This is a genomic window from Streptomyces sp. NPDC044061 (genome assembly GCF_056434305.1).
The window spans coordinates 424,451-481,576 of the sequence record NZ_JBWKFL010000002.1 but is presented as its reverse complement, the minus strand read 5'-3'; the positions used below and the strand labels follow the sequence as shown (position 1 = coordinate 481,576).

The window sequence follows — 57,126 nt, the reverse complement described above, 5'->3', positions numbered from 1 at the left end:
AGCAGCGCGTCGCCGCGTGCGGTGAGGCGGATCGCGTCGACGAGCTCACCGGGGCGCATGTCCTTCAGCAGGAAGCCGCTCGCCCCGGCCCGCAGAGCGGCGACCACGTGCGCGTCCACGTCCCAGGTGGTCAGCACGAGCACCCGGGCGCGACTGCCGGACTCCGCGATCCGCCGGGTCGCCTCGATGCCGTCCACGACGGGCATGCGTACGTCCATCAGCACCACGTCGGGCGCCAGTTCCCGCGTCAGCCGCACCGCCTCCTGGCCGTCGGACGCCTCACCGACCACCTCGAGGTCGTCCCGGGCGTCGATGATCATGCGGAAGCCGGTACGGACCAGGGCCTGGTCGTCGGCCACCACCACGCGCAGCGTCATGACGCGTGCTCCACCGGCAGCCGGGCCGCCACCTCGAACCCCCCGCCGGGCAGCGGACCGGCGCGCAGGCTGCCGCCCACGAGCCGTGCGCGCTCCTTCATCCCGACAAGACCACGACCCGCTCCCACCACGAGCGAACTGCCATGCGGCGTGCGCCCGTTGTCGACCACCGTGACCTTCACGCACTCTCCTTCGGCAGTCACGCGCACGCTCACCTCGTCGGCGTCGGCCGCGTGGCGCAGCGTGTTGGTGAGGGCCTCCTGGACGATCCGGTACGCCGCCAGGCCGACCGCGGCCGGCAGTCCGTCGGTGAGGCCCTCGCGGTGCATGTGCACGGTCATCCCGGTCGCGCGCACGGTGTCGGCCAGCTCGTCCAGGCGCGCGAGCGAGGGCCCCGGCTCCCGCTGCTCCCGCGCCCCGTCCTCCTCCGCGTCGAGACGGAACGCACGCAGCAGCAGGCGCAGTTCGCCGAGCGCGGAGCGGGCGCCCGTCTCGATGGCCCGCAGCGCCTCACGCGCCTGTTCGGGGCGTTCGCCGAACACGTCGTCGGCGGCGCCCGCCTGGATGACCATGACCGACAGGGTGTGTGCCACGACGTCGTGCACCTCGCGCGCGATCCGCGCGCGCTCCTCCACCACGGCCCGATGCGCCTCCGCCCTGGTCCGTGCCTGCTGCGCCCTGCGCCACTGCCCCGCGGTCCACGCCAGGACCACCGTCAGCAGATAGACCGCCAGCCCCGCGGGGCCGCCCGCCCCGAACGCCGCCGGCGCCGGCAGGCACATCGCCGCCAGCGCCCGCACCGACACCCGCCGCGGCCTGGTGGCCGACAGCACGCACAACGCGACCTGCGCCGCGAGCAGCGCCCCCGTCAGGGTCACCGCGGGCAGCAGCGCCCACACCGCGAGCCCCGTCGCCGCGTTCGCGGCCAGTACGGCGACGGGGGCGCGCGTCTGCCACCTCAGGGCGCAGACCTGCGCGAGGACCAGGGCCACGGCCACCGGCAGCCGCCGGCCCTGCTCCGCGCCGGCGACGAGCACCGAGGTGCCGAGGACCGCGAGCACCAGACCGGCCGACCCCCACCACAGCGCCCGGGCCGACCGGGGTGACAGCTCGCCCCGCGCTTCCCCGGCGAACGCGTCGTCCGGCTGCCTGCTCCTGCGGTCCACGCCCCGACCCTACCCAGCGGCGCGGGCCGGGCCGTTCGGGAGCGCCGGCGGCCGACGGCGGGAGCGGCGAACAGGGCTCGACGAGCAGCCCAGGAGCCCGCCGGCCACCGCGAGTCACGGGTCGTCTCCGAGGCAGGGCGGGTCCGCCCCAGGCCGGTCTCGGCCGCCCCTGTCCCTTTGGAGCCGATTTTTCTGGGCACCCCGCTGGTACGGGCACCTGGACCCCGCCTGGGGCGTCGTCGCGGCGGCCGGCTCCGGAGACGAACCACGCCGCGGTCGCCCGGCGGTCCGTGCGGTCGGCACCGGACGGTGTCGCGCCGGACATGGCGGCGACAGGCGAGCTGCTGGTCGGCGAACGCCCCACTCCGTCCGGCTGATCCGGTGGACGGCGAAGGACACGGCGGGCTGCCGGGGCTCAGCGCTTGGCCACCCGTTCCAGGGCATGGACGATCAGGCACAACAGTGAACCTCACGTCGAGGAGATGCCATGGCTGACCGAAGCGAGCAGACGGACCGCATCGTGGTCGGGGTGGACGGCTCGGACTCGTCGAAGCAGGCCCTTCGCTGGGCGGTGCGCCAGGGGAAGCTCACCGGTGGTGTGGTGGAGGCGGTGACGGCCTGGGACTTTCCGCAGTTTCACGGCGCGCTCGGCTGGCTGCCCCCGTCGAGCAGCGATGAAGCGGCTCTGGAAGGCCGGGCACGTGAAGAGCTCGGGCAGGCTGTCGAGGAAACCGTGGGATCACGGCCACCGGTGGAGGTGCGGACCGAGGTGCGCTACGGCACCCCCGCCAGTGTGCTGCTCCGGGCGTCCCGCGAGGCGTCCCTGCTCGTGGTCGGCAGCCGGGGTCTCGGCGGTTTCGCGGGGCTGCTGCTGGGATCCGTCGCCCAGCACTGCACTCAGCACGCCTCCTGTCCGGTCGTCGTGGTCCGTGCCGGGGCCGATGAGCCCGGCGACCGGGACGAGTGACGGGTGTCAGACGAAGACGATGCTGGATGCCGCCGGTACGGACAGTGAGCCCGCGCGGCGAGGTACGCCCGCTGTGTCTTCGAGGTCGAACCATGTGACGTCGCCGGAGCGCTCGTTCGCCGCGTACAGCCGGGTGCCTGAGGGGTCCAGCGCCAGGTCGCGTGGCCACTGGCCCCCGCACGGCACCGACGCGACCACCTCCGCCTGCTCACCGGTCCCGTCGAGTGCGAGTACGGCGACGGTGTCGGGGCCGCGTACGGCCACCCACAGATGCCGGCCGTCGCGTGAGACGACCGGGGCGGACGGGGAGACGGGGTCCGGGGCTCCGTCGGGGAACAGCGGTGTCTCTCCCGTCGGCTCGAGCGTCCCGGCCGCCGCGTCCCAGCGGCACACGGTCACGGTGGGCCGCAGCTCACCGAGCACGTATGCGTGGCGTCCGGACGGATGGAAGGCAAGGTGCCGCGGGCCGGTGCCGGGCGGCAGCGAGGTCTCGCCGTGCGGCGTCAGTTCTCCCGCCGCCGCGTCCAGAGAGCAGATCCGCACCGAGTCGGTGCCGAGGTCGACGCTGAGCACCCAGCGTCCCGAAGGATCGGGGAGCACCTGGTGGGCGTGCGCGGCCAGCTGGCGCTCGGGGTGTGGTCCCGCGCCCTCGTGACGCAGCACGCTGACGGGGGACCGCGGGGTGCCGTCCGCTGCGACGGGCAGCACGCTGACGCTGCCGGAGTCGTAGTTGGCGGTCAGCACGTGGCCGTGCGTGACCGAGAGATGGGTCGGGCCGTCTCCGCCGACCGGGACGGGTGCGCCGAGCGGACGCGGCACCGGACCGGCGACGTCATAGGCGGCGACCGCCCCCGGCGCCGTTTCGGACACGGCGTAGAGCACCGGGCCGGTCCGCGTGCGGCCGACGGCGAGATACGACGGATCGGCGATGGCGTCGACGGTGCTGGGCGCGGACAGCGTTCCGGTGTGCGGGTCCGCTTCGACCATGACGATCCCGCGCCCGCCTGCCGAGGTGAACGACCCGATGAAGGCGCGCCCCGTGCCCTTGTCATTCACAGCGTCCTCCGCCCTGCGTGCGGAGTCCGACGCTAGCAAGGCCCCGGCGCGGTTCAGCCGGACGAGAACGCCGTCTGCGCCGAGCGGCTCCCTGTTTTCACCGGAAAGCATTGCCGCCGGAGCGGCTGGATCGCGATCGCTCACCATCCCCGGAAATGTGGCAGCGACAGCGGCGCGGCCGGCCCCGCAGGAGGGACAGCGCAGTGAAGGCGTTCGTGATGAAGGAAATCGGGCGGGTGGGTTTCATGGAGAAGCCCGTCCCGCAGCTGGGTCCTGGCGACGCCCTCGTGCGGACGACCCGGGCCCTCATCTGCACCTCCGACTCCCACACCGTCCAGGGTGGCATCGGGCCCCGGGAGAACCTGACGCTGGGACATGAGGCGGTGGGCGTCGTGGACACCGTGGGGAGCGAGGTGAAGGACTTCCAGCCCGGCGACCGTGTGCTGGTCGGCGCCATCACTCCCGACTGGGGCGACCTGGCTTCCCAGAACGGCTACCCCTCGCAGTCCGGGGCGCCGCTCGGCGGCTTCAAGTTCGCGAACTCCAAGGACGGGGTGTTCGCCGAGTACTTCCATGTGAACGACGCCGATGCCAACCTCGCCAAAATCCCCGACGGCATCTCCGACGCGGACGCGGTCTACTGCGCCGACATGCTCTCCACCGGATTCATGGGCGCGGAGAACGGAAACATCCCGACGGGCGGGACCGTCGCCGTTCTCGCGCAGGGGCCGGTGGGGCTGATGGCGACAGCCGGGGCCAGGCTCCGCGGCGCCGGTCTCGTCATCGGGGTCGAGTCGGTCCCCAGCCGGCAACAGCTCGCGCGAACGTACGGCGCCGACGAGATCGTCGATTTCACCAAGGAGGACGTCGTCGAGCGGATCCTCGAGCTGACCCAGGGACAGGGAGTCGACACCGCCATCGAGGCACTCGGCGCGGACGTGACGTTCCAGACCGCCGTCAAGGTCACCAAGCCCGGCGGGACGATCTCCAACACCGGGTACTTCGGCGAAGGCGAATTCGTGCGCATCCCGCGCGTCGAATGGGGCGTCGGCATGGCGGACAAGACGATCACGACCGGGCTCTGCCCCGGCGGGAGGCTGCGCATGGAACGCCTTCTGCGGGTGCTGCAGACGCAGCGCGTCGACCCGTCGCACCTGACGACCCACGAGTTCCGCTTCGACGACATGGAACGGGCCTTCGAGGTCTCGGACAAGAAGATCGAAGACGTCGTGAAAGTGATGATCGCCTTCTAGGCGACCACCTTCGAGGGTGTGCGCCTCCAGGGCGCGCGGTTGTCCCCTGGCGCTGCGGAAACGAGGCGGCATGCACGATCCCGATCCACCCTTCCGGCCGGTCCGCAGGCGGAAGGGCTACCTGCCGCTGGAGGACCTCGGCCTCATCGGAGACGGCGCGACCACCGCGCTGGTCGGCCTGGACGGCGCCATCTCATGGATGTGTCTGCCCCGGTTCGATGCCGACCCCCTGTTCTGCGGCCTGCTGGATCACGCACGGGGCGGGCATTTCACCCTGGCGCCGGAGGACCTGGTGGAGGCGCGGCAGCGCTATGAACCGGATACCGGCGTACTGACGACCGAGTTGCGCAGTCCGACCGGCCTGGTGCGCGTCACCGACGCGCTGGCCCTGCGCTCCGGCGTCGACCTCACCGACGACGCACCTGCGGATCGGTCCGAACTCGTGCGTTCGGCGGTCGTGCTGGCCGGGAACGTCCGCCTGCGAGCCGAGCTGGAGCCCCGCGGCGGTGCGCAGGTGCGGGCCTTGTTCAGCGGACTGGAGGTGCGCCCCTCCCGGCAGCCCGACCTGCGGCTCCACCTGCGGTCCAACCGTCCCCTGACCGGCCTGCGCAGCACACATGAGCTCCAGCAGGGCGATCGGCTCGACCTCGTGCTGTCCTGGGGCCGCTTCCATCGGCACCACCGGCTCGACACCGACGCGATGCTGCGAGGAACCGTCGACGCCTGGCGCCGCTGGATGAAGCACTTCGACTACGGCGGTCCCGAGGAACCCCTGGTCAGGCGCGCCGCGCTGACGCTGAAACTGTGCGACGACTGGGCCAACGGCTCACTGGTCGCGGCACCCACCTCCTCCCTGCCCGCGCCGATCGGCGGAATCCGCAACTGGGACTACCGCTATGCCTGGATCCGCGACGCGGCCTACGCCGTGTTCGCCCTGCGGCGCATCGGCTTCTGCGGCGAGGCCGACGCCTTCCTCGGCTGGGTTCTCGACGCCTTCGAATACAGCGGACGGCCCCGGATCATGTACGACCTCCGGGGCTATCCGGTGCCGGACGAGGTCGAGGACGGCGAGTTGGAGGGCTACCAGGGCTCGAGACCGGTCCGCTGGGGCAACGGCGCGGCCGACCAGCGTCAGCACGACGTCTACGGCGAGATCCTGGACTGCGCCGACCAGTGGCTGCGCTCCGGTGGTGAGATCCAGCCCGCGCTGTGGGCCGGCCTGGCCAACCTGGCCGACACCGCGGAGCAGGCCTGGCGGCAGCCGGACCAGGGCATCTGGGAGGTGCGCAGCGAGGGCCGGGTGTTCACGTACTCGGCCGGGCTCTGTCAGGTGGCCCTGGACCGGGCCGCGCAGATGGGTGAGCGGCTCGGCCTGCCCGGACGGGTCGCCGGATGGCGCGCCGCGGCCGACCAGTTGCGCCGGCGCATCCTGGAGCAGTCCTGGGACGAGGACGCGCAGACCCTCAGCGCACACCTGGACGGCGGCGGCATCCTGGACGCCAGCCTGCTCGCGCTCCCGATGCGTCACGTGGTGGCGGCCGATCACCCGCGGATGGTGGCGACGGCCACGGCCATCCGCGAGCGCCTGTCGGCAGGTGACGGGCTGCTCTACCGCTACCTGCACGAGGAGTCGCCCGATGGCCTGGCCGGCGACGAGGGCGCCTTCGTGCTGTGCAGTTTCTGGCTGGTCGACAACCTGGTCGCCCAGGGCCGGATCGAAGAGGCCGAAGAGCTGTATGCCTCGCTGTGCGGCCGGGCCAGCCCGCTGGGACTGCTGTCGGAGCAGATCAACCCGTCCACAGGAGAGTTCATGGGCAACTTCCCCCAGGCGTTCAGCCACATCGGGGTCATCGCCAGTGGCGTGAACCTCGCCCGGGCGAAGGAAGGCAGGAAGGGATGATCAACCGGCTCGCCGTCTTCGGCGGCACAGGGGACCTCACGGCGCGATACCTGCTGCCGGCCCTGGCCGCCCTTCGGGCGGCGGGACATCCTGTCGGCCGACTGGAGTTGACCGGCGCGAGCAGGGAGGACTGGAGCAGCGAACAGTACCGGGAGTGGGTCGCCGCCCAGCTCGACCGCCACGGCGGCACCCTTCCGGCCGAGGCCAAGGAGGCGGTCGCGGCCCAGGCCCGCTACCTGCGGGCCGATGTCACCGACCGCGCCGACGTCGCCGCGGCCGTCGCCGGCGAGGGCCCCGTCGCCGTCTATCTCGCGCTCCCGCCGGCACTCTTCCCCCGCGTGGTCACCGCGCTGCACGACGCGGGTCTGCCGACGGGCAGCCGGATCGTGCTGGAGAAGCCGTTCGGCGAGGATCTGGCGAGCGCGCAGGAACTGAACCTGCTGCTCGCCGACCTCGTGCCGGAGCAGGCGGTCTTCCGGGTCGACCACTTCCTGGCCATGACGACCGTCCAGAACGTGCTGGGCAGCCGCCTGGCCAACCGTGTGCTGGAGCCCATCTGGAACAGCACCCACATCGCCGAAGTGGAGATCGTCTGGGACGAGACTCTCGCGCTGGAGGGCAGGGCCGGCTACTACGACCACGTCGGGGCGCTCAAGGACATGCTCCAGAACCATCTGCTGCAGTTGCTCTGCCTGGTGGCCATGGAACCGCCGATCACCCTCGGCGAGCGGGACCTGCGCGACCGGAAGGTCGACGTACTGCGGTCGGTGCGGCTGTTGACCGAGTACGACGTCGTGCACCGCACGCGCCGCGCGCGCTATCTGTCCGGCAGGATCGGTGACCACGACGTTCCCGCGTACGTCGACGAGGAAGGCGTGAGCCCCCAGCGCCGTACCGAGACCTTCGCGGAGGTGGAGCTGGAACTGGACAGCTGGCGCTGGTCCGGAACCACCTTCCGGCTCCGCAGTGGCAAAGCACTCGAGGCGGACCGCAAGGAGGTGGCGGTGCGCTTCCGTTCCGTGCCGCACCTGCCCTTCGGCCACGGCGGAGACGCCCTGCCCAACGTGCTTCGCTTCCAGCTCGAGCCGGAAGGGCTGACCCTCGATCTGACGGGCATCGGCTCCCACGCCCACGAACTCACCCCGCTCTCGCTGACCGCGCAGATGGAACCACCGGGCCTGCCCGCCTACGGCCGGCTCCTGCTTGACGTCCTGACGGGGGATCCCGCCCTCTCCATCCGCGGCGACGAGGCCGAGGAGGCGTGGCGGGTCGTCGAGCCCGTGCTGTCCGCCTGGGAGAGGGACCTCGTTCCGCTGGAGGAGTACCAGGCCGGCTCGGCGGGGCCACCCCCACGTCAGGAGTACGGCGACGGCCTACGGCGACGGGAAGACCTGCTCCACGATCCAGCGGTCCTGCCGGACGACACCTGACGGCCCACTCGAACCGGACGAGAGGGGAGCCCCGATCGGACAGGGCGGCGTACGCCGACGGGGTGTCGGGGTACGCCGCCCTCGGGTGGCACGAGTTGCGGGAGGTGGCCCGCGTGGTCACGGCGGTTACTTCGGGTCGTCGTTGAACTTCGAGGTCGACCAGAAGTAGCCGAGCACCGCGAGGCCCAGGCACCAGGCGACGGCGAGCCATCCGTTGTCGCCGATCTCGGTGCCGAGCAGCAGGCCGCGCAGGGTCTCGATGGCGGGAGTGAACGGCTGGTACTCGGCGATCGGCTGGAACCAGCCCGGCATCGCGTCGATCGGGACGAAGGTGCTGGACAGGAGCGGCAGCAGGATCAGGGGCATCGCGTTGTTGCCGGCGGCCTCGGCGTTCGGGCTGACCAGGCCCATGCCGACCGCGATCCAGGTGAGCGCCGTGGCGAAGAGCACGAGGAGCCCGAACGCCGCGAGCCACTCCAGGACGGTGGCATCGGTGGATCGGAAGCCGATGGCCACGGCGATGGCGCCGACGAGGACCACGCTGATGACCGACTGCAGCACGCTGCCGATGACGTGTCCGACGATCACGGAGCCGCGGTGGATCGCCATCGTGCGGAAGCGGGCGATGATGCCCTCGGTCATGTCGTTGGAGACGGAGACCGCGGTGCCGACCACGGTGCTGCCGACGGTCATCAGGAGGAGACCCGGGACGATGTAGGCGATGTACTCGGAGCGGTCCGGACCGCCGCCGCCGATGCCCGCGCTCATGGTGTCGCCGAAGATGTAGACGAAGAGCAGCAGCAGCATGACCGGGGTCAGCAGCAGGTTCAGGGTGAGCGACGGGTAGCGCCGGGCGTGCAGGAGGTTGCGGCGCAGCATCGTGGCGCAGTCGCGCACGGCGAGGGAGAACCGGGTCGGGCGGGTGGGAGCCGGGGGAGCCGGGGGAGCCGGGGGAGCCGGGGGAGCCGGGGGAGTCGGACGGGCAGGAGCCGGCGGGGTGCTCATCGGACAGCCTCCTCGGGCTGGTTGGGCTGGTTGGGCTGGGCGGGCACGCCGGCGCCGGTCAGTGCGAAGAAGACGTCGTCGAGGTCGGGGGTGTGCACGGTGAGTTCGTCCGCCTCGACACCGGCGGAGTCCAGCCGGTCGAGGACGGAGCGCAGTTCGCGCTGGCTGCCGTCGCTGGGGATCTGCAGTGCCAGCGACTCGTCGTCGCGGGTCACCTCGCCCAGTGCCGCGGCGGCGGACTGGTAGGCGGCCGGGTCGGTGAAGCGGAGCCGGACGTGTCCGCCGGGGATGAGCCGCTTGAGCTCGTCGGCGGTGCCCTCGGCGGCGATCCCGCCGTTGTCGAGGACGGCGATGCGGTCGGCGAGTTCGTCTGCCTCCTCCAGGTACTGGGTGGTGAGGAAGACGGTGACACCGCCGGTGACGAGTTCGCGGATGATCTGCCACATGTTGTGGCGGCTGCGCGGGTCGAGGCCGGTGGTCGGCTCGTCGAGGAAGATGATCCGGGGGCCTCCGACCAGGGTCATGGCGATGTCGAGGCGGCGCTTCATGCCGCCGGAGTAGGTGGAGGCGGGCTTCTTCGCGGCCTCCGTGAGGTCGAAGCGCTCCAGCAGCTCGGCGGTGGTGCGGCGGCCCTCGCGGCGGGAGAGATGGTGCAGGTCCGCCATGAGGAGCATGTTCTCCTCGCCGGTGATCAGGCTGTCGACGGCGGAGAACTGCCCGGTGACGCCGATCGCGGCGCGCACGGCCTGTGGGGCGGTGGCGAGGTCGTGGCCGCCGACGCGGATCTCGCCGGAAGCGGGGTCGGGGGAGATGAGGGTGGAGAGGATCTTCACGGCGGTGGTCTTGCCGGCGCCGTTCGGGCCGAGCAGGGCGAAGATCGTTCCTTCCGGGACGGCCAGGTCGACGCCGTCGAGCACGACCTTTTCGCCGTAGGACTTGCGCAGTCCGTTCGCCGCGATGGCCAGGTCGGTCATGTGGAGTACTCCTCTGCGGGCTCGGGGTTCACAGGCTGCGGGCGGTGATGTCGCCGTAGGCGGTGGTCGCGTGGATGTCCAGGCCGGCGGCGGCGCCGTCGGTGTTCTTGAGCGCGTTGTGGATACGGCCGTAGCCGGTGCCGGCGTCCAGGGAGGCGGAGACTCCGCGGGCGGCGCAGACCCAGATCCCGCCGTGCTCGGTGCGCAGCGCGACGGTGCCGCGCACGGCCTCGGCGATGCGGATGTCGCCCTTCTGGGTGCGGATCTCCGCGGGGCCGCCCAGGCGGCCGACCGAGATGTCGCCGGCCTGGAGGGTGAGGCGGGCGCCTTCGGTCTCGTCGAGCTTGACCGAGGCCTGCGCGCCCTCGAAGGCGACGTCGCCGAGCCGTCCGACGCCCCGGAGCTCGGCGAGGGCCGCCTTCGCCTCGACGCGGGAGCCGGCAGGCAGCTGGACGGTCACCTCGACGGATCCGGAGTGGCCGAGGATCCGGTTCTTCGCCGCCGGGGTCTCGATCCGCAGGACGCCGTCGGCGTACGCGACCTCGATCTCCTCCGCCGCCTTCACATCGCGGCTCTTGGAGGCGTCGGCGGGCAGGATCTCGACCGTGGTGTCGGCCCGGTCGGCGGCGATGAACCGGATGCGTCCCGCGGGGATGTCGAGGACGGCGGAGACAGGGGCGGCGGTGTCGAACTTCTGCATCGTGCTCTCCTTGGGCTCGTTGTTTCTGATGCAGGAAACGCTACGTTGCATTCACTGATCAGACAACGACGTCGTTGCATGGAAACCCAATAATTGCAGCTCAAGATGTAGAAATCGTTGCAACGATCCTGCCGCCTAACGCAACACGGCTCATCCATTCGTTGCAATGAACTGGAAGTGAACGCTATGCTGGAGGCACCCCGAACCACGAAGGAGACCCGCGATGCCGGGAGGCCGACTCACCCAGCAGGAACGCCAGCAGATCGCGCTGGGACTGGCCGACGGCCTCGCCTACGCGGAGATCGCCAGACGCCTCGACCGTCCCACCTCGACGATCACCCGCGAGGTCATGCGCAACGGCGGCCCCACCGCCTACCGCGCCGACCTCGCCCACCGTGCCACCGAACGCCGCGCCCACCGGCACACCCGGTCCGTGCCCCGAGGGCAGCAGGCGCCCCCGCAGGAGCACGGACGCGATCCCGAGGCCGTTCGTCAGTACGAGGAGACGCTCACCACCGTCTTCATGCAGTCGGGCATGCCCAAGATGATGGCCCGGGTGATGGCCTGCCTCTCCATCAGTGACACGGGCAGTCTCACCGCGTCCGAACTCGTCCAGCGCCTCCAGGTCAGCGCGGCGTCCGTCTCCAAGGCGGTCGCGTTCCTCGAGAGTCAGGACCTCGTCCGCCGGGAACGCGACGAACGCCGCCGCGAGCGCTACGTCATCGACGACGACATCATGTACGAGTCGATGATGGCCAGCGCCCGGTCCACCGCCCAGGTGGCCGAGACCGCACGGCAGGGCGTCGGCGTCCTGGGGGCCGGCACCCCGGCCGCCACCCGCCTCGAGAACACCGCCCGCTTCCTCGACTTCGTCTCCGAGAGCATCGCCCGCGCCGCGGACCAGGCCCGCGAGATCCTCCACACGAAACCCGAAACAGCCTCAGAGCTGCCCGCGCACAAGGAGGGTTGAGCGGCTGATGGCGGACAGGCCGTGGCGGCTCCCGCCTCAGCCGCCGGACTCCGCCACCGCCGCGCCCAGGTCGCGTTCGAGCCCACCGGGTGCCCCCAGGCCCCGGCTCGCCGAGTGGTCCAGGCGCTCACGGGTCTCGGGGAGGGCGACCAGGCCGAGGAAGGTGGCCGCGTCGGAACGGACGTTCGCCCGGTCCGGCAGTGTGAGGTCGTTGACGGCGCGCCTGGCGGCCCTGATCCCGGCGGGCGGGAAGCCGGCGATGCGCTTGGCCAGGCGCTCCACGAATCCGTCCAGTGCGGCGTCCGGCAGGGCGCGGTTGATCCAGCCGTAGCGTTCGGCGAGGTCGGCGTCGAAGTCGTCGGCGCCGGTGATGGCTTCGATGGCGCGCGTTCTGCCCAGCCGACGGGTCAGGAGCTGTATTCCGCCGGCGCCGGGCAGGGCGCCGGTGCCGCACTCGAACTGCCCGAAGACCGCGTTCTCGCGCGCGGCGGAGATCATGTCGCAGGCCAGGGCGAGTTCGTTGCCACCGCCGCGGGGCCCTGCCGCGCACCTTGGCGATGGTGATCACCGGGACGTGCGCCAGCTTGTGCAGGAACATGCCGAGCGAGGCGTCTCCGGGACCGCCGGCCTTCGCGGCTTCCGCCGTGTACTGCGGGATCGCCGGCAGGTCCACGTGCGCCGAGAGGAACTCGGCCGAGGCGCTCGCGATGACGACGACTCGCACGTCACCGGGGTCGCCGTACAGCGTGTCGACGAGCGAGACCAGATCGCGGACGAGGTCGACACCCAGGAGATCGAGGGGCCCGGCGTCGAGGGCGGCGACCAGGACCGGCTTCTTGGCGGGTGCGGATCGACGAATACGCGAACTTCATGATCACTCCGGTGGCAGGAGGACCTTTTCCGGCCGCAGCGGTGCTCCTGGTCGCGATCGCGTACGCGTTCCTGGGCACCGGCATGGTGGTGATGACCGCCTGCTCGCGCATCGCCTTCGCGTTGGCGCGCGACGGATCCCCGGCTCCCCGGACCGCCGATCGCCCTCTGCGCCGGTGTGGTCGCTCGTCTCCTACTGACGGACCACTGGACTTCTGCCGCTCACATGGTGCGAGGCGCCTCCTGGCGGCTGCCCGCGGACGTCTCGGGCTTCGCCACGCACAGGGCCCAGATGACGAACCCGGAAATCGCGATCATCATCGTCGACCACACCGGGTAGTACGGCAGGGACAGGAAGTTGGCGATGACGACGAGTCCGGCGATGACCACACCGGCGACACGTGCCCACAGCGCCGACTGGAACAGCCCGAGGCTGACGACCACGGCGATCGCGCCCAGGATGAGATGGGTCCAGCCCCAGCCGGTCAGGTCGAACTGGAAGACGTAGCCGCGCGTGGTGACGAACACCTGGTCCTGGGCGATCCCCATGATGCCGCGGAAGATGTCGAGCACGCCCGTGATCATCAACATGACGGCGGCGAAGAGCATGAGCCCCTGGGCCCACGGGCGCCGCATTGTCTCCGGACGTGCTGTGTGCGTGCCGGTCATCTCGGCCTCCTTGGCGTTGTGTCCGGCTGGATTGTGTGACCCGGGAGGCAGCACCGCCCACAGCGGATCCCCTGGTTCCGCATGTACGGGACATACCCCTTCCCGTACTGACATCGTCCCCCTCGAAGGCCCCGTCGGCATCCCCGCGCGGCACCCACTCCGCCGCACTCATCGGCTAGTCCGATGTATTGATCTGCAGGCGTGTTCACCCGGGATTGCGGTGGCGTTCCGACGTGCTCAGGTCACGCTCGCTCTCGGACTCGGGGAGGACCCGAGACGCCGAGAACAAGGAGCACCCACATGAGACCTGAGCACAGGGCGACCCCGCAATCCGGGTCGGCGGCTCACAGCGGGTTTGGCAGGGTTCGCAGGCTGGCCTCGATCGCGACGGCGGTGACGGTGGTGGCGACCCCCGCCGTGGCGGTGGCCGCCGGCATGACCTCGCAGAAGGGGGCGAGCGTCACGTATGTCACCGGCCCCCACCGGTGCGACCACGACAAGGCGACCCGCCAGGCGGGCGGCAGCGACTGCGAGACCGAGCACCGCCAGTCCACCGTCACGGCGACCGCGACCGCGACGGCCACCAACACGGCGGCCACCACGGCGATGGCGACCGCGTGCGCCACCGGCGTCGACTCGACCCGGCCGAACGGCATGCAGGAGCTCCTCGCCGCACTCGTCGACGGGACGCCGTTCGGCGGCGGTCGCACCGACGTCAACGCCACCCCGGACGACCCGAACGTCGTGTCGGGCCCGGACGGCACCGCCGGCTGGACCGACCTCAGCGCCATTGCCGGCTTCCCCATGGACTCCCCGGTCTGCGACGACTCGGTCGACGCCAACGGCGGTGATGCCTTCGGCAAGATCAACACGCGGGGTGGCTCGGTCTACGCCCCCCAGTCCCGTGGACACTGGTGATCCCCCAGCCCTGACCGATGCCGGCCGCCGACGAGCGGCCGCGGGGCGACTGTCCTGCCGCGCTCCGCTGTTGCGGAGGGGAGTGGCCCGGCGGTGCAATCAAGTGTGTGAGGCACTTCGGCGACGCCGTGTCCGCCGGCCGCCCCGCTCCCGGGACGGGGGCCGGCCAGAAAGGGCTCAAGAACAACGCCCTGGGCATGTTCTCCTCGGTGGTCATCGGGGTGGCGTCCACCGCGCCGGCCTACAGCCTCGCCGCGACGCTGGGGCTCATCGTCGGGGCGGTCGGCCTGCAGTCCCCGATCGTCATCATGCTGGCGTTCGTCCCGATGCTGCTGATCGCATACGCCTTCCGGGAACTCAACGCGAGCAACGCCGACTGCGGAACCACCTTCACCTGGGCGACCCGCGCCTTCGGCCCGCGCACCGGCTGGATGGGCGGCTGGGCCATCATCGTCGCCAACGTCATCGTCATGGCGAGCCTCGCCGAGATCGCCGGTGCCTACACCTTTCGGCTGGTGGGCCTGGACAGGCTGGCGGAGGACCGGCTGTGGACCACGGTGGCGGGCATCGCCTGGATCGCCGTGCTGACCCTGGTCTGCTACGTCGGTATCGAGTTCTCGGCGGCCGTCCAGCGCTGGCTGCTCTGCCTCGAAGTGGGGATACTCGTCGTCTTCGCCGTCGCCGCACTGGTCAGGGTCTACACCGACGCCCCGCCGACGGCGATCCACGTCTCCGCCTCCTGGTTCAACCCCTTCGAGGTGCCCTCGACGAAGGCCCTCACGTCAGGTGTCCTGGCGGGGGTCTTCATCTACTGGGGCTGGGACACCGCCGTGTCGATCAACGAGGAGACCGTCGACAGCACACGGATCCCGGGTCGCGCCGCGGTCGTGTCCACCTTCCTGCTCCTGGCCATCTACGGACTCGTGTCCACCTCGGCGCAGGCCTTCGCCGGAGTCGGCACCTCGGGCGTGGGACTGGGCAACACCAGCAACTCGGACGATGTGTTCTCCGGGCTGGGCGAGGCGGTCTTCGGCAGCACCCGAACCGGGCTCGTCCTGTCGACGCTGCTGATCCTGATGGTGCTGACCTCGGCGCTGGCCTCCACCCAGACCACCATCCTGCCGCTGGCCCGGACCGTGTTCTCCATGGCGGTCCACAAGGCCGTACCCTCCCGGTTCGCCCGGGTACACCGCAGGTATCTCACCCCCACCTGGTCGACCGTCGGCATGGGCGCGGTCTCGATCGCCTTCCTCATCCTGCTGGCCTCGTTCAGCGGGAACGTGCTGGCCGACTCGATCGACTCGGTCGGCCTCGCGATCACCTTCCACTACGGACTGACCGGCTTCGCCTGCCTCTGGTACTACCGCAAGATCCTCACCCGCAACACCAAGGACCTCGTCTTCAAGGGCGTCCTGCCCGGGCTGGGCGGGCTGATCATGCTCTGCCTGTTCTTCTACGCCGCCTTCGTCTACGCGGCCCCCGGCTACGGCGCGACCAGCGTCGACCTGCCGCTGATCGGGCCGACCGGCGGGGTCACCGTCGTGGGGCTCGGCGCCCTGCTGCTCGGTCTGCTGCTGATGCCGGCGGTCACCCGCGGCCACAGCGTGGCCCTCAAGCTCCAGCGTGGCCTGCTCCCGCGCCACCTGCCGCGGCACACCGCCCTGAGCGCGGCGAGCCGGTACCTGCCCGCGGACAGCGGCTCCGGTGTGGGCGGCGACTGGTACGACGTCATCCCGCTGTCGGGCACCCGGGTCGGCCTGGTCGTCGGGGACGTGCTCGGTCACGGGCTGCGCGCCGCGGCCACCATGGGGCGCCTGCGGACGGGTGTGCGCGTGCTGGCCCGGCTGGACCTGAGCCCGGACGAGCTCCTGTCCCGCCTGGACGACCTGGTCGAGCAGACCGCGCACGAGCGCGAATCCGGCCACGGCCGGGGCCGCTCCAGGTCGCAGGCCGACGCCGCCCTCGGCGTGAGCTGCCTGTACGCGGTGTACGACCCCGTCTCGGGCCAGTGCAGCCTGGCCCGGGCAGGGGAGCCGGTGCTGGCGGTCGTCGAACCGCACACGGACGTCGTCGACTATCCGCGACTGCCCCCCGGACCGCCGCTGGGAGTGGCAGGCCCGCCCTACCAGAGCATGGAGCTGGAGTTCCCATCGGGCAGTCTCGTCGCCCTCTTCACGAGCGGCCTGTTGCAGGCGGCCGACGGCCGTGACGCCGGGCTCGCACAGCTGGCCCACATCCTCGCCGGCGACCGGAAGTCCCTGGACGAGGTGTGCGACCGGGTGGTGGCCACCATGCTGCCCGGTCCGGTGGACGTGGACGCGACACTGCTGCTGGTCCGCACACGCCTGCTCGACCGTGGCAGGTTCGCCCAGTGGGAACTGCCGCCGGACCCGGCGGCGGTGGCCACCATCCGCTCCGCCGTCAGCAAGCAGCTGGGCGACTGGGGGCTGGACGACCTGGCGTTCACCACCGAGCTCATCGTCAGCGAACTGGTCACCAACGCCATCCGCTACGTCGGCGGCCCCATCCAGGTTCGCCTGATCCGCGACCGTTCCGTGATCTGCGAGGTGTCCGACACCGGCCACACCACGCCCAATCTGCGACACGCCGCGAGCGACGACGAGGGGGGCCGGGGTCTGTACATCATCGCCCAGATGACCCACCACTGGGGCACGCGCTACACCTCCACCGGCAAGACGATCTGGACCGAGCAGGACATGCCGCCCCTGGACAGCCACGGCACCTCCCCGCACTGACCGCGGCAGAGCCCACCGGAAGGCGCGCCGCAGGCCGAGCGGCGACACTGGGACCGCGGGGGACGACACCCGGAGGTACGGATGACGAGCAGCGCCGCCGGTGCCCAGCGCCCGCCCCGCCTCACCGGCCAGACCGTCGTGGTCATCGGCGCGAGCGCGGGGATCGGACTCGAGACCGCCCGCCAGGTGCGCGCGGAGGGTGCCCGGGTGGTGATGGTCGGCCGCAACCCCGAACGGCTGCGGCAGGCGGCCGCCGAGCTCGATCCGGTGAGCACGGCGGCGTTCGACGCCACCGACCCCCAGCGTCTCAAGGAGTTCTTCGACGATCTGCCGGGACCGGTCGACCACGTGATGGTGACCGCCGGTGCCCCCTTCTACGAGCCCCTGGAGAGCCTGGACGTCGCCGCGGCCGGGCGTGAGTTCGGCGACCGCCTCGCCACGACACTCGGGGTGGCCCTTCACAGCCGGACCAAGGTCCGGGCCGGAGGCACGCTGCTGTTCATCGGCGGTACCGGAGGCCGGCGCCCCGCTGTCGGCATGGCCGTCGTGTCCGCCCTCACCGCCGCTCTGCCCGCCCTCGTCGCGAACCTGGCACTCGAACTGGCGCCGGTCCGGGTCAACCTCATCGCCGCCGGGTTCGTCGACACCCCGCTGTCGGCCTCGCTCCTCGGCGACCGGCTCGAGGCCAGGCGCGAGGAACTGCGCGCGACGCTGCCCATCCGACGGGTCGTCGGCCCGGCCGACGTCGCGGATCTGGCCGTCCACATCATGTGCAACGACGCGCTCACCGGCGCGACGTACGACATCGACGGCGGTCAGCAGCTCCTCTCCCACTGACCTGCCGAGGGCAGGCCCCAGGACGGGAGCCGGCGTTCAGCGGTCGTCGGGGTCATCGGGCTCGTCGGGCTCGTCGGGTTCGTCGGAACGGTGACGGGACACCTGCCGGCGCACGGAGCGCCAGCGGGACCGGGTCTGCTCGACCACGACGTCCCACTGACGGCGGACCTCGTCGTCGGGAGTGCGGTGCCCCTGCGCGATCCGCGTGAGTTCGTCCGCCACCTCGCGCCCCACTGCGGCCGCCCCCACGACGACGAGCATTGCTCCGAAGAGCGCGGAGATCAGCGCGAAGACGGCACCGACCACTCCGTAGCGCTCGGCGGAGGTGTTGAACAGGCGCGGCAGATAGAGGGTGGTGCCCACGGAGTAGACGGCCGTCCCGACGGCCGCCGTGAGGCCGAAGGGGACCAGGTCCTGCCAGGTGATCCTCCGGGCGGACAGCACATAGCCGCTCCAGACCAGGAAGACGGCGCTCACCGGTACCTCGCAGACCGTGGCCACGAGTCCCCGCCGGCTCTCGCCGAGGAAGGCGTACAGCCAGCCGGTGGCCACCGTGTAGACGCCGGCGGACAGCAGCCACCACAGCCCGTTCCGCGTGTTGCGCACGCTGAGGGGCTTGAGCTGCCAGGTCTGTTCGAACAGTCGCTGCACGGCCCGGGTGAAGCTCAGCGCCGAGATGGCGAGGAACAGCACGCCGAACACGCCCACGCTCGCATTGCCGCCCTCGGGGGGCGAGAAGAGGGCCTTCACCGCGTCGGCGCCGGCCCCGCTGAGTCCGTACCGCCTGATGATCCGTTCCGCTGCGTCGTAGGCCGTGAGGCTGCTCAGCAGGGCGCCGGCGAGAATCGCGACCGGGACCAGTGCGGTCAGGGCGCTGGAGGCCAGGGCCATCGAGCGGTCGAAACCCGCGACCTGCTGGAAGCGGCCGAAGACCCGCAGCGCGAAGGCGGGACGCAGCCAGAACGTCAGCGTTCTGACCAGACGCCGGTGAGTGTGCTCCGCCGTCCTGCCCTCCTGAAGATCATGACGTGTACGACATGTCCGGAGCAGTGACTCTAGCGGGCATCCGCCCGGGCCCCCTCCGACACGGCGAAGGCCCGCCGGACAACTCCGGCGGGCCTTCGGCGATCGCTGACGTCGGCTCAGACGGCCGGAGCGAACTTCGGGTTGGGGCCGTACTGGTTCTGCTCGGCCTTGCCCTCGCTGGCGAGGAAGACGATCAGGATGATCGTGCCCACGAGCGGGACGAGCGAGATGAAGATCCACCAGCCCGACCGGCCCGTGTCGTGCAGGCGGCGGATCGTGACGCCGAGGCCCGGCAGCAGGATCGCGAGGGTGTAGATGAGGCTGATGACGTTCGAGCCGATGGCGCGGTCGACGACCGTCAGCACGATGCTGATGATCAGGTTGAACAGGAAGAACATCCAGTATTCCTGTCGGCGCGCGCGCCCGCTGAAGACCGCGTACTTCTTCAGTACGTCCACGTACCAGTGCATTTCTCGTCCCCCCTGGGATGATGATGTGCGTGACGCCCATCGAATCAGTCGGGATGACCGAAAGCCATCGCTCTGGCGTGCACAGCTCAAGGCGTTACCTTGCTGCGGCCGTTCGGTGACCAGGGCGCCTCTGCGACCGCTGCGCAAAACGGACTTCACGACAGGCGGGTGTCCAGCCAGTCGAAGACGCGCTGCTCGAACAGGGCGCGGCCCAGGGGTTCGCAGTGCAGATGCGCCCCTTCGGCCTCGGTGAAGCGGACCAGGTGCTTGGGACCGCGAAGGGCGCCGTGCAACTCCTGCGAGGCACCTGGCCAGAAGTGCTCCCCCGCCAGGCCGAGCCGAGGGCGAGCAGCATCTCGTAGTCGAACCGGACGTTCTCGCTGAAGCGGTGGGTCATGGCGGCTCCCTGACAGGCCGTACTCGCACCCCCGGCCGTCCGGACCGCACTTCTCGCGGTAGGGCCCGCCGGGACGGGGCGCACAACAGGCGGCATGCGACCCGTGGTGGCCGACGGCACGATGGGAGAGGAGGGGGTGACGGCGACACCCGACGGGAGAACTCCCATGGCCCAGCGGACGGAGACGGAAGCCCCCGCCAAGAAGCCCGTGGGCACGGGCAGTGTGTTCTTCTCGTTCGCGCCCTGGATCATCTTCGGAGTGGTCGCCAGTCCCAGCACCTGGGAGTACGCGGCCCTCGCCGCGCTGATCGCCGCGATCGTCCTGTCGGGGAAGGACATCCTCCGCGGGAGGATCTACCTCCTCGACATGGTCGGCATCGTCTTCTTCGCGGTGATCACGGTCCTCGCGCTCGCCGTGAACCGTTCGGAACTCGTGTGGCTCGAGACGTACGCCCAGGTCATCTCCAACGCGGTCGTGGCCGCGGTCGCCCTGGGGTCGCTGTTCGCGGATCCCTTCACGGCCCAGTACGCCCGGCAGCAGACCCCGCGCGACGTGTGGGACTCGCCCGTCTTCCTGCACATCAACCGGGTGCTGACCGCCGCATGGGGCGTGGTCTTCCTCCTGATGGCCGTCTCGACGTATCTGGCCATCCGCGTTCCGTCCATGGACGACTGGTTCAACTGGGTCATCCCCGTGGTCCTGCTGGTGGCGGTCATCAAGTTCACGGAACGGTATCCGGAGTCGTACAAAGCGCGTGTGCTGTAGCGCATCCGGACGGGCGTTCGGAACGTCTACGCAGGTATGGAGCTCGACAAGCCGCCCGCCCGGCCGCACCACCCCGAAGGGTGCCTCACGGTGGCGATCCGCCTGCCCGTGCGGATCGTCGTGTTCGTGCTGGTGCTCCCGGTGCGGATGGTGTGGGACGCGCTGGTCGTCTGCGGCCGGTTCCTGACCGACACCGTGCTGCGGCCGGTGGGGCGCGCGCTGCTCCGGCTCGGCCGGGCGCTCCTGGTGTGGCCGTGGGTGGCGCTGTGGCGCCACGTCCTCGTGCCCGCCGGAAGGGCGCTGGGGTGGCTCGGGCACGTCCTCGTCGTGGTGCCGCTGCGGTGGCTGTACACGTATGTGCTGACCCCGGTGGGGCACGCTCTCGCCTGGATCGGGCGGGGGATCGGGGCCGGTCTGCAGTGGCTGTACGCGCGCGTGCTCGCGCCGGTGGGCCGCGGCGTCGCCTGGTTGCTGAGGGGCGCCGGCATCCTGCTGGCCGCCGCCGGGGCAGGCGTCTTCGCCGCCCTGGCGTGGCTGGTGCGGTACCTGCTCGTCGTCCCCGCGTGGTGGCTGTACGCATGGGTCCTCGCGCCGGCCGGACGGGCCCTGGCCTGGCTCGCCGCCGCCGTCGTCACCGGGATCGGCGCGGTCCTGTACTGGACGGGCCGCGTCCTCCTCGTCCTGCCCGCCCTCGCCCTGTGGCGCTGGGTCCTCGCACCCGTCGGCCGGTTCCTCGTCGTGGTCGCACGGGAGGTGGGGGAGGCCCTCGGGCACGCCTGGCGGGTGGCCGGGCGCGTCTCGCGCGCCGTCGGACGGGTGCTCGCGACCCTCTTCCGGTGGATCTTCGTGGAACCGCTGCGCTGGGTGTACCGCACCGTCCTGACCCCCGTCGGGCACGTCGTACGGGACGTCGTCCTGCGGCCGGTCGCCGAGGCCTCGCACGCGGTGGGCCGCACCGTGCGGCAGGCGCTGGACGGCGCCCGCGAGACCGTACGGCAGGCCCGCGCCGACTTCCGGCGCATGCTCTTCGGCGAGCCCCGGCCGCCGGTCGCGGTGGACCGGCGGGAACCCGCGGGCCGCGAGACACGTAGTCTTGGTAGCAGTACGACCGCTCTCACGAAGGACTAGGACACTGGGCAAGCGACAGCCCGAAGGCCCGCCGCCCGCACCCGCGGTGCAGCGCATCCGACTGCGCTACACCAAGCGCGGCCGCCTCCGGTTCACCAGCCACCGTGACTTCCAGCGCGCCTTCGAGCGTGCGCTGCGCCGTGCCGAGGTGCCGATGGCCTACTCGGCGGGGTTCACGCCGCATCCGAAGGTGTCGTACGCCAATGCCGCACCCACCGGCACGGGCAGTGAGGCGGAGTACCTGGAGATCGCGCTGACCGAGACGCGCGACCCCGAGACGCTGCGCGTCCTCCTCGACGAGTCGCTGCCCACCGGGCTGGACATCGTCGACGGGGTCGAGGCACGAACCTCGGGTCTCGCCGACCGGCTGACGGCCTCCGTCTGGGAGCTGCGGCTGGACGGCGTCGACCCGGTCGACGCCGAGGGCGCGGTCGAGGCCTTCACCAAGGCCGAGACCGTCGAGGTGCAGCGCATGACCAAGAACGGCGTCCGCACCTTCGACGCCCGCTCGGCGGTCGTGAGCCTGGAAAGCGTGACAACGCAGAGTCAGCAGGCCGATAGGCCGAGCGACCAGCCCTGTGCGATACTGCGGCTGGTTGTTCGGCACGTGACGCCTGCCGTACGACCCGACGACGTCCTGTCCGGTCTCCGCGCCGTGGCCGACCTGGCGCCGCCGGTCCCCGCAGCGGTGACCAGGCTGGCGCAGGGGCTGCTCGATGAAGAGACCGGCACGGTGACCGACCCGCTCGCGCCCGACCGCGAGGCAGCCGAGGCCCTGACGGCCGCACCGGCTGCCGCCGCGACGGCGCCGACGCCGGAAGGTTCCGCGTAGGGACGGACGTCGAAGCGTCGCCCTCGTACTCGGGAGCCACCTGGGTCGGGCAGCGCACCGACCAGAAGACTTTCGCCAGGCCGTACCGACAAGGCGTACGGAACCGGCGAGACAGGACACAGAGTGCTCCCGTGCGGCGCCCGCGCCCCGGACGGCGGCCACCGCGCATCGCGCGGGCCGCGGACGTCAACGGCGGACGGTCCACCGAGACCGGCGCCGGACCAGGCGCGGCGCCCGGGAGCCTGACGGGAGAAACGCCCGCATGCTCGAGCCGACCGAACCCAATGAGGGTTCCGAACTGAACACTCCGAGCGACACCCTGCCCCCGCGCAGGCGTCGCCGTGCCGCCTCCCGCGCGGCGGGTCCGCCCGCCGCGGCCGAGGCCCCCACCGAGGTCACCGTGCCGGCCATACCGGCCGCGGAGGCCGACGAGATCATCGAGGCCGACGAGATCGCCGAGGCCGAGGCGAAGGCCCGGGCCGAGGCGGAGGCCGAGGCCGTCGAGGAGGCCGCGCCGGCCGGCCGTACCCGCCGCCGTGCCACGCGCCGTGCGTCCGCGCCGACCGGAACTCCGGCGTCCGCCGAGGCCGCCGAGACGGTCGTACCGGCCGCGGCCCCCGCCGCGACCGCGGAGACCGAGACGGCCGCCGAGCCGGCCGAGGCCGTCGAGGAGGCCGCGCCCCGTCCTGCCCGTCGCCGGGCCACGCGCCGCGCGTCCGCACCCGCCGGAACCCCGGCGGCGGAGGCCGTGGTGCCCGCTGTGAGCGGCGAGACCGAGGCGAAGGCGGAGCAGCCGGTGCCGGAGGCCGTGCAGGCCGAGGCCCCCGCGGCCCGCCCGCGCCGCCGCACCACCCGGCGTGCCTCCGCGCCCGCCGGTGCGCCGAAGGCCGCCGAGGCCGACGGAACGCCCGAGTCCGCGCCCGCCGCGGAAGCCGCGGTCGCCGCCGAGGCGGCCCCCGCGGTGGAGACTCCTGCCGCCGAGGCCGCTCCCGCCGCCGAGGCGGAGGCCGCGCCCGCAGGCCGTACGCGTCGCCGCGCGACCCGGCGTGCCTCCGCGCCCGCCGGGACCCCGGAGGCCGCCGAGACGGTCGTACCGGCCACTGCCGCGGAGCCGGCCGCCGAGGCCGTGCAGGAGGAGCCCGAGGCCGCCGAAGAGGCCGCGCCGCGCCGTACCCGCCGCCGTGCCACCCGCCGGGTCTCCGCGCCCGCCGATGCTCCCGCAGCCGACGAGACCACCGCGGCCGCCGCCGAGCCCGCCCAGCCCGAGGAGACCGAGATCGCCGAGCCCGTCGCCGCCCGCACCCCAGCCGCCGAGACGCGTCAGGCCCCCGCCGCCGAAGCCCCCGAGGGTGAGGCGCCGCGCCGCCGCCGCCGGGTCGTGCGGCAGGCCGCGACCGGGTTCTCCGCGCCCGCGCGTTCCGAGGCCGCCGAGGACGAGGCCGAGGCGCCGCGCCGGCCGGCCCGGCCCGCCGTGGCCGTGTTCCAGGCGCCGGTGTTCACCGAGCCGAGGTTCCAGACCCCGGAGCGGGCCGCCGCCCAGGCCGCTGCCGAGGCCGCCGAGGCGGAGGACACCGACGAGACCGAGGCGTACCAGGAGGAGCGCGCCGAGTCCGGCTCGCGCCGCCGCCGTCGCCGCCGGGGCGCCGCCGACGAGACGCAGGGTGCCGAGGCCGCCGCCGGGCACGAGGAGCCGGAGGAGGCCGAGGAGGCCACCGCCGAGGACCTCGCCGAGGGCGAGGAGAGCTACGAGGGCGACGAGGCCGACGAGGCCGACGAGAGCGACGAGACCGACGAGGCCGAGGGCGCCGAGGAGTCCGGCTCGCGCCGCCGTCGCCGCCGGGGCGGCCGTCGCCGTCGGCGTGGGGACGCCGCCGAGGGCGCGGACGCCGAGAGCGACGAACTGGCCGCCGAGCAGGCCGCGCAGGACGCCGAGGACACCGCCGAGCAGGAGGAGGACGACGCCGAGGAGGCTCGTGGCGACGACTCCGGCGGTTCCAGCTCCAGCCGTCGTCGCCGCCGTCGTCGCCGCCGGGCCGGTGACACCTCCGGCGAGGCCGAGCCGTCCGCCGACGACCCCGAGCGCACGGTCGTCAAGGTCCGTGAACCCCGCAAGGCCGCCGAGCCGTCCGACGAGGTGCAGTCCATCAAGGGCTCGACCCGTCTGGAGGCGAAGAAGCAGCGCCGCCGGGAAGGCCGCGAGCAGGGACGCCGTCGCGTCCCGATCATCACCGAGGCCGAGTTCCTGGCCCGCCGCGAGGCCGTCGAGCGCGTGATGGTCGTCCGCCAGCACGGCGAGCGCACCCAGATCGGCGTGCTCGAGGACGGCGTGCTCGTCGAGCACTACGTCAACAAGGAGCAGTCGACCTCGTACGTCGGCAACGTCTACCTGGGCAAGGTCCAGAACGTGCTGCCGTCGATGGAGGCCGCCTTCATCGACATCGGCAAGGGCCGCAACGCCGTTCTGTACGCCGGTGAGGTCAACTTCGAGGCGCTGGGCATGGCCAACGGGCCGCGCCGCATCGAGTCCGCCCTGAAGTCCGGCCAGTCCGTCCTCGTCCAGGTGACGAAGGACCCGATCGGGCACAAGGGCGCCCGGCTGACCAGCCAGGTCTCCCTCCCGGGCCGCTACCTCGTGTACGTCCCCGAGGGCTCGATGACCGGCATCAGCCGCAAGCTGCCCGACACCGAGCGGGCCCGGCTGAAGACCATCCTCAAGAAGATCGTCCCCGAGGACGCGGGCGTCATCGTGCGCACCGCCGCCGAGGGCGCGAGCGAGGACGAGCTGCGCCGGGACGTCGAACGGCTGCAGGCGCAGTGGGAGGACATCAAGAAGAAGGCCAAGAGCGGTGGCAGCTCAAGTGCGCCTTCGCTGCTCTACGGCGAGCCGGACATGACCGTCCGGGTCGTCCGCGACATCTTCAACGAGGACTTCTCCAAGGTCGTCGTCAGCGGCGACGACGCCTGGTCGACCATCCACGGGTACGTCTCGCACGTCGCCCCGGATCTCGCCGAGCGGCTGTCGAGGTGGACCTCCGAGGTCGACGTCTTCGCCACGTACCGGATCGACGAGCAGCTCGCCAAGGCGCTGGACCGCAAGGTCTGGCTGCCCAGCGGCGGTTCGCTGGTGATCGACCGGACCGAGGCGATGGTCGTGGTCGACGTGAACACCGGCAAGTTCACCGGCCAGGGCGGCAACCTGGAGGAGACGGTCACCAGGAACAACCTGGAGGCGGCCGAGGAGATCGTGCGCCAGCTGCGGCTGCGCGACCTCGGCGGCATCATCGTGATCGACTTCATCGACATGGTGCTCGAGTCCAACCGGGACCTGGTGCTGCGGCGCCTGCTGGAGTGCCTGGGCCGGGACCGTACGAAGCACCAGGTCGCCGAGGTCACCTCGCTGGGCCTCGTCCAGATGACCCGCAAGCGCGTCGGCCAGGGCCTGCTGGAGTCCTTCTCCGAGACCTGCGTCCACTGCAACGGCCGTGGCGTCATCGTGCACATGGAGCAGCCGACCGCCGTGGCCGGCGGCGGTGGCGGCAAGCGCAAGAAGCGCGGCCGCGGCGGTGACGGGCACGTGCACGAGACCGCCGCCGTGGCGGTGGAGACCGGCGAGGCCGTCGAGCCCGAGGTCGAGACCGCCGTCGAGGTGGCCGTCGACTCGGCCGAGTCGGTCGAGCTGCCCGCGCCCGTCGCGGCGGAGTCCCTGGCGGACACGTTCGCGCCGGACGAGGAGCTGTACAGCAGCGTCGCCGAGGCGGAGGCGGCCGCCTCCCGTGGCCGGACCCGCCGCCGCGCGAGCCGCCGGGCCTCGGCACCGGCCGGTGCGCCGAAGGCGGAGTCCCGGAGGGCGGAGGCCGTCGAGGCGCCGACGGCCCAGGCCGTCACGCCCGCCGAGGAAGCCGTGCGTCCCGTGCAGCCGGAGCCGGCCGCCGAGGCGCTGGCCGAGCCCGCGGCCGTCGAGGACGCCGTCGTCCCGGCGGAGTCGCCGGCTGCCGAGGCTCCCGCTGCCGAGGAGGCCGCGCCCAAGGGCCGTACGCGCCGTCGTGCGACCCGCAAGGTGTCGGCGCCGGCCGGTTCCCCGGCGGGGGCCGAGGCGGCCGTGGTGACCGTGCCCGAGACCGCGCCCGCGGCCGTGGCACCCGTGGAGCAGGCCGAGGCCGAGGCCCCGGTCCCGGTCGAGGAGGCGCCCGCCGAGAGCGCCGCCCCGGCCCGCCCGCGGCGCCGTGCCGTCCGCAAGGCCACCGCGCCGGCCACGTCCGAGGAGGCGGCCGTCGTGGTCCTCCCCTCGGCCGCGCCGGAGGAGGCCCCGGCCGCCCTGGAGACGGCGGAGACGGCGGTGACGGCCGAGGAGGCCGCGCCGGCCAAGAAGGCGGCCCGCAAGACCGCCAAGAAGGCCACGGCGAAGAAGGCGGCCACCAAGAAGACCGTGGCGGCCAAGAAGACGGCCGCCAAGAAGACGACGGCCAAGAAGGCGGCGAAGACCGCCAAGACGGCCGCCGCCAAGTCGACGGCGAAGAAGACCACCACGGTCTCGGCCGCCACCGACGAGGCCTGACACCCCGGTGTGGGGGGGGGGGGGGGGGGGGGGCCCCCCCCCCCCGGGGGGGGGGGGTGGCGCCCCCGCCCGGGGGCCGCCGCACCTGACCGCCGGGGGTTGGGTGACAAACAAAACCCCCCCCACACCCCCCCCCCCCCCCCCCCCCCCCCCCCCCCCCCCCCCCCCCACCCCCCTCCCCCCCCCCCCCCCCCCCCCCCCCCCCCCCCCCACCACCGGGGGCCCGGTTTGACCCCCTCGGCCGTGGCCCCGTAACCTTGACCGTCGGCGTGTCGACTGACACGCCACATCCCCGTAAACCCAATTCCTCCCGGGCGCCAAGGCGGGCCGGGAGAGGTCGTCCATGTCGTTGCTGGGCGGCTGGCCTGCGGGGGTGCCGTTCTCGAGCGAAAGAGAGATCCGCGTGTACGCCATCGTGCGCAGCGGTGGTCGTCAGCACAAGGTTGCTGTCGGCGACATCGTTGAGGTTGACAAGATTTCCACCGCCAAGGTTGGCGACACGGTCGAGCTCTCGACCCTGCTCGTTGTCGACGGCGACGCTGTGACCAGCGACCCGTGGGTGCTGGCCGGCATCAAGGTCCAGGCCGAGGTCGTGGACCACCACAAGGGCCAGAAGATCGACATTCTGCGCTACAAGAACAAGACCGGCTACCGCCGTCGTCAGGGCCACCGCCAGCAGTACACGGCGATCAAGGTCACTGAGATCCCCGCGGCTGCGAAGTAAGGGACTGAGAACAGATGGCACACAAGAAGGGCGCATCGTCCACCCGGAACGGTCGCGACTCCAACGCCCAGCGGCTCGGCGTGAAGCGCTTCGGCGGTCAGGTCGTCAACGCGGGTGAGATCCTGGTCCGCCAGCGTGGCACCCACTTCCACCCGGGCGCGGGCGTCGGCCGTGGCGGCGACGACACGCTGTTCGCGCTGCAGGCCGGTTCGGTGCAGTTCGGCACCCACCGTGGCCGCAAGGTCGTGAACATCGTTCCGGTCGCCTGAGACAGGCTCTGACCGAACGAATCGTCGCGCGAGGCGGACCTCACTTCCCGGTCGGGAAGGCGGGTCCGCCTTTCGCGTGTTGGCATAGGTAACACTCGTGAGTTTCTGGAGGCACTGAACCATGACCACCTTCGTGGACCGCGTCGAGCTGCACGTCGCCGCGGGTAACGGAGGCCACGGCTGTGCCTCCGTCCACCGTGAGAAGTTCAAGCCGCTGGGCGGCCCGGACGGCGGCAACGGCGGCCGTGGCGGCGATGTCATCCTGACCGTGGACCAGTCGGTCACCACGCTGCTCGACTACCACCACTCCCCGCACCGCAAGGCCACCAACGGCAAGCCCGGTGAGGGCGGCAACCGCTCCGGCAAGGACGGCGAGGACCTGGTCCTGCCGGTGCCGGACGGCACGGTCGTCCTGGACAAGGCGGGCAACGTGCTCGCCGACCTGGTCGGCCACGGCACCTCGTTCGTCGCCGCGCAGGGCGGCCGGGGCGGTCTCGGCAACGCCGCGCTGGCGAGCGCCCGCCGCAAGGCGCCCGGCTTCGCGCTGCTGGGCGTGCCCGGGGACCTGCAGGACATCGTCCTGGAGCTGAAGACCGTCGCCGACGTGGCCCTGGTGGGCTACCCGAGCGCGGGCAAGTCCTCGCTGATCTCCGTGCTCAGCGCGGCCAAGCCGAAGATCGCGGACTACCCCTTCACGACGCTCGTCCCCAACCTGGGCGTGGTGACCGCCGGTTCGACCGTCTACACCATTGCCGACGTGCCCGGTCTGATCCCGGGCGCCAGCCAGGGCAAGGGCCTGGGCCTGGAGTTCCTGCGGCACGTGGAGCGGTGCAGTGTGCTGGTGCACGTGCTGGACACCGCGACCCTGGAGTCCGACCGCGACCCGGTCTCCGACCTCGACATCATCGAGGAGGAGCTCCGGCAGTACGGCGGCCTCGACAACCGTCCCCGGATCGTCGTCCTGAACAAGGTCGACGTGCCGGACGGCAAGGACCTGGCCGAGATGGTCCGCCCCGACCTGGAGGCACGCGGCTACCGCGTCTTCGAGGTGTCGGCGGTGGCTCACATCGGGCTGCGGGAGCTGTCGTTCGCCCTCGGTGACCTGGTCGGGAGGGCGCGCGCCGCGAAGCCCAAGGAGGAGGCGACGCGGATCGTCATCCGGCCCAAGGCCGTGGACGACACGGGCTTCACGGTCACCCGCGAGGAGGTCGGCGGCGAGCTGCTGTTCCGGGTGCGCGGCGAGAAGCCGGAGCGCTGGGTGCGGCAGACCGACTTCAACAACGACGAGGCCGTCGGCTACCTCGCCGACCGCCTCAACCGCCTCGGTGTCGAGGAGCAGTTGATGAAGGCGGGTGCCCGCTCCGGCGACGGCGTCGCCATCGGCCCCGAGGAGAACGCGGTCGTCTTCGACTGGGAGCCGACGGTCATGGCGGGCGCGGAGATGCTCGGCCGCCGGGGCGAGGACCACCGCTTCGACGCGCCGCGGCCCGCGACCCAGCGTCGACGCGACAAGCAGGCCGAGCGGGACGAGACGCTGCACGAGTACGGCGACTTCGACCCCTTCGAGCAGTGAGCCGTACACCCGGCCCCACCGGGTGAACGCCGGGGCAGTGCGCGGCGGCCCCGCGGGCGCCACCGCTACTTGCCGCTGAGCCGAACAGTGCGACACGGAACGGACCTCGGTCCCTTCCGTGTCGCACTTTTTTGTGTCGTCGGCTCGGCCTTCAACGACTGACCGGAATCGGATCTCGATTCCGAACAGCACTCCTGTAACTGTCTACTGACGCACCGTGAGACCCGTTCGCGGCAAGATCACGTTCTCCATGTGATTCCCGTGCCGCAACGGGCTCTCTGTTGTCTGCCTGTTTGTCATGCACGCGAGTGCTCCCGTTCAGCGGGCGGACCGTCCGGCCGTGGGAGCTTCCGAAGGTCCGAGTGAGATTCCAAGTGGCCACTATGGCAAGGGAGTCAGTCGTATGACCGGAGCAGCAACGCCCGACCGACGCCGCTTTCTGACCGCCGGTGCCGCCGTCCTCGGCGCCGCGGCCTCCGCTCAGCTCTGGCTGCCCGCCACCGCCCGGGCGGCCGAAACCCCGCTGCCGGACGGTGTGTTCAGCCTCGGCGTCGCCTCCGGTGATCCGCTGCCCGACGGCATCGTGCTGTGGACCCGGCTCGCCCCCGACCCGCTCCACGGCGGCGGCATGCCCGAAGCGGTGTTCTCCGTGGAGTGGGAGATCGCCGAGGACGAGCGGTTCCGAAAGACCGCCCGCCGGGGCACCGCCCAGGCCCGGCCCGAGTACGGGCACAGCGTCCACGTGGACGTACGAGGTCTGCGCCCGGACCGCCCGTACTGGTACCGCTTCCGCGCCGGTGGTCAGCTCTCGGCCACCGGCCGCACCCGGACCGCGCCCCACCCGCACCGCAGGGGCGGCTCGCTGCGCGTCGCCCTCGCCTCCTGCCAGAACTGGCAGCACGGCTACTTCACGCCGTACGCCGACATGCTCGACCAGGACCCCGACGTCGTCCTCTTCGTCGGCGACTACATCTACGAGTCCAAGCCGGCCGCGGGTGTACGCCGGCACGAGGGCGGCGACGAGCCGTACACCCTCGTCCAGTACCGCAACCGGTACGCCCAGTACCGCACCGACCCCGACCTCGCCGCGATGCACGCGAACGCCCCCTGGGTGGTCACCTTCGACGACCACGAGGTCGACAACGACTTCGCCGGCGAGATCCCGCAGGATCCCGACAAGCAGTCGCACGACGCGTTCGTGGCCCGGCTGACCGCGGCCTACCAGGCGTACTACGAGCACATGCCGGTCCGCGCCAACGCGATCCCGGACGGCCCGCACATCCAGATGTACCGCCGTCTGGAGTTCGGCCGGCTGGCCCGGCTCAACGTCCTCGACACCCGGCAGTTCCGCAGCGACCAGGCCACCACGCAGGAGGGCGCCCGGTCGCTGTCGCAGACCATGCTCGGCGCGGGGCAGAAGCAGTGGCTGCTGGACGGGCTGTACGACTCCCCGGCCCGCTGGAACCTGATCGCCTCGCAGATCATGATGGCCGAGACCGACCTGCTGCCCGGCGAGGGCAAGCTCTGGTACTACGACGCCTGGGACGGCTACCAGGTCGAGCGCAACGCCCTGCTCGCGGAACTGGCCGACGTCCGCAACCCGGTCGTGCTCAGTGGCGACCGGCACCTGACGATGATCAGCGATCTGAAGGAGGACTTCGCCGACCCGGACTCCGACGTCGTCGGCGCCGAGTTCGTCGGCACCTCCATCTCCAGCAACGGTGACCAGGACCAGGCCGCCTTCCACGCCCAGTGGGACCCGCTGAAAGCGGACAACCCGCACTGGAAGGTGATCGACGCCCACCGCGGCTACCACCTGTTCGACATCGACCGCGACGGCATCGACGCCCAGGTCCGGGTCGTCGACACGGTCGTCAAGCCGCAGGCCACCGCGAGCACTCTGGCCCGACTGCGGGTGGAATCGGACGAACCGGGCATTCAGGTCGTGTGACCTGCGCCTCACATGAGCCTGGGACTCACCCGAGTCCCAGGCTCTTCCGTGTGTTTCAGGACACCCGGAATCGACCCGCCGGCTCCGGCCCGGACCGAATTGCCATGGAGCCCCGAGGTGTAATTCCGGGGCAATGAGCTGCATGGCAAGGTGTATTTCCCACCGGTCCGCAACGGCGCCGTGCCGCATATGAAGAACACGTGCAGCCCCATCGTCGGGACGTGAAGATCTCCCCGCCCTCCGGGCGTGCGGCAGGGGCGGGCGATGTGGCCGGAACCGCCCCCGCGAACCGTGCGTCGACCTCATCGAGGGCGTTCGTGCGGGTACTCGGCCACCCTGCCCGAAGCGGCTCGGGCGGCGCCGAAGGGAACCTGTGGACTTACTCACAGCAATTTCCGGGGGGTTCACGGCGCCCGCGCCCAAGCCCCATGAGTGCAAGGTGAATGGCAGGTTGCGCTCACATATGCATGGGACGTCACTCACCTTGCACAGCGGTTACCCGAAGTGGGACCATTTCACGGTTCCCTGTCGCCACAAGGTAGGTCAGCCTGTGTCCCAGCACATAGCCAAGCCCCGAACCACCGCAGTGATCCTGGCCGGTGGCACCGGCCAGCGGGTGGGTCTGTCGATCCCCAAGCAGCTGCTGAAGATCGCCGGCAAGGCAGTCATCGAGCACACCCTGACCACCTTCGAGAATGCCGACTCGATCGACGACATCATCGTGCTGATGGCGCCGGGCTACGTGCCGGACGTCGAGAAGATCGTCGCCAAGGCCGGGTTCACCAAGGTCAAGAAGATCATCGAGGGCGGCTCGACCCGCAACGAGACCACCGAGCGCGCCATCTCGGCCCTCGGCGAGGGCCTGGCCGAGGGCGAGGACCTCAACGTCCTCTTCCACGACGCGGTGCGCCCCCTGCTCTCGCAGCGCGTCATCGACGACTGCGTGAGCGCGCTGGAGCGCTACCAGGCCGTGGACGTCGCCATCCCCTCCGCGGACACCATCATCGTCACGCGCACGCACGGCGAGGACGGCGAGTTCATCACCGAGATCCCGGACCGCTCCCGGCTGCGCCGCGGCCAGACCCCGCAGGCCTTCAAGCTGTCCACGGTCCGCCGCGCCTACGACGTCGCCGCCGGCGACCCCAACTTCCAGGCCACGGACGACTGCTCCGTCGTCCTCAAGTACCTGCCGGACGTGCCGATCCACGTCGTCGCGGGTGACGAGTACAACATGAAGGTGACGCAGCCGGTCGACGTCTTCATCGCCGACAAGCTGTTCCAGCTCGCCTCCACCGCCACGCCCGAGCAGAACGGCGAGGAGGCCTACCGCGAGCTGCTGACCGGCAAGACGGTCGTCATCTTCGGCGGCTCCTACGGCATCGGCAAGGACATCGCCGAACTCGCCGAGTCCTACGGCGCGAACGTCTACGCGCTGGGCCGTTCCACCACCGGCACCCACGTGGAGAACCCGGAGGAGGTCGACGACGCGCTGTCCAAGGCGTACGCGGAGACCGGCCGGATCGACTACGTGGTCAACACCGCGGGCGTGCTGCGCATCGGCAAGCTCGCCGAGACCGACAACGCCACCATCGAGGAGGCGCTGAAGGTCAACTACCTTGCCCCGGTGCAGATCGCCCGCTCCTCGTACAAGTACCTGGCCGAGACGAAGGGCCAGCTGCTGCTCTACACCTCCAGCAGCTACACCCGCGGCCGCGCCGAGTACAGCCTCTACTCCTCCACCAAGGCCGCCATGGTGAACCTCACCCAGGCCCTGTCCGACGAGTGGGCCGCCGAGGGCATCCGCGTCAACTGCGTCAACCCCGAGCGCACCGCGACCCCGATGCGCACCAAGGCCTTCGGCCAGGAGCCGGCGGGCTCGCTGCTCTCCTCCGAGGCCGTGGCCCGTACCTCCCTCGACGTGCTGCTGTCCGAGCTGACCGGTCACGTCATCGACGTCCGCCAGCAGGACCCGACGGCGGGCGCCGCCAAGGCCTCCGGGTTCGAGCAGGCGCTGGCCTCGGTCCTGGACCGCCAGGACGGCGTGTAATAATCGAGCTAATTAGCTGTCAGGAATTCAGGCCTCTACGGGTACTCGTTCAGCGGGTATTCGCAGAGGCCTGAGTCCGTCCACCTCGCGAATTACCGATCACCCGCATACCTTGCGGCATTTCAGAACAAAACCGGCACTCCCCCTCCCAGAGCAGGTTTCTTCGTGATATCCACCGCTATACGCGTCGCCCGGGTGGGCAGCGCGGCCGAGCTGGCCGCGGCGGCCCTCATGATCCTGGGCTTCCCGGCGCTCATGCTGGCCGCGCTCGTCCCGAGCGTTCCCGCCTTCGCGGCCGCGGCCGCCGTGACGTACTTGGCGGACCACTATCTGCACCGCAGGAACAGCTACCTGGTCAACCGCCTCAGCAAGGTGCGGGCGGGCCTGTCGATCCGCTTCCTGATCCGGCAGCTGCTGCTGATCCTGCTGCTGGCCCGGCTCTCCCTCGCGGACAACCTGATCTTCTACGGCGCGGTCGCCTGCTTCATCGCGTTCTACGGCCTCCAGGCCCCGCACGGCGCCCTGGTCACCCTGATCCGCAACCGCCGCCGGATGCCGGTCGCCACCCGCAACGTCGACCTGAAGTCCCGCATCCGCATCCCGGACGCACCGCCGCGCCGCCTGCTGCACCGCTCCGCGGAGAAGATGCTCCACCTCGACCTGTTCGCGGTCGTCGCCATCCTGGTCTCGGCGGCCCTGGACGATTCCGCCGTCGGGTTCGTGGGCATCGGTCTCACCACCGCCCTGGGCTGCGGTTACGTCCTCGCGCTCGTGCCGTACGTGCGTGGCGGGAAGATCCCGCCGAAGGCCGAGGCCGTGCTCGCCGCCGTCGACGACTGGCTGGCCGGCCACAAGCCGGAGACGGTCCTGTACTTCTCCGGCTCCAAGGACTCCGCGTACCAGGTCAACATGTGGCTGGAGACGATGGAGCAGCTGGACACCCGGCCGCTGATCATCCTGCGCGAGCGCGCCATCCTGAACAACCTCGCGCCCACCACGGTCCCCGTCATCTGCGTGCCCGGAGGGGTGCACCTGATGAACCTGGACCTGACGACCGTGCGCGTGGCCCTGTACGCGGCCAACGTCGGCAAGAACATCCACCTGCTGCGCGTGCCCACCATGAAGCACGTCTTCATCGGCCACGGCGACAGCGACAAGCTGGCCAGCGTCAACCCGTACAGCAAGGTGTACGACGAGGTGTGGACCGCGGGCCGCGCGGGCCGCGACCGCTACGCCATCGCCGACGTCGGTGTCCGCGACGACGACATCGTCGAGGTCGGGCGCCCGCAGCTCGCGCCCATCCAGGGCTGGCAGGGTGTGCCCGACGGCCGCATCCCGACCGTGCTCTACGCGCCGACCTGGGAGGGCTGGGACGGCAACCCCGGCAACACCTCGATCGTGCTCGCCGGTGAGAACATCGTTAAGAAGCTGGTCAAGGCCGACCCGCCGGTCCGCGTCCTGTACAAGCCGCACCCCTTCACCGGCACCGTCAGCAAGGAGGCGAGCGCCGCGCACCAGCGCATCACCGCCCTGGTCGAGAAGGCCGGCGCCGAGCGCGCCGCCGATTCCGGCTTCACCGCCGACACCGCCGCACAGGCCAAGGCGGAGCTGGACCGTATCGAGGCCCGCCTCGCAGAGCTGGCCGGCGCCGGCGGCGACCGGGGCGACGAGGCCGAGGCCACCCGCGACGGGATCGTCGACGTCGCCAAGCACGAGGAGATCGCCCGGCTGCGCGCCGAGTGGAACGACGCCTACTGGCGTTCCTTCCCGTCGTACGAGCACCGCGTGATCACGGGCGCCGAGCCGCGCCTGTACGACTGCTTCAACGTCTCGGACGCGATGGTCTCCGACATCTCCTCCGTGGTCTCCGACTTCATCGCGAGCGGCAAGCCGTACGCGGTCACGGACTCCGCCGAACTCGGCGTGGAGGAGTTCAAGCGGCAGAACACGGCGGTGCGCGCCGCGACGATCCTGTCCAACAGCGCGGCCGAGCTGAGCGGCCTGCTGGACGCCGTACGCGACCCGTCCGCCGATCCGCTGGCGGAGGACCGCAAGGAGCTGAAGCGCTACCTGCTCGGTCCGGACGAGCCGAAGTCGATCGACCAGTTCAATGCCGCGGTCGCCGACCTGGCCCGCAAGGCCGAGACCCGCAACATCGGCCAGGAGGCCCGGCCGGCCGCCGCCAACGCGGACCCCGCCGAGACGGCCGAGCTGACCAACGCGGTGCCGGGGCAGCGCGCCGCGTCCGCCGGTGAGACGGACGGCGTGAGCGCCGGCTGACGGGCACCGACCCTGCCGTGACGGGCCGGCCCCCGGGAGCGATCCCGGGGGCCGGCCCCTTTCCGTTTCCTCGTCAGGTCTCCCGCCGCCGTTCAGGTTTCTTACGGGCCCTCTTACCGGCGCCATCGCCCGAGGCTGAGCATCTCTTACCGCCCGTGCGTACTGTCCGATGTCACCCGCCGCGGTCCCTGCCCGCGGAACCCCCGAATGTGACGTACGACACTCACAACCCACCGTGAGGCAACCGCTTGCACGGGGAGCCCGTCTAACAAGGTGCGATTGAGGCGATACGGGGTAAATATTCAGCTGACAAGGGGGAAACGTGACCGTCGTGACGCAGCCTGATGTGACTGTGGTCATCGGGGCGTACGAGGCGATGCCGTACCTGATCGAGTGCCTGGCATCCGTCGAGGCACAGACCATCGACCCGGCACGCATGGAGGTCATCGCCGTCGACGACGGCTCCACGGACGGCACGGGGGAGTACCTGGAGGAGTTCGCGGCCCGCGCCCCCATGCCGGTCACCGTCATCCGCCAGGAGAACTCCGGCGGCCCGAGCGGACCGCGCAACGTCGGCCTCGGCAAGGCGGCCGGACGCTACGTCTTCTTCCTCGACGCCGACGACCGGCTCGGGCCGGAGGCCCTGGAGCGCATGGTCGCCATGGCCGACAGGAACGGCACCGACGTCGTCCTCGGCCGGGTCGAGGGCGTCAACCGCATCCCGCCGAAGTCCATGTGGGGCAAGACGCTCGACCGGACCGACGTGTTCTCCTCCAACATCAAGTTCACGCTGAGCGCGCAGAAGCTCTTCCGCCGCGAACTGCTGGACAGGCACGGCATGCGCTTCGACGAGTCCCTGTGGACCGGCGAGGACGCGCTCTTCACCATGGAGGCGTACCTGCGGGCGAACGGCGTCTCCGTGCTCGCCGACTACACCTGCTACTACCTGGTGGGCCGCGAGGACGGCAAGCACGTGACGAAGACCGGCGGCTACACGCTCCGCTTCGACTCCGCGCGCGCCCTGATGAGGCTGATCGCGGACATGGTCCCGGCGGGCGCCAAGCGCGACACCCTCATGGTCCGGCCCTTCCTCATCACCCTGCTGCCGCAGTTCGGGCCGAAGTTCCTCAAGGACACGGAGGACATCCGCCGGCACAAACTCGAGCTGGCCGAGCCGCTGATGGACGCCTACTGGACACCCGAGGTGGCCCGCCGGCTCAAGGTCGACGAGCGGCTGCGGCTGCACCTGGTGGACCGGCAGCGGCCCGACCTGCTGCTGGACGTCGTGGAGTTCGTGAAGGCGAAGAAGCAGGCCGCCGCCGTCCTGGAGAAGCGCGGGACCCGCCTCTACCTCGTCTACCCGCACTTCCGGTCGAAGGCGGCCGGCGTCCCCGACCACGTCTACCTCGCCGAACCCCGCGAGGCCCGGGCCTTCGACGGCTACCGGGAGGCCGCCGCCAACTCCTTCCTGCGCCGGGCGCTCAGGAAGATCCGGCGGATGCTGCCGAGCGGCGGGGTCGGCGCAGCGGCGGCCTGAAAGGGCCGTGCCGGGCCCGGAGTCACTGCTTGCCCGAGTGCAGCGCCCGGCCCACCACCCGACGGGCACGCCGGTAGACCGAGGCGGCGGGCGCGGGCACCGCGTTCTTGGCCTTGCGCGCCCGCACCAGCTCCCGCCTCAACTGGTCGTTGTCCTGGGCCAGTTCGCTGACCCGGGTGTGCAGCCAGCCGAACCGGCTGCTGAGCGAGGCGAGGTCGGCGTCGTTCCAGGGGCGCACGCCCGGCGGGAACGACAGCGACCGCAGCTTCTCCTCGAAGGCCGCGCCGCTGTCGCCGTGCGTGAAGGTGTTCTGCAGCCCGTTCTTGTCCAGGAACCCGACGAACCGGTCGAAGCGCTCCCGGTGGTTCCCGACCAGCCCACCCAGGTCGGCCTGCTCGTACAGCCGCGCCGGGTCGGCCGCCTCCGGGTCCTTGACGACCTTGTCCAGCCGCTGGTGCGGGATCTCGAAGTACCGGCACAGCTCCAGCGTCCGCGAGTCCCCGCAGAGCACGGTCGCGGGCGTCCCCGCGAGCAGCGCCGCGATGTTGCCGTGGATGCGGGAGCCGAAGGAGAAGTCGAAAGGGCGCAGGTCGTCGATCCAGGTGACCGGGTCGACGTACACCCGCGCCTTGTCCTCCCGGTACATCGGGTGGTCCGGGTGGGTCGGCATCGCCGTCACCTGGGCGTTCGGGTCGCTGAGGTCCCGCCAGTGCAACTGCCGCGCGTCGCTGAGGTTCTGGCCCACGAAGCGCAGGTTGGGGTACCGGTCGTGAGTGCGGGTGATGATACGGCCGAGGCCCTGCTTCCTCACCGCGCTGTGCGAGCCGTTGATCGCGATCCGTGACTCGGCGGTCAGCTCGGGCACCCGCTTGCGGACGTCGAGTTCGGCGCCGTACATGAACAGTGACGGGCAGCCGATCACCTCCACGTCCCGGAATCCCATGTCCCGCAGGTACTGCTCGGTGAACTCGCCGCGCACCCCGATCGAGGAGCTGCGCTCCAGCACCGCCGAGCAGAACTCGCGCACCGTCGGCTCGATCTGCCGCAGTCGCGCCGGGTCGTAGCCCACCCCGGTCTGTGCGCCGACACCGAGCACCACGACCGGGATCCTGAGCCGCGTGATGAGCCGGGTCAGGCGCTTCAGCGCGGTCTCGAAGGAGGGCCGGAAGGCGTTGGCGAGCGGTACGACGAAGGCGTCGTACTCCTCGTTGATGCGCGCGGCCGCGGCCACCTCGGTCCGTCCGCCGTTCGAGAAGACCTCGGTGCCCGGCACCTCGAGGATCTTGTGCGAAGCGTCCTGAAAGATCAGGTTGCCCGCGTTGGTGGCCATGACGTCCTGGTGGAGAGCCTCCTCCAAGGTGTAGACGTCGTAGGGGCTCTTGCCGGATCTGAGCAGGATGCGCTTCACAGGGCGAACAGTAGGAGACACAATCTTCAACTTATGTTTGAGTTCGCTTTAATTTCTATAAGCAACCAACACAACCTTTTTGCCGTACGCGAACCGTGAGCAAACGGTTACAGCACCTGTCCGGAGGCTGGACCGGTGCGCACCGCGCGGCCCCCTTCGCGTAGATTGCCGCACAGGGAGCCGGAACCGGGCGAGGGGACAGCAGGCAAGGTGGCAAGGGCTAGGCAGGCGGTGGGCGAGGCCCGCAGGATCGTCGTCAAAGTGGGCTCCTCGTCGCTGACCACTGCCGCCGGCGGCCTGGACGCCGACCGCGTGGACGCGCTGGTCGACGTCCTCGCCAAGAGCCGCAGCGGCGGCGAGAAAGAGGTCGTCCTCGTCTCCTCCGGAGCCATCGCCGCCGGCCTCGCGCCCCTGGGCCTGCGCCGCCGCCCGAAGGATCTGGCCCGCCAGCAGGCCGCCGCCAGCGTCGGACAGGGCCTGCTCGTCGCCCGTTACACCGCCTCCTTCGCCCGCTACGGCGTCCGCGTCGGCCAGGTTCTGCTCACCAGCGACGACATGAGTCGCCGCGCCCACCACCGCAACGCCTCCCGCACCCTTGACAAGCTGCTGGCCATGGGCGCCCTCCCGGTCGTCAACGAGAACGACACCGTCGCCACCGACGAGATCCGCTTCGGCGACAACGACCGCCTCGCCGCCCTCGTCGCCCACCTCGTCCACGCCGACCTGCTGGTGCTCCTCTCCGACGTCGACGGTGTCTACGACGGCGACCCCAGCAAGCCGGGCACCTCGCGGATAGCGGAGGTGCGCGGCCCCGAGGACCTCGCCGAGGTCGAGATCGGCAGCGTGGGCAAGGCCGGCGTCGGCACCGGCGGCATGGTCACCAAGGTCGAGGCCGCCCGGATCGCGGCCGCCGCGGGCATCCCGGTGGTGCTGACCAGCGCCGTGCACGCGGCGGACGCGCTGGCCGGCGGCGACACCGGCACCTTCTTCCACCCCGCGGGCAAGCGCTCGGCCGACCGGCTGCTGTGGCTCCAGCACGCCTCCACACCGCAGGGCTCCCTCACGCTGGACGACGGCGCCGTCCGCGCGGTCGTCGAGCGGCGCAAGTCGCTGCTGCCCGCCGGAATCGCCGCCGTGGAGGGCGAGTTCAGCGCCGGCGACCCCGTCGAACTGCGGGACGCCGGCGGACGTGCGGTGGCCCGCGGGCTCGTCAACTTCGACGCCAAGGAGATCCCCCAGCTGATCGGGCGTTCGACCCGGGAGCTGGCGCGCGAGCTCGGCCCGGCGTACGAACGCGAGGTCGTACACAGGGACGACCTGGTGCTGCTGCACTCGTAACACTCGTAAAACCACCAGTAAAGCGGGGCGTAAGGACCGCCCCCGGTGGGGGACGTTCCGTAAAACCGCCACGCGGAGGCCCGCAGCCTGCTCAACTTTGTCTCATAGGCAGTTGAAGGGACAGGTTCCGTCGAGGGGCATTGCGAGAAGGAGGCCGCCGTGAGACGAGTGCGCCCTGGGGCGGCGTCCCGCGGTGCTCTGACGAGCGTCGCGGCCGGGGACACCTACCAGGACTACGAGGAACCCAAGGACCTGCCCCGCCTGTGGCACGTCACCCTCAGCGTCTCCGGACAGAAGGTTCCGCTGGCCGACCTGCGACGCGCCCTGGAACAGCTCGCCCACGACCACCCCTTCCTGCTGACCAGCAGATACGCGAGCGACCACGCGGAGATCCGTTACTGGGAGGAGGCCCGCGACCTGCACGACGCGGCCGCCGTTGCCCTGCGCCTGTGGGGCGAGCACCGCCAGAGCGCGGGGCTGCCCGCCTGGGAGATCGTCGGCCTCGAGGTCATCGACCGGGAGACCTACCACCAGCGGATCGCCGAGGGGTACGGGCCGGCGCCCGCCACACCCGTCGGTGTCCACCCCTTCTGACCCCCACCGCGCGCGTCCGGCTCGCCCCTTTTCACCCGTCTCGCGGTGTGGGACGACGGCTGAACCGCCCGGGGCCGCGCACTACCCTTCCCTCATGACCACGCTCTCGCCGTACGACTCCATGTCCCCGGTCACCCAGGCCGCCTACCGGGCCAAGGCCGCCGCCGCCGACCTCGCGCCGCTCCCGCGCGCTGTGAAGGACGACGCGCTGCTCGCCATCGCCGACGCCCTGGAGGTCCGGACCGGCGAGATCGTCGAGGCCAACGCCAAGGACGTGGCCAAGGCCCGGGAGAACGGCACCAGCGAGGCCATCGTCGACCGGCTCACCCTCACCCCCGAGCGGGTCCGCGCCATCGCCTCCGACGTCCGCGACGTCGCGAAGCTGCCCGACCCGGTCGGCGAGGTCGTCCGCGGCTCCACCCTCCCCAACGGCATCGACCTGCGACAGGTCCGCGTCCCCCTCGGCGTGGTCGGCATCATCTACGAGGCCCGCCCCAACGTCACCGTCGACGCCGCCGCTCTCTGCCTGAAGTCCGGCAACGTCGTCCTGCTGCGCGGCTCGGCCTCCGCCTACGAGTCCAACGCCGCCCTCGTCCGGGTGATCCGGGACGCAGTCGGCGGTGCCGGGCTGCCCGCCGACGCGGTCCAGCTGGTGCCCGGTGAGAGCCGCGAGTCCGTGCGCGAGCTGATGCGCGCCCGGGGACTCGTCGACGTGCTGATCCCGCGCGGCGGCGCCTCCCTGATCCAGACCGTGGTCAGCGAGTCCACCGTCCCCGTCATCGAGACCGGCACCGGCAACTGCCACGTCTACGTCGACGCCCAGGCCGACATCGACACGGCGATCGAGATCCTGATCAACTCCAAGGCCCAGCGGGTCAGCGTGTGCAACGCCGCCGAGACCCTCCTGGTCCACCAGGACATCGCCGCCGAGTTCCTGCCGCGCGCCCTCGACGCCCTCGCCGAGGCCGGGGTGACCGTGCACGCCGACGAGCGCGTGCTGGCCCACGCCAAGGACTCCAAGGCCACCGTCGTCGAGGCCACCCCCGAGGACTGGGAGACCGAGTACCTCTCGTACGACATCGCCGCCGCCGTCGTTGACTCCCTCGACAGGGCCGTCGAGCACATCCGGCTGTGGACCTCCGGCCATACCGAGGCGATCGTCACCACCTCCCAGCAGGCGGCCCGCCGCTTCACCCAGCTGGTCGACTCCACCACCGTCGCCGTGAACGCCTCCACCCGCTTCACCGACGGCGGCCAGTTCGGCTTCGGCGCCGAGATCGGCATCTCCACCCAGAAGCTGCACGCCCGCGGCCCGATGGGCCTTCCGGAGCTGACCAGCACGAAGTACATCGTCACCGGCGACGGCCACGTGCGCCGCTGACGGCCCTGGCGAAAAGGCGTCTCAGCAGACGGATGAATCTCCATACCGTCTGCCCAAATTGACCCCCCAGGTCTACTCTGGATCCGTGCCGGAGGACGTGGGGGGCACGCCGTTCCCTGACGGCTGGGAGCCCGACGACGACCACGACCACGGGGTGTCGGACGAAGAGTTCGCCTCCGTGGTCTTCGACGAGGCCTTCGTGCGGGCGGCCGTGGTGCACGAGCCGACCGCCGTCGAACGCCTCCTGGCCGCCGCGCAGGCCCGAGCGGAGGCCTCCGAGGCGGAAGCCCGCCGAGCCCACGCCAGAGGCGAGCGCTACGACGACGGGTACGGCCCCGAGGGCACCGATTTCGGTCATGATCCGGACGACGACGAACTGGACGACGCCTACGTCCTCGGCGACCACCGCGGTGTCTTCGGGCACTACGGCAAGCAGGTCCGCTGGCACCGGCCCGTCGCCTGGGTGCTCGCCCTCGTGATGGGCATAGGCATGGTCGCGCTGGCCTTCGCCGCGGTCTACCGGGGCGCCTCATCCAGCACCCGGGACCGGGTGCCGTCACCCGCCTCGACCGGCCTCGAGCAGGGCGCGGCCTCGCCTCCCTCCGCCTCCGCCGACTCCTCTCCGCCGGCGGTCTCGGCGATCCCGAGATCCCCCTGAACCGCCGCACACACTTCTGGTGAGAACCTGTCAGAAGTTGTCGTGTAGCAGGGCGTTTACCCGGGGCCCGTGAGACCTACTCTGAAAGTATGGGCGGGCCTGGAGACCCACCGGAGGGGACACCCGAGGGCGGCCCCGCAGGTGGAGAGGACGAGTACCGATCCGTCGTGTTCGACGAGTCGTTCGTCCGTGCTGCCCGCCTCCAGGAGTACTCCGCTCAGGAGCGCATGGCCGACCACGCGCCCGCCGTACGCCGCCGCCCGCCCCTGCGCCGGGGACTGACCTTGCAGGTCCTGATCCTCGCCGTGCTGCTCGCCGTCGCCTTCGGCACCGCGATCTACATGGGCGTCCGCCACCCCTACGGCTCCCCGCAGGCCCGGCGCCCCGTCGAGGCCCTGCGGATGACCGTCATCCCGCTCGCGCCCCAGGGCAAGGTGCCCGGCGCCGCCGAGGCCGAGTACCTCTACGCGCACAGCCCCGCCGCCCAGTTCGAGGTCGGCGCCACCGGGATTCCGCTGCCCGCCTCCCGCAGCACCGCGCACTTCTCCGACAGCCAGGTGACGGCCGCCCTGAGCATCGCCAGGAACTACCTCGTCCGCTCCTCCCTCGACCCCGACGTGCTCCGCGGCCGGCAGGTCCGTCCGGCCCGGTCCCTCCTCGACTCCGACCAGCTCGACCAGTTCGACCAGAGCTTCGACCACCCTGCGGCGGACGGCCGTCACGCCCCCACCGGCTGGCTGGTCCGGCTCGACCCGTCCCGCGCGGAACTGGCCGACGACAGGATCCGCGTCCAGGGCACCCTGCAGGCCACCGAGACCGACTCGGCCACCCTTGAGGTCGGCGCCCACACGATCTTCGTCTACGCCCTGCGCCCGGCCGGCGCCGCCGCCGACGCCTCCGTGTCGCTGTTCACCGTCCGCCGCGAGCTGACCTTCCGCTTCGACCGCGACGACCTGCGCCTGGGCGAGCTTCAGCTGGTCGCCTCCTACGCCCAGGCCGGCCCCATGTCCTGCGCGGAGGACACCACCTCCTACCTGCGGCCCCTCCTGGCCGGCCAGACCGCCCGGACAGGCGGCCCGGCGGGCACCAACCCCTTCGCCACGGACAGCGCGACGGCCCTGTGCGGGACGCTGGCCCCCGAGGCCCAGCCGAAGGTGTGAGGGCGGCAGCCCGGGCCGAGGAGGACAGCAGGGCCGGGAGTCAGTCGCCGTCGTGCGGCGCTGTTCCGCTCGGACCGTCCTTCGGGGGAGCGGGGCTCTTGAAGCCGTCGAAACCCCGGCGGACCCGGCCGCCCAGGTCGCCCGCGCCGCCCGCGAGATCCGTGACCAGCTTCATCAGCGGGTCCTTGGAGCTCTTCACGTCGCTGGCGTAGCTCGCGGCGGACTCGCGGAAGGAGTCGCTGACCGAGGTGTCCTTGTCCTCGCTGCGCCGCGCGTAGTGCCCGTCCATGATCCGCTGGTAGTCGCGGGACTCGGCCCACTTCTTCAGCTCGGCCGCCCGGATGGTGGCGAAGGGATGCGAACGCGGCAGCACGTTGAGGATCTTCAGCACGGAGTCGCGCAGGTCGCCCCCGGCCTCGTACTCCTCGGCCTGCTCCAGGAACGCGTCCACGTTCATCTCGTGCAGATGGTTGCCACCGGCGATCTTCATCAGGCCGCGCATGGAGGCCCGCAGATCCTGCCCCACCAGCAGTCCCGCCCGGTCGGCGGACAGCTCCGACTTGCGGAACCACTCCCGCAGCGCCGTCACGAGCGCCATGATCGCGAGGTTGCCCAGCGGGATCCAGGCGACCTTCAGCGCCAGCGTGGTCAGGAACAGCAGAATGGTGCGGTACACCGAGTGCCCGGACAGGGCGTGCCCCACCTCGTGCCCGACGACCGCCCGCATCTCCTCCTCGTCGAGCAGTTCGACCAGCCCCGTGGTGACCACGATGACCGGCTCGTCCAGCCCGATGCACATCGCATTCGGCTGCGGGTCCTGCGTCACGTACATCGGCGGGACCTTCTCCAGGTCCAGGATGTAACAGGCGTCCAGCAGCATGTCGTGCAGATGCGAGAACTGCCGCTCCGAGACCCGCACCGAGTCGGACAGGAACAGCAGCCTGAGGCTCCGCTCCGGCAGCAGCCCGCTGAGCGCCTTGAACACCGTGTCGAAACCGCTCAGCTTGCGCAGCGCCACCAGAGCCGACCGGTCGGCCGGGTGCTCGTAAGCACGCGAGGAGATCCCCGGGAAGCGCCTGCGCTGCCTGCTCGGCACGCGCTCGTGCCCCGTCTGCTCGCGGCCGTCGTCGGACATGTCTTCCCCCATGTGCGTGTGAGTGCCCACTGTGCCCCCGAGGCAGGGGCCAGCCTAGGCGGAGATACCGTGGACGGGCAGTACAGCCGAAGGAGTCCGAGCCATGGAGCACCACCCCCCAGCCGCCTGGCTGACCGAGGCCGCCACGAGCGCCGTCCAGCAGCACGGGGCGGGGAATCTGCTCCGGGTCGTCCTGATCGTGATGATCCTCGGGTGCGTACTGACCGCGTGGCTCCTGCTGCGCGGCTACAAGCGGAAGGACGACTGACGGGCGCCGAAAGTTCCCCGTCGACGGTCCACCGGCGCCGACCGCCCGTCCCAACGGCGGAGTCGGCGTGATCGCCGCCGGGCCGCCCGCTTACGATGAGGCGACGTCCTTATCCCGCCCACACGCGATTGGTCTGCCGAAGATGAGCTTCCACAGCACCGCTGCCCAGTTGGTCACCCTCGCCGCCGAGGGCGAGGAGCGCGGCGGCCACCACAACAGCCTGAACCCGGCCGTCACCGGCGGCGGCGCCCTGATCATCCTGCTGCTCCTGCTGTGGATCACCACCCGCTTCAACCGCGACCGCTGAGCCTGGACCCCGTCCCCGGCCGGGGCCCTCAGGCCGGGCCGGTAGGGTCTGCACGCATGGGACAGCAGGACATGCCTACCGGTCCGGCGAACGCAGCGGCCGCACACGCGGCCGACGGCGCCGTCAACGACGCCGACGCGGCGGCCGGCACGGTGAAGACCCCGGCGTACGGGCCGGGCCACGGCCCCGCCCGTCCGGGCAAGCGCCGTCTCGGCGTCATGGGCGGAACGTTCGACCCGATCCACCACGGGCACCTCGTGGCGGCCAGCGAGGTCGCGGCCCAGTTCCAGCTGGACGAGGTGGTGTTCGTGCCCACCGGCCAGCCGTGGCAGAAGTCCCACCGCAAGGTCTCCCCGGCCGAGGACCGCTACCTGATGACGGTCATCGCGACCGCCGAGAACCCGCAGTTCTCCGTCAGCCGCATCGACATCGACCGCGGCGGCCCCACCTACACCGTGGACACGCTGCGCGACCTGCGGGCCCTCAACCCCGACACCGACCTCTTCTTCATCACCGGCGCCGACGCCCTCGCCCAGCTGCTGACCTGGCGCGACTCCGAGGAGCTGTTCTCGCTCGCGCACTTCATCGGCGTCACCCGGCCCGGGCACCATCTGACCAACCCCGGCCTGCCGGAGGGCGGCGTCTCGCTGGTCGAGGTGCCGGCGCTGGCCATCTCCTCCACGGACTGCCGGGCGAGAGTCGCCAAGGGCGACCCCATCTGGTACATGGTGCCGGACGGAGTCGTGCGCTACATCGACAAGCGCGAGCTGTACCGCGGCGAGTGAGCCGAGAGGGGCACCGGTGAACGACCGATACGACACGGGTGACGCCGGCTACGGCGCCGCCCCGTACGAACTCGTCGGCTACGACGAGCACGGGCAGCCCGTGTACCGGCAGATCCCGGCACAGCAGGCCCCGCAGCAGCCCTACGACCCGTACGCCCAGCAGGGCTACGGCTACGACCCGTACGCCACGGGCGGGCGGCAGCAGCAGGCACCGTCCTACGACGCCTACGACACCGGTCAACAGCCGCCCGCCGCACCCGCCTACGACCCCTACGGCTCCCAGGCCCCGTACGACCCGTACGGCACCGGCACCCACCGTGCCGCCGCCCCGTACGACCCCTACGGGCAGGCCGCCACCGGTGGGCAGCAGCAGCCCCGGGGTGCGGAACAGACCGCGTACATCCCGCAGCAGTCCGGTCCGGCCGAGCGGACACCGGCGCCGGAGGAGCCCGACGAGCGGGATCCCGGGGAACGGGACTACCACACCGGGCAGTTCGCGTTCGTGGAGGACCCGGAGGGTGACTCCGAGGACGTCATCGACTGGCTGAAGTTCACCGAGAACCGCACCGAGCGCCGCGAGGAGGCCCGCCGCCGCGCCCGCAGCCGGATCACCGCCCTCGTCGTCGTCCTCGCGCTGGTCGCCGTCGGCGGCGTCGGCTACCTCTGGTACGCAGGGAAGCTGCCCGGCCTGTCCTCGTCCGGCTCCAAGGCGGGCACGGCGACTCCGGTGAGCGCCCAGAAACGCGATGTGATCGTCGTCCACCTGCACAACACCGGCAAGGGCGGCACCTCCACGGCGCTGCTGGTCGACAACACCACCACCAAGCAGGGCACCACCGTCCTGCTGCCCAACGCCCTCGCGCTGACCGGCGACGACGGCTCCACCACGACCCTCGCCAAGTCGGTCGACGACGACGGGGCCTCCGGCACCCGCGACCAGCTCGACACCGTCCTGGGCACCGACATCCAGGGCAGCTGGCGCCTGGACACCCCCTACCTGCAGAACCTCGTCGACCTGGTCGGCAACATCGAGGTCGACACCAACGCCGACGTACCCGACCCGGACGCCAAGAAGAAGGGCGCCTCGCCCCTGGTCCACCAGGGCAAGGCCCAGACCCTCAGCGGCAGGATGGCCGTCGCCTACGCCACCTACCGCGCCGCCGGCGAGGCCCAGAACGCCCAGCTGGAGCGGTTCGGGCAGGTCATGCAGGGGGTGCTGCGCAAGGTCTCCTCCGATCCGACGGCCGCCACGACGACCGTGCAGACCCTCGCGCAGATCCTCGACCCGCCGCTGACGGACAAGGACCTCGGCGCCTTCCTCGCCAGGCTCGCCGACCTCGCCAAGGGCGGCGACTACAAGACGGCCCTGCTTCCCGTGCAGTCCGACGGCACGCTGAGCGCCAGCACCAGCGACAGCGTGGTGAAGGACATCCTCGGTGGCACCGCCAAGAGTCCCGACGCCGGCTCCGCGGTCCGGGTCTCCGTCCAGAACGCCACCGGTGTGAAGGACGACACCGATAAGGCCCGCGTCATCCTCCTCAACGGCGGCTTCACCTTCCTGGAGGGCGGCACCGCGTCCGGCACCCGGGCCACGTCCAAGGTGCTCTACGCCGATGCCGCCGACAAGGCCAACGCCACCGAGGTCGCCAAGACCCTGGGGCTGCCCGCCGGCTCCGTGACCAAGGGCACCGTCTCCTCCGGCGCCGACGTCTCGGTCGTCCTCGGCGGCGACTACAAGCCCGCCTCCTCCTGACAGCGGCCGGGGGCACCCCATGTGATGCCGTAATCACATGGGGTGCGCCAGGCGGTCCGTGAGACCCTTGATGTCAAGTGACCCCTTGACGGAAAGCCGTGTAGTGACCGCCACCGATCGTTCCCTTGAGCTCATCAACACCGCCGCCCAGGCGGCGGCCGACAAGCTCGCCCACGACGTCATCGCCTACGACGTCAGCGACGTCCTGTCGATCACGGACGCATTCCTGCTGGCCTCGGCGCCGAACGACCGCCAGGTCAGGGCGATCGTCGACGAGATCGAGGAGCGCCTGCTGAAGGAACTCGGCGCCAAGCCGGTACGCCGCGAGGGCGACCGCGAGTCCCGCTGGATCCTGCTCGACTACATCGACATCGTCGTGCACGTCCAGCACAGCGAGGAGCGGGTCTTCTACGCCCTGGAGCGGCTGTGGAAGGACTGCCCCGAGCTGGAGCTGCCCGCCGACGCCAAGGCCACCCGGGGCAAGGCCGAGGAGCACGCCAAGCTGCAGGAAGCCGAGGCCGTCCAAGAGCCGGGCGGGGACTGGTGATGAGCGCCACCGGCGAGGTGAGCGACCGCAGGGGCCGCGGCCGCCGCATCATCCTGTGGCGGCACGGCCAGACCTCGTGGAACGTGGAGCGCCGCTTCCAGGGCACCACGGACGTCGAGCTGACCGAGACCGGTATCGGCCAGGCCCGCCGCGCGGCCCGGCTGCTCGCCTCCCTGGGCCCCGACGCGATCATCTCCTCGGACCTGCAGCGGGCCTCGAACACGGCCGCCGAACTGGCCGGCCTGACCGGCCTGCACATCACCCGTGACGAGGGCCTGCGCGAGACCTACGCGGGCGTCTGGCAGGGGCTGACGCACGAGGAGATCATCGCCCGCCACGGCGAGGAGTACGCGGCCTGGAAGCGCGGCGAGGCGGTCCGCCGCGGCGGCGGCGAACTGGAGACCGAGGTCGCCGACCGGGCGGCCCCCGTCGTGCTGCGGCACGCCGAGAAGCTGCCCGAGGACGGCACCCTCGTGGTGGTCAGCCACGGCGGCACGATCCGCACCACCATCGGCCGTCTCCTCGGCCTGGAACCCTGGCACTGGGAGAGCCTCGGCGGTCTCTCCAACTGCTGCTGGTCCGTGCTCGGTGAGGGCGCCCGCGGCTGGCGCCTGCTGGAGCACAACGCGGGCACCCTCCCGGAGCCCGTCCTCGGCGACGACGACTGAGCCACCCGAGGGCCCGGCGTTCCCGGCCCGGGGACCCGGATTTCGCTTTCCGGCAGGTCGCAGGCTAAAGTTCTTCTTGTTCGCCCCGCCGAGCGGGAAGAACACCAGGGGCTATAGCTCAGTTGGTAGAGCGCCTGCATGGCATGCAGGAGGTCAGGAGTTCAATTCTCCTTAGCTCCACGGATCGACACTCTGTTGAGTTGTCAAAGATCGGTGATGAGGATCCCGTCCCCTCAAGGGGGCGGGATTTTCTGCGTTCCATCAACGAATGATCTCAATAGGCTTCCTTTCGTCCGTCGGCGGCCACAGCCGCTGTCTCCTTTCCCTCAGCAGCGCGACCTTCGTGCGCGCGTCCTCGTCGTCCGGGGTGTAGACCACGATCCGGCACTCGGGCATCCCGTCGACGGACAGGGACTGCGAGGTCATCCGCATCTCGCCCACGCCCCGGTGGCGGAACGTCTTCACCCGCGGCCCCGGCGGCGTCACCGCACCGCTCTCCCACAGCCGCGCGAAACAGGGGCTCGCCGCCGACAGGGCGCGTATGTACTCCTCCCAGGCCGGCTCGCCCACATGTCTGCCGTACGCCGACCGCAGCGTCGCCACCATCACCGGCAGCTCGCGATCCCGGTGCACCACCGGGCATGTCTCCTCCGGCACCGTGAACAGCGTCCACAGCACGTTCGGGACGCCGATCCGGAGGGTCTCCGGCACCACGAACAGGTCGCGGTAGGCCCGGTTGGTGGCCAGGACGTCGTACCGCGAGTTGTAGACCACCGCGAGCAGCGGGTCGAGAGCGTCGATGATGCCCTGCACCTCGGGGCCGACCCGGCGTGCCATGCTCTCCGGGGCCGGGTCGAAGGGCACCTCCGCCAGCCGGTACAGGTGCTCGCGCTCGGGCGGGTCCAGCCGCAGCGTCCGCGCCACCGCGTCCAGCACCTGCGGAGAGGCGTTGATCGGCCTGCCCTGCTCCAGCCACGTGTACCAGGTCACCCCCACGCCCGAGAGCTGGGCGACCTCCTCCCGGCGCAGCCCGGGCGTGCGCCGCCGCAGCCCCGGCGGCATGCCCACGTCGGCCGGTGTCACCCGGGCCCGCCTGCTGCGCAGAAAGGCGGCCAGCTCCGGCCGGCGGCGCTGTGTCGTCGTCCCCATCGTCGTATGCCCCCGTCCCCCGTCGTCCCGTTCCCATCGTCGGCACCCGGCACGGGCGCTGCCAGGTACTGCCAGTACCAGCATCAGCGGGCACTCGGCACCTGTACCGGAGCGTCGTCAGGCTCGACGCCATGACGACGACACCCCGAACCGGGCCGAGTCCCGCGCCCGTTCCGAACCCTGCGATCAGTGAAGCACCCACCACTGACAGTGAAGCCCCCGCCGCCGACAGTGCGTCCCGCTCCCATCGCGAGGCGTTGACCGTCACGCACAGTGAAGCACCCGCCACTGACAACCGGTCCCGGCTGCTGCTCAGGGTCCTGCTCGCCGCCCTGTTCATGGCGGCGCTCGACGTCTTCATCGTGAACGTCGCTGCTCCCACCATCGGTTCCGATCTCCACGCCTCGGGCGCCGACCTGCAGCTGGTGATCGCCGGCTACGCCATCACCTACTCCGTACTGCTGATCACCGGCGCCCGGCTCGGTGACCGGCTCGGCCACGGCCGGGTCCACCTCGCCGGACTCGCCGTGTTCACGGCCGCCTCGCTCGCCTGCGGCCTGGCGCAGGGCTCCACCGAGCTGATCGTGTTCCGGCTGGTGCAGGGCGCCGGTGCGGCGCTGATGATCCCGCAGGTGCTCAGCCTGATCCAGCGCAGCTTCACCGGTGAGGCCCGGGCCCGGGCGCTCGGCGCGTACTCGGCGGTCCTCGCCGTCGGTGCCGGGGCCGGCCAGACCGTCGGTGGTGTGCTGGTCAGCGCCGACCTGCTCGGCGCCGGCTGGCGGCCGGTGTTCCTGGTCAACGTGCCGGTGGGCGCGGTCCTGCTGGTACTGGGCAGGAGGGTCCTGCCGCTGGACCGCACCGCGGAGTCCGAGCGGGCACGCTCGTTGGACCTGCCCGGACTCGTCCTGCTCGGCGCGGCCGTGTCGCTGCTGACCGTGCCGCTGGTGCTCGGGCAGGAAGAGGACTGGCCGCTGTGGTCCTGGCTGTCGCTCGGCGCCGCCGTGCTGCTGTTCGCCGTGTTCGGCGGCTACGAGTCCCGGCTCGCCCGACGCGGCGGTGCCCCGCTGATCGCGCCCCGTGTCCTGCGTCACCCCGGCATGGGGCTGGCCGTGTTCCGCATCCTGGCCGTCCTGTCCGTCAACGGCGGTTTCCTCTTCGCACTGACCCTGCACGCCCAGGGCGGTCTCGGTTACAGCGCCCTGCGGGCCGGCCTGAGCTTCGCGCCGACCGCGGTCGTCTTCGGCGCGGTCAGCGTGACCTGGCGAAGGTGGCCCGCCGCCTGGCAGCGGGTGCTCACCCCGGCCGGGTTCGCGCTCACGGCCGTCTCGGTGGCCGTGGTGGGTCTCGCCTTCCACGGAGGCGGCGACGGGGGAGCGGCGCTCTATGCCGGGTACGCCGGTGTGGGAGTCGGGCTCGCCCTCGCCTTCAGTCCGACGTTCACGGGCGCGCTGGCCACCGTGCGGCCCGAGGACGCGGCGGACGCCAGCGGGCTGCTGGCTACCGTCGTCCAGCTCGGTCAGCTGATCGGCGTGGCGGCATTCGGCACACTGTTCCTGAACCGGCTTGAGTCACTCGGGGTTCTGCGGGCGTATACCTCTGCGGAGGCGTTCTCGGTGAGCGCGTGGGCGCTGGCCGGGACGGCCGCGGCGGGGGCCGTGTCCGGACTGGTACTGAGGCGTCGCTGACCGTATTGGTCCGGCCGTGGCAGAATCAAACGGCCGGAAGGGGGCGCGGCCCGACGGGAGGAGTAGCGATGCCTGCGAGCATCCTTGAGGAGGGCGGCCACCTCCTCGGTGCAGCGTTGATACGGGACACGACCACCCGGCTCAGCTGCCCTTCCTGCGGTTCCGTGCACGTGGCCCAAGTTCTCGGGGACAACGGCGGAATCTCCTACGTGTGCACGGCCTGCGGCCACAGCTGGAGCTGATCGATGGGTGCACACAGGCGAAAGTGCGACTGGTGCGGCAGCGGTACGCCGATCGTCCGTGACATGGAGCCGATCAATCCCGACTACCAGTACTGGTGCGAGGAATGCGCGCGGGCGCTGATCATAAAAGGCGACCCGATCGAGACCTACCGTGAGCTGGAGGGCGAGCCGATCTACGGCCGCCTGCTCGAGGAGCACTGCACGCTCAAGAGGTTCTACTCCTTCGTCACCGCCTGACGCGCTCCTGACCGCGGCCGCGACTTCGGCAACGATGTCCGGGCCAGCACGAGGAACAGTGCGCCGGCCCCCGCGTAGAGAGCCGAGAGCGTGAACTGGACGCACGTCTGGTGCAGTTCGGGCCGTCCACTGCCGTGCGGCACCCACCACGGGACGTACGAGCAGAAGACCAGTCCGGTGCCCACGGCTGCCGCCCGGTGTCCGTGCGTCCATAGCAGCAGCACCACGGGCACGCACCACACCCAGTGATGCGTCCACGACACCGGACTGAGCAGCAGTGCCGTGACCGCGCAGCCGCACACCGCCCAGGCCCGCAGCCCGCGCAGTTCGGCGGCCACCGCCACCGTGAGCCCCAGGGCGGCCACGAGGGCCGCGGAGACCGCCCAGAGCGCTCCGGGGTCGGGTAAGTGCAGCAGGCGCGCCAGAACGCCGCGCAGGGCCTGATTGGCCGTGCCCTCGGGGTGCCCGGCCCGGTCCGGGCGGAACACGATGTCCGTCCAGTACCGCCACGAGTCGTACGGCAGGGCGGCCGCCGCGAGCAGCGTCGCCACGGCGAACGCGGTGGCCGCCCCGCGCGCGTGCCGCAGCCAGGGCCGTCCGTCCCCGCCCCCGAGGTGGGCCACGACACCCGTGGCGAGCAGGAACACCGGGAACAGGCCGGGCGTCAGTTTCACCGCGGCGGCGAGCCCGAGCCCCGCCCCGGCCCAGCGGCCGTACCCGCCGGCGGTACGCCGGGACAGGTCCCACAGCACCAGGGCGGCGAGCAGCAGGTTGACCTGGCCGTAGCGCAGGGTCGTCCACACCGGCTCGCACCAGACGGCCGCCGCCGCGACCCACCAGACGGTCTCCACGCGCGCGTGGCCGACGAGTTTCAGTGACAGCCGCACGAACACCACCAGGAGGGCGAGATTCCCGGCCGTCGCCAGTACCCGCAGGGTCACGGTGTCCGGCAGGGTCAGCGCGGTGAACAGCAGGGCCGCGAACGGCGGGTACGTGGTGGGCAGGTGCGCGGCGGTCGCCCGCAGCGTGTACAGGTCGCCTCCCGCGCGGACGGTGGCCCCCTCGGCCCGGTACACCATCAGGTCGATCATCGACACGTGCGCGGCCCGCTGGGCCAGCCAGAACGCCGCGAACGACGCCAGGCAGGCACCCACGGCCAGCGGCACCCGGCGCCCGGCTTCGGAGAAGGCGTTCAGGGTCACGAAAGCAGACATTAGCCCCCGTACGGGAGCAGAGCGGAAATCGATTTGGTACTGCCCCCCGGGGACCGTGTAATGTTGGCGTCGCCGCCGGGGAAACCGGGCGGAACACAACAAGGGGCTATAGCTCAGTTGGTAGAGCGCCTGCATGGCATGCAGGAGGTCAGGAGTTCAATTCTCCTTAGCTCCACAGAAATCGAAGGCGGACCATCCGAACGGATGGTCCGCCTTCGGCGTGTTCCAGGACACCTTCCGGAGCGCACGACACGACGGCGGGTCACCTTCAGCCGGGTGACCCGCCGTCCGTTCGCTCAGCGTCCGAGAGCGCGGCGGCCGCGGCCCTGGGAGAGGACGGGCAGGTTGCGCGACGGCGCCTGCCCGCGCGTGTCCTCCTCGAGGCGCAGCGCCAGTGCCGGACAGCGGCGCACCGCGCGCAGGGCCTTCGCCTCCGCGTAGCGCGGCACCTGTGCCTGCGCCACGGTCGGGAAGCCGTCCGCGCCCAGTTCGAAGACCTCCGGGAGGATGTCGGCGCACAGCCCGTGGCCCCGGCACAGCGTCCAGTCGACGTAGATCTTCTGGCGGCTGGCGCCGGTCTCCTCGGCTTCTCCACCGCCCGGGATGCCCGCCGGGGCCCTGCCTCCCTCGAAGAGCGGCAGGACGCCCTCCACGGGCCGTCCGCAGCCGTTTCCGAGGACGTGTGCGGCCAGGTCGTCGGTGAACGCCTTGATGGTCGACTCCAGGAACATCGCGGAGCCGTCGGGGTGCGAACACGCCCCGCGCCGCTTCACGTTCTTCGCGACCTGCTTCAGCGCCTCCAGGGCGGCCGGTCCGCCGCCGTTGAGGATGTCCTCCATGCCGCGCGCGGCGGCGGGCAGTCCGAGGTAGCAGGGGCCGCACTGGCCGGCGCTCTCCTCGGCCAGCCACTGGGCCACCCGCAGCGACTCGCCCAGCGGGCAGGTGTCCTGGCTGATCGGCAGGATCGCGCCCGCGCCCAGCGAACCGCCCACCGCGTCGAGGGAGTTGCGGGAGACGATCGCCTCGTTCACGGTGGCCGCGTCGATCCACTTGCCGTGGTAGCCGCCGGTCAGCACACCCTGCGGCACCGGCGGGGCACCGGCCAGCTGCAGGACGTAGCGCAGCGGCACGCCCGTGGGGACCTCGATCACCATCGGGCGGGCGACCGCGCCGGAGACCGTCAGCATGACGGTGCCCGGCTCGTCGTACAGACCGGTGTTGCCGTAGCGCTCGGGACCGATCCGGGCGGCGATCGCCAGCTGCGCGAACGTCTCCGCGTTCGACAGCAGCGTCGGCGCCCCGCCCACACCGCTCTGCGAGGCGCTGATCTTGCGGCCGGGCGGGATCGCCGGGCCGCCGTCCACCGAGCGGACCAGTGACGCGGCGGCGCCGGTGACCATGCGCACGGGGTTGCGCTGCACCCACGCGCGCAGTGCCGATCTACGGCTGTTGCTCAGGCCGCGTTCGGCGAGCGCGGCCTCCATGGAGCGCTGGGTGGACTCCCGGGTGACCCCGATCACGAGCGTGCGGGCACCGAGGGCCTCGGCGCACAGCAGCGCGCCGTCCAATATGAGGTGCGGGGCACGGTTGATCAGCACCGTGTCCTTGCGGCAGGCCGGTTCGTCCTCACTGCCGTTGACGACGACGACCGGCCGTACGCCCCGCTTGATCGCCGACTCGGCGACCGAGCGCAGCTTCTTGTGGAAGGGGAAGCCCGCGCCGCCGCGGCCCTTCAGGTTGATGCGCTCGGCGAGCTGGGCGAGCTGTTCGCCGCCCAGGGGATCGAGCGGCCCGTGCACCTTCAGATGCATGGGCAGATCGAGCCGCTCCACAAGGTCGAAGCCCGACGTGAGCTGCGGAAGGCCGACTACGCGGACTTCGGGTACGTCGGGCAGGGCCTCGTTCACCTATAGCCTCCGGAAGGCGTGTTCCAAGGTTCGCCCGAACCCGGCGTGTCGAACGAGGTGCCGGGGGTTGCTTCAGTGGCGGGACCGCTGTTGAACGTTTCGTTCGAGTTGTACGTGCCGTACCGGGTGTTCGTCTCACCGGTGTCGTACATCTCACTCCCGCCGTACCCGGAGGTGCCCGGATTGCCATAGGGCGGCATGTTGTATCCGGTGTCCTGGAGCGGGTCGTACGCCGACGGCGGTGCCTCGCCGACCGGCGGCGGGGACGGGATCGGCCAGCTGCCCGACGTGCTGGAGGGGCCGTCCACGCGCGGCATCGCCTCCGTGGCCTGCAGGTCCAGCGGCAGGTCCATGCGCGTGGTCCGACCGGCCGTGAACGGCTGCTGGGGGCGGCCCGGAGTGGACACCGCGCGGTAGGCGGCCGCGAAACCGGAGGCGGGCTCGGGGGCGGCGTACGCGGGCGGCGCCGTCGGGTCCGGGAACGACGGCTCGGCGGAGCGCCGGCTCTCGAAGCCCGGCAGTGTGGACGGGGTCTCCGCCCGCCTGGCCCGGCTCGCGTCCAGGTCCTCCAGGCCCTGTCGCTCCTCCGTGCCGATGAGCGCGACGATCCGGTCGGCGACCTTGCGCTTGAACGGGCGCGGCGCGGCCCGCAGCGCGAGCGCCGCCATGATCCCGGCCAGGCAGAGCTCGTACGACACCATGAAGAACGGTTTCGCCGCACGCCCCGCGAACAGACCGTGGATCAGTGCCGCGCACAGGGCCGGGTAGGCCAGCATGTGCATGGCACGCCAGCGCGCCGCCACCGGCGCCGGGGAGGCGAACTGGTTGCGCAGCGCGCCGGTGACCCCCACGAAGATCATGAGCAGTGCGGCCAGCGAGCCGAGGCCGATCAGTCCCGCGCTGCCCGAGACGCCGAGGCTGAAGGGGATCAGCGCGGCGATCAGGACGGTGTGGCCCAGCGCCAGCTTGATCGTGATGTGCACCAGCAGGAAGGCGATCGAGGCCACGGAGAGCACCCGGTGGATGCCCTGGGCGATGATCCGCTGACGGGTGTTGAGGATGAGCCGGTCCTGGGTGACCAGGCCCCAGATCACCGAGCTGGTGAGGCTGACGAGCGACAGGACGCCCGCACCGAAGTTGAGGAAGTCCTGGAGCCAGCCGCCTCCGTACACCACCACCACGGGTATGAGCAGCAGGACGACAGCCGTCGCCACCCCATAGGCCGACCGGCCCGGTGTGGGGAGTGAGCTGTTACTACGACGAGGGTTCATGGGGGCAACTCCGAGC

The 57,126-nt window shown here is 71.3% G+C and carries 50 protein-coding genes, 2 tRNA genes and 1 pseudogene (1 of these 53 running past the window's edge); 36 read left to right on the top strand and 17 right to left on the bottom strand.

Annotation, left to right across the window (positions count from 1 at the left end):
• Positions 1-377 carry the 5' portion of a response regulator gene (locus AC07CM_RS04645; protein WP_478874857.1) on the bottom strand. The gene continues 283 nt to the left of window position 1, outside the view, so 377 of the gene's 660 nt are visible here — the first part of the coding sequence; its start codon is at positions 375-377; the stop codon falls past the left edge of the window.
• Positions 374-1,543 (bottom strand): sensor histidine kinase, encoded by a 1,170-nt coding sequence (locus AC07CM_RS04640; RefSeq protein WP_478874856.1) that lies wholly within the window; start codon positions 1,541-1,543, stop codon positions 374-376. The genes AC07CM_RS04645 and AC07CM_RS04640 overlap by 4 nt, the downstream gene beginning before the upstream one ends.
• A 487-nt stretch (positions 1,544-2,030) precedes the next feature.
• Here AC07CM_RS04640 and AC07CM_RS04635 point away from each other — a divergent pair, with 487 nt between their 5' ends.
• Positions 2,031-2,510 (top strand): universal stress protein, encoded by a 480-nt coding sequence (locus AC07CM_RS04635; protein ID WP_478874855.1) that lies wholly within the window; start codon positions 2,031-2,033, stop codon positions 2,508-2,510.
• 6 nt (positions 2,511-2,516) lie between these two features.
• On the opposite strand, the gene AC07CM_RS04630 is transcribed toward AC07CM_RS04635, so the two are convergent.
• Positions 2,517-3,566, bottom strand: a complete 1,050-nt coding sequence (locus tag AC07CM_RS04630; RefSeq protein WP_478874854.1) for a lactonase family protein — start codon at positions 3,564-3,566, stop codon at positions 2,517-2,519.
• A gap of 218 nt (positions 3,567-3,784) precedes the next feature.
• Between AC07CM_RS04630 and AC07CM_RS04625 the strand changes: the two genes are divergently transcribed.
• From AC07CM_RS04625 to AC07CM_RS04615, 3 genes are all read left to right on the top strand, one after another.
• Positions 3,785-4,819: an NAD(P)-dependent alcohol dehydrogenase gene (locus AC07CM_RS04625; protein WP_478874853.1), complete on the top strand. Its 1,035-nt coding sequence runs from the start codon at positions 3,785-3,787 to the stop codon at positions 4,817-4,819.
• A 70-nt stretch (positions 4,820-4,889) separates the two neighbouring features.
• A complete protein-coding gene (locus AC07CM_RS04620; protein WP_478874852.1) occupies positions 4,890-6,719 on the top strand; it encodes a glycoside hydrolase family 15 protein in 1,830 nt (609 codons plus the stop codon).
• A complete protein-coding gene (locus AC07CM_RS04615; protein ID WP_478874851.1) occupies positions 6,716-8,149 on the top strand; it encodes a glucose-6-phosphate dehydrogenase in 1,434 nt (477 codons plus the stop codon). Before AC07CM_RS04620 ends, AC07CM_RS04615 begins: the two co-directional genes overlap by 4 nt.
• A 126-nt stretch (positions 8,150-8,275) precedes the next feature.
• Here the strand turns inward: AC07CM_RS04615 and AC07CM_RS04610 are convergent, their stop codons facing one another.
• The 3 genes from AC07CM_RS04610 to AC07CM_RS04600 all read right to left on the bottom strand — a co-directional run bounded on the left by AC07CM_RS04610 (position 8,276) and on the right by AC07CM_RS04600 (position 10,828).
• Positions 8,276-9,028: an ABC transporter permease gene (locus AC07CM_RS04610; RefSeq protein ID WP_478874904.1), complete on the bottom strand. Its 753-nt coding sequence runs from the start codon at positions 9,026-9,028 to the stop codon at positions 8,276-8,278.
• Between the two features lie 122 nt (positions 9,029-9,150).
• On the bottom strand, positions 9,151-10,128 hold the full coding sequence (locus AC07CM_RS04605) for an ATP-binding cassette domain-containing protein (RefSeq protein ID WP_478874850.1): 978 nt from the start codon (positions 10,126-10,128) through the stop codon (positions 9,151-9,153).
• 28 nt (positions 10,129-10,156) lie between these two features.
• On the bottom strand, positions 10,157-10,828 hold the full coding sequence (locus tag AC07CM_RS04600; RefSeq protein ID WP_478874849.1) for a DUF4097 family beta strand repeat-containing protein: 672 nt from the start codon (positions 10,826-10,828) through the stop codon (positions 10,157-10,159).
• 223 nt (positions 10,829-11,051) lie between these two features.
• Between AC07CM_RS04600 and AC07CM_RS04595 the strand changes: the two genes are divergently transcribed.
• Positions 11,052-11,798 (top strand): helix-turn-helix domain-containing protein, encoded by a 747-nt coding sequence (locus AC07CM_RS04595; RefSeq protein WP_478874848.1) that lies wholly within the window; start codon positions 11,052-11,054, stop codon positions 11,796-11,798.
• A 36-nt stretch (positions 11,799-11,834) separates the two neighbouring features.
• On the opposite strand, the pseudogene AC07CM_RS04590 reads toward AC07CM_RS04595, so the two are convergent.
• A pseudogene (locus AC07CM_RS04590) lies at positions 11,835-12,317 on the bottom strand (enoyl-CoA hydratase/isomerase family protein); the annotation flags it as partial.
• A 55-nt stretch (positions 12,318-12,372) separates the two neighbouring features.
• Here AC07CM_RS04590 and AC07CM_RS04585 point away from each other — a divergent pair.
• On the top strand, positions 12,373-12,672 hold the full coding sequence (locus AC07CM_RS04585) for a hypothetical protein (protein WP_478874847.1): 300 nt from the start codon (positions 12,373-12,375) through the stop codon (positions 12,670-12,672).
• Positions 12,673-12,890: 218 nt separating this feature from the next.
• Here AC07CM_RS04585 and AC07CM_RS04580 read toward each other — a convergent pair whose 3' ends face one another.
• The gene (locus tag AC07CM_RS04580) at positions 12,891-13,337 is read right to left on the bottom strand and encodes a DUF7144 family membrane protein (protein WP_478874846.1); all 447 of its coding nucleotides are present in this window, start codon (positions 13,335-13,337) and stop codon (positions 12,891-12,893) included.
• A gap of 300 nt (positions 13,338-13,637) precedes the next feature.
• On the opposite strand from AC07CM_RS04580, the gene AC07CM_RS04575 reads away from it, so the two are divergent.
• From AC07CM_RS04575 to AC07CM_RS04565, 3 genes are all read left to right on the top strand, one after another.
• Positions 13,638-14,255 (top strand): hypothetical protein, encoded by a 618-nt coding sequence (locus AC07CM_RS04575; protein ID WP_478874845.1) that lies wholly within the window; start codon positions 13,638-13,640, stop codon positions 14,253-14,255.
• A gap of 107 nt (positions 14,256-14,362) precedes the next feature.
• Positions 14,363-17,011: an amino acid permease gene (locus AC07CM_RS04570; protein WP_478874844.1), complete on the top strand. Its 2,649-nt coding sequence runs from the start codon at positions 14,363-14,365 to the stop codon at positions 17,009-17,011.
• 81 nt (positions 17,012-17,092) lie between these two features.
• On the top strand, positions 17,093-17,848 hold the full coding sequence (locus tag AC07CM_RS04565) for an SDR family oxidoreductase (protein WP_478874843.1): 756 nt from the start codon (positions 17,093-17,095) through the stop codon (positions 17,846-17,848).
• Positions 17,849-17,884: 36 nt separating this feature from the next.
• Here the strand turns inward: AC07CM_RS04565 and AC07CM_RS04560 are convergent, their stop codons facing one another.
• The 3 genes from AC07CM_RS04560 to AC07CM_RS04550 form a co-directional block, all read right to left on the bottom strand.
• The gene (locus AC07CM_RS04560) at positions 17,885-18,739 is read right to left on the bottom strand and encodes a hypothetical protein (RefSeq protein ID WP_478874842.1); all 855 of its coding nucleotides are present in this window, start codon (positions 18,737-18,739) and stop codon (positions 17,885-17,887) included.
• A gap of 251 nt (positions 18,740-18,990) precedes the next feature.
• Complete coding sequence (locus tag AC07CM_RS04555) at positions 18,991-19,344, bottom strand: DUF805 domain-containing protein (RefSeq protein ID WP_478874841.1); 354 nt, start codon at positions 19,342-19,344, stop codon at positions 18,991-18,993.
• A gap of 155 nt (positions 19,345-19,499) precedes the next feature.
• Positions 19,500-19,637 (bottom strand): hypothetical protein, encoded by a 138-nt coding sequence (locus AC07CM_RS04550; protein WP_478874840.1) that lies wholly within the window; start codon positions 19,635-19,637, stop codon positions 19,500-19,502.
• Between the two features lie 270 nt (positions 19,638-19,907).
• On the opposite strand from AC07CM_RS04550, the gene AC07CM_RS04545 reads away from it, so the two are divergent.
• The 11 genes from AC07CM_RS04545 (at position 19,908) to AC07CM_RS04495 (ending at position 37,403) form a co-directional block, all read left to right on the top strand.
• On the top strand, positions 19,908-20,507 hold the full coding sequence (locus AC07CM_RS04545) for a hypothetical protein (RefSeq protein ID WP_478874839.1): 600 nt from the start codon (positions 19,908-19,910) through the stop codon (positions 20,505-20,507).
• A 36-nt stretch (positions 20,508-20,543) separates the two neighbouring features.
• A complete protein-coding gene (locus AC07CM_RS04540) occupies positions 20,544-21,635 on the top strand; it encodes a hypothetical protein (protein WP_478874838.1) in 1,092 nt (363 codons plus the stop codon).
• 46 nt (positions 21,636-21,681) lie between these two features.
• Positions 21,682-22,467 carry a TIGR03936 family radical SAM-associated protein gene (locus AC07CM_RS04535; protein ID WP_478874837.1) on the top strand — a complete coding sequence of 262 codons (786 nt, stop codon included), beginning with the start codon at positions 21,682-21,684 and terminating at the stop codon, positions 22,465-22,467.
• 262 nt (positions 22,468-22,729) lie between these two features.
• A complete protein-coding gene (locus tag AC07CM_RS04530) occupies positions 22,730-27,022 on the top strand; it encodes an Rne/Rng family ribonuclease (protein ID WP_478874836.1) in 4,293 nt (1,430 codons plus the stop codon).
• 403 nt (positions 27,023-27,425) lie between these two features.
• Entirely contained in the window at positions 27,426-27,746 is a 321-nt protein-coding gene (gene rplU, locus AC07CM_RS04525; protein ID WP_004931419.1) for a 50S ribosomal protein L21, read from the top strand.
• Positions 27,747-27,760: 14 nt separating this feature from the next.
• Positions 27,761-28,015, top strand: a complete 255-nt coding sequence (gene rpmA, locus AC07CM_RS04520) for a 50S ribosomal protein L27 (protein WP_010041940.1) — start codon at positions 27,761-27,763, stop codon at positions 28,013-28,015.
• Positions 28,016-28,136: 121 nt separating this feature from the next.
• The gene (gene obgE, locus AC07CM_RS04515) at positions 28,137-29,588 is read left to right on the top strand and encodes a GTPase ObgE (RefSeq protein ID WP_478874835.1); all 1,452 of its coding nucleotides are present in this window, start codon (positions 28,137-28,139) and stop codon (positions 29,586-29,588) included.
• 403 nt (positions 29,589-29,991) lie between these two features.
• Complete coding sequence (locus AC07CM_RS04510; RefSeq protein ID WP_478874834.1) at positions 29,992-31,539, top strand: alkaline phosphatase D family protein; 1,548 nt, start codon at positions 29,992-29,994, stop codon at positions 31,537-31,539.
• 550 nt (positions 31,540-32,089) lie between these two features.
• Positions 32,090-33,586 (top strand): D-ribitol-5-phosphate cytidylyltransferase, encoded by a 1,497-nt coding sequence (locus AC07CM_RS04505; RefSeq protein ID WP_478874833.1) that lies wholly within the window; start codon positions 32,090-32,092, stop codon positions 33,584-33,586.
• A gap of 165 nt (positions 33,587-33,751) precedes the next feature.
• Complete coding sequence (locus tag AC07CM_RS04500) at positions 33,752-35,866, top strand: hypothetical protein (RefSeq protein WP_478874832.1); 2,115 nt, start codon at positions 33,752-33,754, stop codon at positions 35,864-35,866.
• 376 nt (positions 35,867-36,242) lie between these two features.
• Positions 36,243-37,403 carry a glycosyltransferase family 2 protein gene (locus tag AC07CM_RS04495; RefSeq protein ID WP_478874903.1) on the top strand — a complete coding sequence of 387 codons (1,161 nt, stop codon included), beginning with the start codon at positions 36,243-36,245 and terminating at the stop codon, positions 37,401-37,403.
• A 22-nt stretch (positions 37,404-37,425) separates the two neighbouring features.
• Here AC07CM_RS04495 and AC07CM_RS04490 read toward each other — a convergent pair whose 3' ends face one another.
• Positions 37,426-38,811: a polysaccharide pyruvyl transferase family protein gene (locus AC07CM_RS04490; protein WP_478874831.1), complete on the bottom strand. Its 1,386-nt coding sequence runs from the start codon at positions 38,809-38,811 to the stop codon at positions 37,426-37,428.
• Positions 38,812-39,042: 231 nt separating this feature from the next.
• Between AC07CM_RS04490 and proB the strand changes: the two genes are divergently transcribed.
• The 5 genes from proB to AC07CM_RS04465 all read left to right on the top strand — a co-directional run bounded on the left by proB (position 39,043) and on the right by AC07CM_RS04465 (position 43,942).
• Positions 39,043-40,149 carry a glutamate 5-kinase gene (gene proB, locus AC07CM_RS04485; protein WP_478874902.1) on the top strand — a complete coding sequence of 369 codons (1,107 nt, stop codon included), beginning with the start codon at positions 39,043-39,045 and terminating at the stop codon, positions 40,147-40,149.
• A gap of 159 nt (positions 40,150-40,308) precedes the next feature.
• Positions 40,309-40,743, top strand: coding sequence for a hypothetical protein (locus AC07CM_RS04480; RefSeq protein ID WP_478874830.1), 435 nt, complete (start codon positions 40,309-40,311; stop codon positions 40,741-40,743).
• Between the two features lie 94 nt (positions 40,744-40,837).
• On the top strand, positions 40,838-42,124 hold the full coding sequence (locus AC07CM_RS04475) for a glutamate-5-semialdehyde dehydrogenase (RefSeq protein WP_478874829.1): 1,287 nt from the start codon (positions 40,838-40,840) through the stop codon (positions 42,122-42,124).
• Between the two features lie 85 nt (positions 42,125-42,209).
• Positions 42,210-42,782, top strand: a complete 573-nt coding sequence (locus AC07CM_RS04470; protein WP_478874828.1) for an SCO2584 family spore wall biosynthesis protein — start codon at positions 42,210-42,212, stop codon at positions 42,780-42,782.
• An 89-nt stretch (positions 42,783-42,871) separates the two neighbouring features.
• Positions 42,872-43,942, top strand: coding sequence for an SCO2583 family membrane protein (locus AC07CM_RS04465; RefSeq protein ID WP_478874827.1), 1,071 nt, complete (start codon positions 42,872-42,874; stop codon positions 43,940-43,942).
• Between the two features lie 40 nt (positions 43,943-43,982).
• On the opposite strand, the gene AC07CM_RS04460 is transcribed toward AC07CM_RS04465, so the two are convergent.
• Positions 43,983-45,077 (bottom strand): M48 family metallopeptidase, encoded by a 1,095-nt coding sequence (locus AC07CM_RS04460; protein WP_478874826.1) that lies wholly within the window; start codon positions 45,075-45,077, stop codon positions 43,983-43,985.
• 103 nt (positions 45,078-45,180) lie between these two features.
• Here AC07CM_RS04460 and AC07CM_RS04455 point away from each other — a divergent pair, with 103 nt between their 5' ends.
• From AC07CM_RS04455 to AC07CM_RS04425, 7 genes are all read left to right on the top strand, one after another.
• Positions 45,181-45,345 (top strand): hypothetical protein, encoded by a 165-nt coding sequence (locus AC07CM_RS04455; protein WP_478874825.1) that lies wholly within the window; start codon positions 45,181-45,183, stop codon positions 45,343-45,345.
• Positions 45,346-45,487: 142 nt separating this feature from the next.
• Positions 45,488-45,652 carry a hypothetical protein gene (locus AC07CM_RS04450; protein ID WP_478874824.1) on the top strand — a complete coding sequence of 55 codons (165 nt, stop codon included), beginning with the start codon at positions 45,488-45,490 and terminating at the stop codon, positions 45,650-45,652.
• A 56-nt stretch (positions 45,653-45,708) separates the two neighbouring features.
• Positions 45,709-46,437, top strand: a complete 729-nt coding sequence (gene nadD / locus AC07CM_RS04445; RefSeq protein WP_478874823.1) for a nicotinate-nucleotide adenylyltransferase — start codon at positions 45,709-45,711, stop codon at positions 46,435-46,437.
• 16 nt (positions 46,438-46,453) lie between these two features.
• Positions 46,454-48,190: an LCP family protein gene (locus AC07CM_RS04440; RefSeq protein ID WP_478874822.1), complete on the top strand. Its 1,737-nt coding sequence runs from the start codon at positions 46,454-46,456 to the stop codon at positions 48,188-48,190.
• Between the two features lie 103 nt (positions 48,191-48,293).
• Positions 48,294-48,737 carry a ribosome silencing factor gene (rsfS, locus tag AC07CM_RS04435; protein ID WP_478874821.1) on the top strand — a complete coding sequence of 148 codons (444 nt, stop codon included), beginning with the start codon at positions 48,294-48,296 and terminating at the stop codon, positions 48,735-48,737.
• Complete coding sequence (locus AC07CM_RS04430; protein ID WP_478874820.1) at positions 48,737-49,405, top strand: histidine phosphatase family protein; 669 nt, start codon at positions 48,737-48,739, stop codon at positions 49,403-49,405. The genes rsfS and AC07CM_RS04430 overlap by 1 nt, the downstream gene beginning before the upstream one ends.
• Before the next feature lie 107 nt (positions 49,406-49,512).
• A tRNA-Ala gene (locus tag AC07CM_RS04425) sits at positions 49,513-49,585 on the top strand.
• 81 nt (positions 49,586-49,666) lie between these two features.
• Here the strand turns inward: AC07CM_RS04425 and AC07CM_RS04420 are convergent.
• Positions 49,667-50,554, bottom strand: a complete 888-nt coding sequence (locus AC07CM_RS04420; protein WP_478874819.1) for a helix-turn-helix transcriptional regulator — start codon at positions 50,552-50,554, stop codon at positions 49,667-49,669.
• A 320-nt stretch (positions 50,555-50,874) separates the two neighbouring features.
• On the opposite strand from AC07CM_RS04420, the gene AC07CM_RS04415 reads away from it, so the two are divergent.
• The 3 genes from AC07CM_RS04415 to AC07CM_RS04405 all read left to right on the top strand — a co-directional run bounded on the left by AC07CM_RS04415 (position 50,875) and on the right by AC07CM_RS04405 (position 52,718).
• Positions 50,875-52,239 (top strand): MFS transporter, encoded by a 1,365-nt coding sequence (locus AC07CM_RS04415; RefSeq protein WP_478874901.1) that lies wholly within the window; start codon positions 50,875-50,877, stop codon positions 52,237-52,239.
• A 68-nt stretch (positions 52,240-52,307) separates the two neighbouring features.
• Complete coding sequence (locus AC07CM_RS04410; RefSeq protein WP_478874818.1) at positions 52,308-52,481, top strand: hypothetical protein; 174 nt, start codon at positions 52,308-52,310, stop codon at positions 52,479-52,481.
• Between the two features lie 3 nt (positions 52,482-52,484).
• Positions 52,485-52,718 (top strand): hypothetical protein, encoded by a 234-nt coding sequence (locus AC07CM_RS04405; RefSeq protein WP_006136074.1) that lies wholly within the window; start codon positions 52,485-52,487, stop codon positions 52,716-52,718.
• Here AC07CM_RS04405 and AC07CM_RS04400 read toward each other — a convergent pair.
• A complete protein-coding gene (locus tag AC07CM_RS04400) occupies positions 52,697-53,920 on the bottom strand; it encodes a glycosyltransferase 87 family protein (RefSeq protein ID WP_478874817.1) in 1,224 nt (407 codons plus the stop codon). The genes AC07CM_RS04405 and AC07CM_RS04400 overlap by 22 nt on opposite strands.
• Before the next feature lie 114 nt (positions 53,921-54,034).
• Here AC07CM_RS04400 and AC07CM_RS04395 point away from each other — a divergent pair.
• Positions 54,035-54,107 (top strand) — tRNA-Ala (locus AC07CM_RS04395).
• Between the two features lie 121 nt (positions 54,108-54,228).
• On the opposite strand, the gene AC07CM_RS04390 is transcribed toward AC07CM_RS04395, so the two are convergent.
• The gene (locus AC07CM_RS04390; RefSeq protein ID WP_478874816.1) at positions 54,229-55,839 is read right to left on the bottom strand and encodes an NADH-ubiquinone oxidoreductase-F iron-sulfur binding region domain-containing protein; all 1,611 of its coding nucleotides are present in this window, start codon (positions 55,837-55,839) and stop codon (positions 54,229-54,231) included.
• On the bottom strand, positions 55,836-57,110 hold the full coding sequence (locus AC07CM_RS04385) for a cytochrome b/b6 domain-containing protein (RefSeq protein WP_478874815.1): 1,275 nt from the start codon (positions 57,108-57,110) through the stop codon (positions 55,836-55,838). The genes AC07CM_RS04390 and AC07CM_RS04385 overlap by 4 nt, the downstream gene beginning before the upstream one ends.
• Between the last annotated feature and the right edge of the window lie 16 nt (positions 57,111-57,126).

Excerpts from the sequence above, each read along its gene's own strand:
- AC07CM_RS04635 (WP_478874855.1), top strand. The coding sequence starts at position 2,031 with ATGGCTGACCGAAGCGAGCAGACGGACCGCATCGTGGTCGGGGTGGAC.
- AC07CM_RS04625 (WP_478874853.1), top strand. The coding sequence starts at position 3,785 with ATGAAGGAAATCGGGCGGGTGGGTTTCATGGAGAAGCCCGTCCCGCAG.
- AC07CM_RS04620 (WP_478874852.1), top strand. The coding sequence starts at position 4,890 with ATGCACGATCCCGATCCACCCTTCCGGCCGGTCCGCAGGCGGAAGGGC.
- AC07CM_RS04615 (WP_478874851.1), top strand. The coding sequence starts at position 6,716 with ATGATCAACCGGCTCGCCGTCTTCGGCGGCACAGGGGACCTCACGGCG.
- AC07CM_RS04610 (WP_478874904.1), bottom strand. The coding sequence starts at position 9,028 with ATGCTGCGCCGCAACCTCCTGCACGCCCGGCGCTACCCGTCGCTCACC.
- AC07CM_RS04605 (WP_478874850.1), bottom strand. The coding sequence starts at position 10,128 with ATGACCGACCTGGCCATCGCGGCGAACGGACTGCGCAAGTCCTACGGC.
- AC07CM_RS04600 (WP_478874849.1), bottom strand. The coding sequence starts at position 10,828 with ATGCAGAAGTTCGACACCGCCGCCCCTGTCTCCGCCGTCCTCGACATC.
- AC07CM_RS04595 (WP_478874848.1), top strand. The coding sequence starts at position 11,052 with ATGCCGGGAGGCCGACTCACCCAGCAGGAACGCCAGCAGATCGCGCTG.
- AC07CM_RS04580 (WP_478874846.1), bottom strand. The coding sequence starts at position 13,337 with ATGACCGGCACGCACACAGCACGTCCGGAGACAATGCGGCGCCCGTGG.
- AC07CM_RS04575 (WP_478874845.1), top strand. The coding sequence starts at position 13,638 with ATGAGACCTGAGCACAGGGCGACCCCGCAATCCGGGTCGGCGGCTCAC.
- AC07CM_RS04565 (WP_478874843.1), top strand. The coding sequence starts at position 17,093 with ATGACGAGCAGCGCCGCCGGTGCCCAGCGCCCGCCCCGCCTCACCGGC.
- AC07CM_RS04560 (WP_478874842.1), bottom strand. The coding sequence starts at position 18,739 with ATGGCCCTGGCCTCCAGCGCCCTGACCGCACTGGTCCCGGTCGCGATT.
- AC07CM_RS04555 (WP_478874841.1), bottom strand. The coding sequence starts at position 19,344 with ATGCACTGGTACGTGGACGTACTGAAGAAGTACGCGGTCTTCAGCGGG.
- AC07CM_RS04545 (WP_478874839.1), top strand. The coding sequence starts at position 19,908 with ATGGCCCAGCGGACGGAGACGGAAGCCCCCGCCAAGAAGCCCGTGGGC.
- AC07CM_RS04540 (WP_478874838.1), top strand. The coding sequence starts at position 20,544 with ATGGAGCTCGACAAGCCGCCCGCCCGGCCGCACCACCCCGAAGGGTGC.
- AC07CM_RS04530 (WP_478874836.1), top strand. The coding sequence starts at position 22,730 with ATGCTCGAGCCGACCGAACCCAATGAGGGTTCCGAACTGAACACTCCG.
- rpmA (WP_010041940.1), top strand. The coding sequence starts at position 27,761 with ATGGCACACAAGAAGGGCGCATCGTCCACCCGGAACGGTCGCGACTCC.
- obgE (WP_478874835.1), top strand. The coding sequence starts at position 28,137 with ATGACCACCTTCGTGGACCGCGTCGAGCTGCACGTCGCCGCGGGTAAC.
- AC07CM_RS04510 (WP_478874834.1), top strand. The coding sequence starts at position 29,992 with ATGACCGGAGCAGCAACGCCCGACCGACGCCGCTTTCTGACCGCCGGT.
- AC07CM_RS04495 (WP_478874903.1), top strand. The coding sequence starts at position 36,243 with ATGCCGTACCTGATCGAGTGCCTGGCATCCGTCGAGGCACAGACCATC.
- AC07CM_RS04475 (WP_478874829.1), top strand. The coding sequence starts at position 40,838 with ATGACCACGCTCTCGCCGTACGACTCCATGTCCCCGGTCACCCAGGCC.
- AC07CM_RS04465 (WP_478874827.1), top strand. The coding sequence starts at position 42,872 with ATGGGCGGGCCTGGAGACCCACCGGAGGGGACACCCGAGGGCGGCCCC.
- AC07CM_RS04460 (WP_478874826.1), bottom strand. The coding sequence starts at position 45,077 with ATGTCCGACGACGGCCGCGAGCAGACGGGGCACGAGCGCGTGCCGAGC.
- AC07CM_RS04455 (WP_478874825.1), top strand. The coding sequence starts at position 45,181 with ATGGAGCACCACCCCCCAGCCGCCTGGCTGACCGAGGCCGCCACGAGC.
- AC07CM_RS04450 (WP_478874824.1), top strand. The coding sequence starts at position 45,488 with ATGAGCTTCCACAGCACCGCTGCCCAGTTGGTCACCCTCGCCGCCGAG.
- nadD (WP_478874823.1), top strand. The coding sequence starts at position 45,709 with ATGGGACAGCAGGACATGCCTACCGGTCCGGCGAACGCAGCGGCCGCA.
- AC07CM_RS04430 (WP_478874820.1), top strand. The coding sequence starts at position 48,737 with ATGAGCGCCACCGGCGAGGTGAGCGACCGCAGGGGCCGCGGCCGCCGC.
- AC07CM_RS04420 (WP_478874819.1), bottom strand. The coding sequence starts at position 50,554 with ATGGGGACGACGACACAGCGCCGCCGGCCGGAGCTGGCCGCCTTTCTG.
- AC07CM_RS04410 (WP_478874818.1), top strand. The coding sequence starts at position 52,308 with ATGCCTGCGAGCATCCTTGAGGAGGGCGGCCACCTCCTCGGTGCAGCG.
- AC07CM_RS04405 (WP_006136074.1), top strand. The coding sequence starts at position 52,485 with ATGGGTGCACACAGGCGAAAGTGCGACTGGTGCGGCAGCGGTACGCCG.
- AC07CM_RS04385 (WP_478874815.1), bottom strand. The coding sequence starts at position 57,110 with ATGAACCCTCGTCGTAGTAACAGCTCACTCCCCACACCGGGCCGGTCG.